Consider the following 56,685-nt stretch of genomic DNA (forward strand, 5'->3'; position numbering starts at 1 on the left):
GCGATGTTGTGGGTCAGTTCCAGTGCCCGAGCGAGACGCATAAAAAAATCCGATGCCAGTGTAGGCATCGGATTTTGATTTTTTGCGGCCAAAGGTCAAGCGAGAAGGCTTAACTGATCGGCATTAAGCGGTGTGGGTTATTTGTCGCGAATCGAGAAGTTCGCCATATGCTCCAAGCCCTTGATCAGCGCCGAGTGGTCCCAGTTGCCGCCCCCGATCGCGGTGCAGGTGCTGAACACCTGTTGGGTGCCGGCGGTGTTCGGCAGGTTGATCCCCAGCTCCTTGGCCCCGGCCAGCGCCAGGTTGAGGTCCTTCTGGTGCAGGTTGATGCGAAAGCCCGGATCGAAGGTGCCCTTGATCATGCGTTCGCCGTGTACTTCAAGGATCTTCGACGAGGCGAAGCCGCCCATCAGCGCTTCACGCACCTTGGCCGGGTCGGCGCCGTTTTTCGCGGCGAACAGCAGCGCTTCGGCCACCGCCTGGATGTTCAGCGCGACGATAATCTGATTCGCCACTTTGGCTGTCTGGCCGTCGCCGTTGCCGCCGACCAGAGTGATGTTCTTGCCCATGCTCTGGAACAGCGGCAAGGCACGCTCGAAGGTCTGCGGCTCACCGCCGACCATGATGCTCAAGGTGCCAGCCTTGGCCCCGACTTCACCGCCGGACACCGGCGCATCGAGGTACTGCGCGCCGGTCTGGTTGATCCTGGCGGCAAAGGCCTTGGTGGCGGTGGGGGAGATCGAGCTCATGTCGATCACCACTTTGTTCGGCGACAGACCGGCGGCCACGCCATCGGCGCGGAACAGCACGTCATCGACCTGCGGGGTGTCGGGCACCATGACGATGATGAATTCGGCTTCCTGGGCGACGTGCTGCGGGGTGGCCAGCGCGATGGCGCCGGCGGCGATCAACTCGGCTGGCGCCTTGCCGTGATGCTCGGACAGGAACAGTTGGTGACCGGCTTTTTGCAGGTTGGCGGCCATGGGTTGGCCCATGATGCCGGTGCCGATGAATCCGATTTTAGCCATGAAGAAATCCTCTTTTTATTCGATAGAGCGCGGTCTGCCAAACACATGGGGTCCAAATGTGGGAGGGGGCTTGCTCCCACAGGTTGGTTTCGTGTTGTGCCTGTCACAGGGCGTTATGGGTCTTGAGCCAACCCAAACCCGCTTCGGTGGTGGTCAACGGCTTGTATTCACAGCCGACCCAACCCTGATAACCGATACGGTCCAAATGCTCGAACAGGAACCGATAGTTGATCTCCCCGGTCCCGGGCTCGTTGCGACCCGGGTTATCCGCCAGTTGGATGTGGTTGATCTCACCCAGGTGCGCAGCCAGGGTGCGGGCCAGATCGCCTTCCATGATTTGCATGTGGTAGATGTCGTATTGCAGGAACAGATTGGCGCTGCCCACCTGTTCGCGAATCGCCAGGGCCTGCGCGGTGTTGTTCAGGTAGAACCCAGGGATATCGCGGGTGTTGATCGCTTCCATCACCAGCTTGATACCCGCCGCTTGCAGCGTGTCGGCGGCGTATTTGAGGTTGGCGACAAAGGTCTTTTCTACAATGGCATCGTCCACGCCCTGCGGCCGGATGCCCGCCAGGCAGTTGACCTGGGTGTTGCCCAGCACCTGGGCGTAAGCGATGGCCAGGTCGACCCCGGCGCGGAACTCCTCGACCCGATCCGGGTGGCACGCCAGGCCCCGTTCGCCCTTGGCCCAATCGCCGGCCGGCAGGTTGAACAGCACCTGGGTCAAGCCATTGGCATCCAACTGCGCCTTGATTTCGGCAGAGCTGAATTCGTAGGGGAACAGGTATTCGACGCCTGCAAAGCCCGCATCGGCGGCCGCTTTGAAGCGAGCGAGAAACGCCTGTTCGGTGAACAGCATGGACAGGTTGGCGGCAAAGCGCGGCATAGGGTTCTCCTTAATCGAGCAGGGAAATGGCAGTCGGCGCATCGTTGCCGACCAGGGCCAGATCTTCGAATTCGTTGACGGCGTTGATCTCGGTGCCCATGGAAATATTGGTCACGCGCTCCAGAATAATCTCAACGATCACCGGAACCTTGAATTCTTCGAGCATTTCCTGGGCGCGGCGCAGTGCCGGCTGGATCTGGCCGGGCTCGAACACGCGCAGGGCCTTGCACCCCAGGCCTTCGGCGACGGCGACGTGGTCGACGCCATAGCCGTTGAGTTCCGGGGCGTTGAGGTTGTCGAAAGACAACTGCACGCAGTAGTCCATTTCGAACCCGCGCTGGGCCTGGCGGATCAGCCCCAGGTAGGAGTTGTTCACCACTACGTGGATATACGGCAGCTTGAACTGCGCGCCCACGGCCAGTTCTTCGATCATGAACTGGAAGTCATAGTCGCCGGACAGCGCCACCACCTTGCGGCTCGGGTCGGCCTTGACCACGCCGAGCGCCGCCGGGATGGTCCAGCCCAACGGGCCGGCTTGGCCGCAGTTGATCCAGTGACGCGGCTTGTAGACATGCAGGAATTGCGCGCCGGCAATCTGCGACAGGCCGATGGTGCTGACGTAGCAGGTGTCTTTGCCGAACACCTGGTTCATCTCTTCGTACACCCGTTGCGGCTTGACCGGCACGTTGTCGAAGTGGGTCTTGCGCTGCAGGGTGGCCTTGCGCTGCTGGCAGTCATGCAGCCAGGCGCTGCGGTCCTTGAGTTTGCCTGCGGCTTTCCACTCGCGGGCGACTTCGATGAACATCGTCAGTGCGGCCCCGGCGTCGGAAACGATGCCGAGGTCCGGGGTGAATACGCGGCCGATTTGCGTCGGTTCAATGTCGACGTGAATGAACGTGCGCCCCTCGGTGTACACCTCCACTGAACCGGTGTGGCGGTTGGCCCAGCGGTTGCCGATGCCGAGCACCACGTCGGCTTTCAGCAGCGTCGCGTTGCCATAACGGTGCGACGTTTGCAGGCCGACCATGCCTACCATCTGCGGGTGATCGTCGGGGATGGTGCCCCAGCCCATCAAGGTCGGGATCACCGGGATGCCGGTCAACTCGGCGAACTCCACCAGCAGGTCGCTGGCATCGGCATTGATCACGCCGCCACCGCTCACCAGCAGCGGGCGTTCGGCCTGGTCGAGCAGGGCCAGGGCTTTTTCCACCTGGATGCGCGTGGCCAGCGGTTTGGCCAGGGGTAGCGGCTGGTAGGCGTCGATGTCGAATTCGATCTCGGCCATCTGCACGTCGAACGGCAGGTCGATCAGCACCGGGCCAGGGCGGCCGGAGCGCATTTCATAAAAGGCCTTCTGGAACGCATACGGCACCTGGCCGGGTTCGAGGACCGTGGTCGCCCACTTGGTCACCGGCTTGACGATGCTGGTGATGTCCACGGCCTGGAAATCTTCCTTGTGCATCCGCGCCCGGGGGGCCTGGCCGGTGATGCACAGGATCGGAATCGAGTCGGCCGAGGCGCTGTACAGGCCGGTGACCATGTCGGTGCCCGCCGGGCCCGATGTGCCGATGCACACGCCGATATTGCCGGCCTTGGTGCGGGTGTAGCCCTCGGCCATGTGCGAGGCGCCTTCAACATGGCGAGCAAGGACGTGATCGATGCCACCGACCTTCTGCAAGGCCGAATACAGCGGGTTGATCGCGGCGCCTGGGATACCGAAGGCGGTGTCTACCCCTTCACGACGCATCACCAGAACGGCGGCTTCGATTGCTCTCATTTTGCTCATTGTTTTGGTGCCTCTTGCGTTTTGTAATTGTATACAAGTGGTGTTTGGTCGAAGTGTATTCACGGCAAGCGCCACAGGTCAATGCATTTTATTCAGTAGCCTTTGCGTTCGTCGGAAGGTCTTTGTAGGGTATTTTTTCGACATTCGGTAGGTTTTCGCGAAAATGTTGTATACAAAAAATAACTCTATTGTGTTCTATTTGTCGCATCCGGTATCTGTTCCAACAGAGCCCACGGCTTTCCCATAACAAGATAAGGACGGCACCCATGAGCGCTTTAACCTTGAAAGTCGCAGTCAACCTGGCCGGCCAGGCCCTCGCCGCAGGCCGTACCATTGCCTCGGCGCCGCTGACCATTGCCGTGCTGGACGGCGGCGGCCACCTGATCACCCTGCAACGGGACGACGGCGCCAGCCTGCTGCGCCCGCAGATCGCCATTGGCAAGGCCTGGGGTGCGATTGCCCTGGGCAAAGGCTCACGCTTGCTCGCGCTGGATGCGCAGCAACGCCCGGCGTTTATCGCCGCAGTGAACAGCTTGGGGCAGGGCAGCGTGGTGCCGGCGCCGGGCGGGGTGTTGATTCGGGATCAGGAAGGGCTGGTGCTGGGGGCGATCGGGATCAGCGGGGACACATCGGATATTGATGAGCAGTGTGCGATCACGGCGATTGAAGCGCTGGGTTTGTGGGCGGATGCGGGGGTGTCAGCCTGATTTTTGGATGACTGTCAGGGCCTTATCGGGAGCAAGCTCCCTCCCACCTTTGACTGTGTTCACACATTTCTATTTGTGAATACCGTCAAATGTGGGAGGGAGCTTGCTCCCGATTGCCACAGACGCCTCGGTGTTTTAGTCCGGCGCACAGCCCTTGAGCACCAACCGAATAATCGTCTGCGCCGCCGCCTCGTAATCCGCTTCATCCAGCTTGTCTTTACCCGTCACCGCCGAAATCTGCCAATCAAAATCCGCATACGTCTGGGTCGCGGCCCAGATGCTGAACATCAAGTGATTGGGATCGATCGGCGCAATCAACCCACGGTCCACCCAATGCTGGATGCACTGGATATTGTGCTTGGCCTGGGCGTTGAGTTGCTCGACCTGTTCGGCGCTCAGGTGCGGGGCGCCGTGCATGATTTCGCTGGCGAACACCTTGGAGGCGAAGGGCAGGTCGCGGGAGATGCGGATTTTCGAGCGGATGTAGTTGCTCAGTACCGCCGCAGGCTCACCCTCCGGGTTGAACGGCGTCGAGGCTGCCAGGATCGGCTCGATGATGCTCTCGAGCACTTCGCGGTAGAGGTTGTCCTTGGACTTGAAGTAGTAGTAGACGTTGGGCTTGGGCAGCCCGGCCTTGGCGGCGATGTCGCTGGTTTTGGTCGCGGCGAAGCCCTTGTCGGCAAACTCCTCGCTCGCCGCCCGCAGGATCTTTTCTTTGTTGCGCTCGCGAATGCTGCTCATAAACCAGAGGGTTCCTTGCCATGACAGGCGGTTGCGCATGGTAGCACCGGCCATCCGCGAGCCTCAACAATGTGCCCGCGACACTCTTGGGGTCGATCGTGCATCCCGGTTTTGGCCTACAAAAAACTCGGAAATAGACTATCTGTAAAATATAGACGAATTGTTTAGGTTGGCGTAGTGTCCGCTGGGTCAGTGACTGAGCCTGCGTCAATCACCCGTGTTCCTTCGGGTTAGCCAGGCCTCAGGCACTACGCAGAATAAAAATAATTCGGTAGGTGCCTTCATGAAACAGGTCAAACAGACGCTCTATGCCGTAACGATCACCCTCGGGCTGTTGTCGGTGGCCCATGCGCAGCCGCTGCGTTTCGCCACCGAGGGTGCTTATCCGCCTTTCAACTATGTGGACTCGAATAACCAACTGCGTGGTTTTGACGTCGATATGGCGAACGCCCTGTGCGCCAGGCTCGGCGTCGAATGCACGATTGTTGCCCAGGACTGGGAAGGCATCATCCCGGGCCTGCTTGCGAAAAAGTACGACGCGATCATCGCCTCGATGGCCATCACCGAAGAGCGCCAGAAGACCGTCAGCTTCACCCAGCCCTACAACCGCACGCGCATGGTTCTGGCAGTGCCCAGGGGCAGCGACATTCAGGACGCCGCGCCGGCCACGTTGGCCGGCAAGACGGTCGGCGCTCAGTCGTCGTCCACCCAGGGTATCTACAACCAGGATGTCTATGGCGCCAATGGTGCGCGGGTCAAGTTGTACGTCGGCCAGGATGAGGCCAACAGCGACCTGCTCAACGGCCGCCTGGATGCGGTGGTCAACGACAGCGCGCCAATGCAGGAGTGGTTGAAGAACACCGACCCGCAGTGTTGCCGGGTGCTGGCTATCCCCGGTACGCAAAGCGACGCCGGTATTGCCGTGCGCAAGGCAGATGAGGCGTTGCGCGCCAGGATGAACCAGGCCATCGCGGACGTGATCGCCGACGGCACGTATCGACAGCTCAAGTTGGCCCATGGCCTTGAGGATGATTAAGCGCGGGGGCGTCTTCCATGTTCGAGTCATTAGGGTTGTTGTCGTTGGGCGCCGGTGGTTGGGGCGGCGCGCTGCTGGCGGGCGCAGGGGTCACGATGGCGCTGGCATTGGCGTGTGTGCCGCTGGGGTTGCCATTGGGGTTGTTGGTGGCGCTGTGCAGCAGATCGGCAAATACCACGGTGAGGGCGATGGCTGCGCTGTTCTCCACCTGTTTTCGTGGCCTGCCGGAGTTGCTGACGTTATTGATCGTGTATTACGGCATCCAGATCGCGCTGCAGAAGTTCCAGGCGTATTGGGGCGGTTCGGCCGAGTTTGGCATCAACGCGTTCGTGGCGGCGGTGATCGCGTTCAGCCTGGTGCTGGCGGCCTTTTCCAGCGAGGTATGGCTGGGGGCGTTGAAGACCGTGGCGCGCGGCCAGTACGAAGGCGCCCAGGCACTGGGCTTGAGCCGCAGGCACACGTTTTTCAAGGTGGTGCTGCCGCAGGTGATGAGGATCGCCTTGCCGGGGCTTTCGAACAACTGGTTGAGCCTGCTCAAGGACACGGCGTTGGTGTCGACCATTTCCCTGGTGGACCTGATGCGCCAGACCAGCCTGGCGGTGAACGCCACCAAGGAACCGATGCTGTTTTATCTGGCGGCGTGTGGCCTGTACCTGCTGCTGTCGTCGATGTCGGGGTTTTGCATCGCGCAGCTTGAAAAGCACTACGGCCAGGGTCGGGAGCGTGCCTCATGATGGGGGGCGAGCGTTTTGTCGAGTGGCTCGGGCTTGAACTGCTTCAGCGCTACGGTGCGCAGTTGTTCGATGGCTTGTTGCTGACCCTGCAATTGGTGGCGATATCCAGCAGCGCCGGGATGGTGCTTGGCGTGCTGTTGGCGTTGGGCAGGACTTCACGCTGGCGTTTATTGCAGTACGGGTGCAGGGCCTATCTCTACTTTTTCAGGGGCTCTCCGTTGTTGGCGCAGTTGTTCCTGATCTATTACGGCTTGGGTTCCTTCCACGGTTTCTGGCGCGACCTTGGCCTGTGGGGCTGGTTCGGCGACCCGTGGTTTTGCGCTGTGCTGGCGTTCACCTTGAATACGGCGGCCTATCAGGCCGAGATCTTTCGCGGCGGGTTGCTCTCCGTGCCCCGTGCCCACTATGAAGCCGCGACGGTGTTGGGGTTGAGCCGCACCACCACGTTTTTCAAGGTGACCTTGCCGCAGGTGCTCATCGTGACAGTGGGGCCACTGGGCAATGAACTGATTTTGATCATCAAGGCCAGCGCGATTGTGTCGCTGGTGACCTTGCTGGATTTGATGGGCGTGGCCAAGTTGGCGTTCTCACGCACTTTTGATTTCCAGGTGTATGTGTGGGTGGCGCTGGTCTACCTGCTGGTGGTCGAGTGTGTCCGGCGAGCGGTGAACCGGATCAATCGTCGACTCACCCGCCACATGCGGCCAACTGACGAATGATAAGGAAGGGTGGATACATGGGGTCATCAGGGGAGTTTGAGCGGTCGATCTGCGCGCCTGCGCCGGTGGTGATCGACGTCGAAGGGCTGAGTAAATGGTACGGCCCATACCAGGTGCTGCACGGTATCGACCTGCGCGTGGTGCAGGGCGAGCGGATTGTGCTGTGCGGCACCTCGGGCTCCGGCAAGTCCACGTTGATCCGTTGCCTCAATCGTCTGGAACCGGCGCAGCAGGGCCGAATCCAGGTGCTGGGCGCCGACTTGAGCGCTTCGCCGACGCTCTACCGCGCGGCCTTGCGTGAGGTCGGCATGGTGTTTCAGGGCTTCAACCTGTTTCCGCACCTGACCGTCTTGCAAAACTGCATGCTGGCGCCGATGTCCGTGCGCGGCATGCCCCGCGACAGCGCGCAGGACCAGGCGATGGCGCTGCTGAAAAAAGTCGGGATCGATCAACACTGGAAAAAATACCCGGCGCAATTGTCGGGCGGCCAACAGCAGCGGGTCGCGATAGCCAGGGCATTGTGCATGACCCCGAAAATCATGCTGTTCGATGAGCCGACGTCGGCACTGGACCCGGAGGCTGTCGGCGAGGTGCTGGACGTGATGGTCATGCTCGCCGAAAGTGGCATGACCTTGCTCTGCGTCACCCACGAAATGGGCTTTGCCCGGCAAGTCGCCGGGCGTGTGCTGTTTCTCGATGGCGGGCGGATCATCGAAGACCAGCCGCCGGAGGCGTTTTTCACTGCGCCACGCACACCTCGCGCGCAAGCGTTTCTGGCGCAGGTGCTGGGGTAGGCGGCTGGTATCGAGCAGGCAAAAAAGCCATTCGAGCGCGTCGAATGGCTTTTTTACCGCGCGCCGCGCTTATTCGGCAATCTGCAACTTGCGCGATTCCGTATAGATGTAGCGCACCTTTTCGTACTCGAACGGCGAGTTCAACTGACCGTAGCGGAAGCTGGTCTGGTAACGCTTGTCGACCACGCGCAGGGCCCAGATCTCCGGATGGTTGGAGCTGACTTCGGAGACGTTCAGGAAGTTGATCTGCGATTCGGCGCTGTAGTCGACCACCAGGCCGCTGGTATCGCGCAGGTTCGATGGGCCCAGGATCGGCAGCACCAGATAGGCGCCGCCAGGCACGCCATAGAAACCCAGGGTCTGGCCGAAGTCTTCGCTCTGGCGCGGCAGGCCCATGGCGGTAGCCGGGTCCCACAGCCCGGCGATGCCGATGGTGGTGTTGAGCAGCAGGCGCCCGGTGGTTTCCAGGGAGCGGTGACCCTTGAGTTGCAACAGGCTGTTCAACAGATTGGGCACATCGCCCAGGTTGTTGAAGAAATTGCTTACGCCGGTACGCAGGAAGCTCGGCGTGACGTAGCGGTAACCGTCGACCACCGGCAGGAACACCCATTGGTCGAAGCGGTAGTTGAAGTGGTAAACGCGACGGTTCCACGATTCCAGCGGGTCGTACACGTTGAGGGCGGTCAGTGACGAGCGTTCGAATTCGCGCTGGTCCAGGCCCGGGTTGAACTTGAGCTTGCTCAGCGGCTCCTTGAAGCCGTCGGCACCCACGACGGTGGGCGCGTGAGCCTTGCTGTTGTCGGCATTGGCCACGCTTGCGCACATCAGGGCGGCAAGCAGCAGAAGATATTTAGCCACGGAAAAACTCCAGCATGGCGTCGGCGTTGACGCGGTAATTGAGGTTGCCGCAATGGCCGCCCAGCGGGTAGACAGTCAAGCGATCGCCGAAGGTTTGACGCAGGAAGCCGAGGTCGCCCGGGCCGAGGATCAAGTCGTCGGCGTTATGCATGACGGCGATTTTCGGGCTGGTGTGCAGGTAGTCCTTGAGGGCGTACAGGCTGACCTGATCGACCAATTGCAACAGGCTGCCGCCATCGGAACGGGCGCGCCACATCGGGATGACCTGTTCGGTGAGGTAGCAATCGAAGTCACATTGCAGCGCGCGCTTGAGGAACGGCGTGAGGCTGGTGCCTTCGGTGATCGGGTACTTCGGCGGGATGATCAGGCCGCGGCGGTTGATCAGATCCGAGGTGAACGCGATGTCGGCCGCCGAAAAACGGAACGTGGTGCCGATCAGCATGGCCATCTGTTCGTTGGTCAGGTGCTGCTTGGAGTTCTGGAAGTCGTAGAGCAGGGCGTCGTTAAGGTCGATGTAGCCCTTTTGCTGGAAGTAGCGGGTCAGCTTGTTCAACACCAGTTCATAAAAGGTCGTGGTGTTGTTGATGCCCTTGACCTCGGTCTGCACCAGCTTGTCGAGGTTGGTGATCGAGGTGTACAGGTTGACCGGCGGGTTGAGCAGCAGCACTTTCTTGAAGTTGAAGCTGCGGCGGGTTTCGTCGAGCTTGCTGACAAAGGCCGCATCCAGCGCACCGAGGCTGTAGCCGCTGAGGTAAAAGTCGGTGACCGGCAGTGAGGCGTTCTGCGCGCGCACTGCTTGCATCACGCGGTACATGTCTTTGGCGTCTTCCTGGGTGATACCCGGCGTGGCGAAGCGCGAGGCGGCGCTCATGAAGTCGAAGCTGGTCGGCGATGACAGTTGCACGACGTGGTAGCCGGCCTGGTAGTACAGTTTTTTCAGGTATTCGTTGATGCTGCTGTCGAACCGCGCACCGGTGCCCGAGATCAGGAAGATCAGCGGCGCGGCGCGGTCTTGCTTGGCGATGCGGTAGGTGAGTTTCTTCACTGCCCAGAAGTTGTCGGGCAGGCTGAATTCGCGCTCGGGACGCATGTTCAGGGTGTAGTCGGACTGGTTGATTTCGTCGTCGCTCGGCAAGCTGGGCCGAAGGTCAGGCGGCGTGGTGGCGATGGTCGCTTCGAACGGGTTGGTCAAAGGGAAGCCATAGCTGGCCTGGTCGATGTCGACGGCCAGTGCTGACGCACTCAAAAAAAGGCTGCCCAGCAAGGCAGCGCAGCGCAAGGAACGGAGCATGACTTAATCCCTAAGAGGAAACGTGCTGAATGAAGTTCGCAGGCTATGACCACCGCGTTGCCACCGAAGTGCCAGCCATCGGCACGAAAAGTCGGATAAAAAACGTCGGAGTCGGGGTAATAGTAGGCAGAAGATACACTTTGCCGCGTATTGATGGACACTTATCTGCGTACACATCTTGCTAACGGCCACCGGGGGATTAAGCTGAGCGCCGTTTTTGCCTATCGGAGTGTTCCATGTCCCGCCGCTTGCCGCTGACCCTACTGCTCATTGCCTTGCCGTTATGGCTGGCCGCCAGTTATGCCGCGCGTTACGGCTTCATGGAGGATGGCCGGTGGGTCGGCATTTGCGCGGATGAAGCCAGCCGTTGGGAATGCCAGGTGCGTTCGAACCTGGGCTTGATGATTCACTTCCAGGTGATGGGCTGGGCTGCGCTGATCGCGTCGGTGCTGGCGTTTTTCGTGCCGGGCCGTGCGGGGTGGGGGTTGGCGGTGCTGGGGCTGGTGTTCGGGTTGCCGGCGTTGGCGTTGTACAACACCACATTTGCGGTGTTTGCGGTGGTGATTGCCGGGTTGCGCTTGGTCCGCAAGCCACGGGCGGCCTGATAGGGCCAATCGGGGGGCAAGTCGAATCGTCGCACCGCCCCTTCCACATGGGAACGCGTTCCAAATGTGGGAGGGGCTTGCCCCGATGGCACTCTTAAGCCTTGCGCATCCGCAAGCACCGCCACAAAGCCACAACCATCAACCCACTGACCAGCGCCCAACCCCATGCCTGCTGGTTCAACAGACCTTCGCGGAACAGCTGCGGCGCAATGCCAGCACCGATGATAAAGGCCAGTAGGGCAATTTCCCGACGTGGCCCGGTCACCGGGCGAATCAGATAGACCAGGGCAGGCAGCACCAGCGCCGCACTTGGGAAGCTGCGGTAGCGCGGGTCAAACACCAGCGCCAGCATCATCACCGCGCCAGCGAACCCGGCGATTGCCACCAGCCAGCCCGCGCGCGGTTCCAGCCAGTTGAACGCCCGCTCGCGCCAACCCTCGCGGCTGCTCAAGGCCAGGGCCGCATGTGCCAGTACCAGCAGGTTCAACGCGACCAGCAGCCCCGCCCACACCCATTCATCATTGAAGCGTGCGGTTACGCGGGTCAGTTCGGCCCAGGTGCCGATGGAACAGGCGGCGACGGCCCCGAGCAGCGGCAGCAGCCAGGCGGCGCGCACGCTGCGCACTCGCCCGCCGAGCGCCAGGGTGCCCAGCAGGATGAGTCCACCGACTCCCAGCCACAGTGGCCAGTACGGTACGTTGGTCACTGGGCCTGCGAGGATGCCTTTGTCCTGGCGATCGGCATCGAACAAGCCCCAGTAGCCGCCGACAGCGCCTTCACTGGCACGCTTCCACGGCTGGTCGAAGGCTTCGATCAGGTTGTAGTGCCAGCCATTGGCTTCGGCCATGGCCACGAAACCGCGCATGAACTTGGCCTCATTGACCCGGCTCGGCACCGCGGTTTCACGCTGGCGGCCTTCGCTGGGCCAGCCGGTCTCGCCGATCATTACGTCCTTGGGCGCGAATTTATTGCCGAAGGTCTGGCGCACGTCACCGACATGCTTGAGCGCCTGGTCGATTCCCGAGGGGGCGTCTTCCCAGTACGGCAGCAAGTGGATGGTCAGGAAATCCACCGCCGGGGCAATTTCCGGGTGTTGCAGCCAGAACTCCCAGACGTCGGCATACGTGACCGGCTGCTTGATCTGGCTTTTGACCTTATGGATCAGCTTCACCAACTGTGCGGCCGTGACTTCCTTGCGCAGCAGGGTTTCGTTACCGACGATCACCGAAGTCACCACGTCGGCGTTGGCGTTGGCCGAGGCGATCAAGGCGTCGACTTCTTTTTCGGTGTCGACCGGGTTGCCGTTGACCCAGGCGCCGATCATCAGTTTCAGCCCGTGCTTGCGCGCCAGGTCCGGCAAGGCTTCCAGGCCGGTCATGGAGTAGGTGCGGATGCATTCGAAGCGGGTGGCCAGCAGGGCCAGGTCGGCGTCCATGCGCTCGGGGCGCAGCTTGAACGGCTGGTCGAACGGTGATTGGTCCTTGTCGAACGGTGTGTAGGAGGCGCATTGCAGTTTGTGGCTGGCGCTGGCCACGTCCGGCAGCACCACTGGCCGGCCGAGGCCATACCAGTACCCGACCAGCGCAAGCAGGCCGAGGATCAAGGCGAATAAATAGGGCAGGGCAGGGAAGCGGGCAGTTGCGGGCATGGTCGGCTTATCTGGGGAGCAAAGGCGCGCATCTTACCCGGATTTGTCGCGTCCCAGTGGGGCTGCATGATTTAGACATGCAAAGTTCGGGCGGGGTATGAGGTGAGCGTCCCATAACAGCGATAGCTGGCGATGTGATGTCGTTTCTTGCTTACCTGAGGTCGCTGACAGAGCAGGACAAAGGCCCCGGCAGGTTGATGATCGAAGTATCAGCACTCCACTGATGTCGTTGCCGCCGGATCGATGCGCGTGAAGGGGGCGTGGCGCACCACATAACAACAGGTTGACGTCGCTCGACATCCGTCGGGCGCAGCACTTTCGGGGAAGTACGATGAAGATGCGACGACTCTTGGGCGCAGTTGCCACTCTGGTAGTTGCGATGAGCTCCACACTGGCCAGCGCCGACAGCAAAACCCTGAGCATCGGCTACGTGGACGGTTGGTCCGACAGCGTTGCCACCACTCATGTGGCGGCAGAAGTGATCAAGGCAAAGCTCGGTTATGACGTCAAGTTGCAAGCGGTCGCCACCGGGATCATGTGGCAGGGTGTTGCCACCGGCAAGCTCGACGCCATGCTCTCTGCCTGGCTACCCGTGACCCACGGTGAATACTGGGCCAAGAACAAGGACAAGGTGGTCGACTACGGCCCCAACTTCAAGGATGCGAAGATCGGCCTGATCGTGCCGGAGTACGTCAAGGCCAAGTCCATCGAAGACCTCAAGACCGACACCACCTTCAAGAACAAGATCGTCGGTATCGACGCCGGTTCAGGCGTGATGCTCAAGACCGACGAAGCGATCAAGGCCTATGGCCTGGACTACAAGCTGCAAGCCAGCTCCGGTGCCGCGATGATCGCCGAACTGACCCGCGCCGAAGACAAGCAGGAATCCATTGCAGTCACCGGGTGGGTGCCGCACTGGATGTTCGCCAAGTGGAAACTGCGGTTCCTGGACGATCCAAAAGGGATCTATGGCGCTGCTGAAACCGTCAACAGCATCGGTAGCAAGGGCCTGGAGAAGAAAGCCCCGGACGTCGTGGCGTTCCTGAAGAAATTCCAATGGGCTTCCAAGGACGAAATCGGTGAAGTCATGCTCGCCATCCAGGAGGGCGCCAAGCCCGATGCAGCCGCCAAGGACTGGGTTGCCAAGCACCCTGAGCGGGTTGCCGAGTGGCTCGCCAAGTAACCCCCCTTTGATGTAACCCTCTGTGGGAGGGGGCTTGCCCCCGATAGCGATGGATCAGTCAGATCATCAGCGACTGACACACCGCAATCGGGGGCAAGCCCCCTCCCACATTATTTTCGCCGCCCGCAAATGTTTCTGCGCCCTCGCAAACCCTCGCTACACTCCCTCTAATACTAAGGTCGTCTGGAACCTGCCCCGTAGCCGCATACAGTGGCTATTGTTTCAATAATAACAAAGCTGTGCTGCGAGGATAAAAACAATGAACGACAGCATTTACCTCTCGATTCAAAACAGCCCGCGCTTCAAGGAGCTGGTTAGAAAAAGGGAAAGGTTCGCCTGGATTCTCTCGGCGATCATGCTAGGGCTTTACTCCGGATTCATCCTGTTGATTGCCTACGGGCCACAATTGCTGGGAGCTAAGATCAGCTCCACTTCGTCCATCACCTGGGGAATCCCTATCGGTGTCGGGCTGATTCTATCGGCCTTTGTCCTCACTGCGATCTACGTGCGACGCGCCAACGGCGAATTCGACGATCTGAACAATGCGATTCTCAAGGAGGCTGCGCAATGATCCGTCGTCTATTGGCTGTACTGGGTGCTTCGGTCTTCGCGCCTGCTATATGGGCGGGGGAGGCGTTGACCGGTGAAGTGCAAAAACAACCGCTGAATATTCCAGCGATCCTGATGTTCGTGGTCTTTGTCGGCGCGACGTTGTGCATTACCTACTGGGCGTCCAAGCGCAACAACTCGGCGGCCGACTATTATGCGGCCGGCGGCAAGATCACCGGTTTCCAGAACGGCCTGGCGATTGCCGGCGACTATATGTCGGCCGCGTCCTTCCTGGGTATTTCCGCACTGGTATACACCTCCGGCTACGACGGCCTGATCTACTCGATCGGCTTCCTGGTGGGCTGGCCGATCATTCTGTTCCTGATCGCCGAGCGCCTGCGTAACCTGGGTAAATACACCTTTGCCGACGTGGCGTCCTACCGCCTCGGACAAACCCAGATCCGCAGCCTGTCGGCTTGCGGTTCGCTGGTGGTGGTGGCGTTCTACCTGATCGCGCAGATGGTAGGCGCGGGCAAGTTGATCCAGCTGCTGTTCGGCCTTGATTACCACGTAGCGGTGATCATGGTGGGTGTCCTGATGTGCCTGTACGTGCTGTTCGGCGGCATGCTGGCGACCACCTGGGTGCAGATCATCAAGGCTGTGTTGCTGCTGTCCGGCGCCACATTCATGGCAGTCATGGTGATGAAGCACGTCAACTTCGACTTCAGCACGCTGTTTTCCGAGGCGATCAAGGTTCACCCTAAAGGTGAAGCGATCATGAGCCCTGGCGGTCTGGTGAAAGATCCGGTCTCCGCGTTCTCCCTGGCCCTGGCACTGATGTTCGGTACCGCCGGCCTGCCGCACATCCTGATGCGCTTCTTCACCGTGAGCGACGCCAAGGAAGCGCGCAAGAGCGTGTTGTACGCCACTGGTTTCATCGGCTACTTCTACATCCTGACCTTCATCATCGGTTTCGGCGCGATCCTGCTGGTCAGCACCAACCCGGCGTTCAAGGATGCTGCAGGCGCCTTGCTCGGTGGTAACAACATGGCGGCGGTTCACCTGGCCAACGCGGTGGGTGGCAGTATCTTCCTGGGCTTCATCTCGGCTGTGGCGTTTGCCACCATCCTCGCGGTGGTTGCGGGCTTGACCCTGGCCGGTGCTTCGGCGGTGTCCCATGACCTGTATGCCAGCGTGATCAAGAAAGGCAAGGCCAACGACAAAGAGGAGATTCGCGTCTCGAAGATCACCACTATCGCCTTGGCGGTGCTGGCAATCGGTCTGGGTATCCTGTTTGAAAGCCAGAACATTGCGTTCATGGTCGGCCTGGCGTTCTCTATCGCTGCCAGCTGTAACTTCCCGGTGTTGCTGCTTTCCATGTACTGGAAAAACCTCACCACCCGTGGCGCAATGATTGGCGGCTGGCTCGGGTTGGTCAGTGCTGTGGGCCTGATGGTCCTGGGGCCGACCATCTGGGTGTCGATCCTGCATCACGAAAAAGCCATCTTCCCGTATGAGTACCCTGCGCTGTTCTCGATGTTCATCGCGTTCGTCAGCATCTGGTTCTTCTCCATCACCGACAAGTCGGCGGCGGCAGTCAAGGAACGGGCGCTGTACTTCCCGCAGTTTGTGCGTTCGCAGACTGGCCTGGGGGCGAGTGGGGCGGTTTCTCACTAAGGTTGTAGCTCAATAGGAAATGCCCCGGTCGATAGGCTGGGGCATTTTTTTTGGCTGGAGTTTTGTGGTGGCTGGGCCATTGCTATCGGGAGCAAGCTCCCTCCCACAGTTGGTTGCATTCCAAGGTGGGTAGTTGGTCAGGTTTGGGGGGGGCTTAATAGGAAATGCCCCGGTCGATAGGCTGGGGCATTTTTTTTGGCTGGAGTTTTGTGGTGGCTGGGCCATTGCTATCGGGGGCAAGCCCCCTCCCACAGTTGATTGCATTCCAAGGTGGGTAATTGGTCAGGTTTGGGGGCTTAATAGGACGTGTCCCGGTCGATAGGCTGGGGGCTTGCTCCCGATAGCTGAATTTCAGACAAAACAGTTTCTTGGTTCTTGCACAAATAAAAACGGCCTCCATGAAGGAGGCCGCTTTTTTATTGCGCGTCAGTCAGATGCTTACTTGCGATCTTCCAACTTGGTAATGTCACGCGACTCGTAGCCGGTGTACAGCTGGCGCGGGCGGCCAATCTTGTACGGGCTGGAGAGCATTTCTTTCCAGTGGGAGATCCAGCCCACGGTCCGCGCCAGGGCGAAGATCACGGTGAACATGCTGGTTGGAATGCCGATCGCCTTGAGGATGATCCCCGAGTAGAAGTCGACGTTCGGGTACAGCGAGCGTTCGATGAAGTACGGGTCGGTCAGAGCGATCTCTTCCAGGCGCATGGCCAGTTCGAGTTGCGGATCGTTCTTGATGCCCAGTTCCCTCAACACTTCGTAGCAGGTCTTCTTCATGACGGTGGCGCGCGGGTCGCGGTTCTTGTAGACCCGGTGACCGAAGCCCATCAACTTGAACGGATCGTTCTTGTCTTTGGCCTTGGCGATGTATTTGTCGATGTTCGAGACATCGCCGATTTCATCGAGCATGGTCAATACGGCTTCGTTCGCACCGCCGTGGGCAGGGCCCCACAGCGCGGCGATACCAGCGGCGATACAGGCGAACGGGTTGGCACCCGAAGAGCCGGCCAGACGCACGGTAGAGGTGGAGGCGTTCTGCTCGTGGTCGGCATGGAGGATGAAGATCCGGTCCATTGCCTTGGCGAGCACCGGGCTGATCGGTTTGATCTCGCACGGGGTGTTGAACATCATGTGCAGGAAGTTTTCCGCGTAAGTCAGGTCGTTGCGCGGGTACATCATGGGTTGCCCCATGGAGTACTTGTAAACCATTGCGGCCAGGGTCGGCATCTTGGCAACCAGGCGGATCGCGGAAATTTCGCGATGCTGCGGGTTATTGATGTCGAGGGAGTCGTGATAGAAGGCCGACAGGGCGCCGACCACGCCGCACATGACGGCCATCGGGTGGGCGTCGCGACGGAAGCCGTTGAAGAACGTCTTCAACTGCTCGTGAACCATGGTGTGGTTCTTTACAGTACTGACAAACTGGGCTTTCTGCTCGGCGGTTGGCAACTCGCCATTTAGTAGCAGATAGCAGGTTTCCAGGTAGTCCGATTTCTCAGCCAGTTGCTCGATCGGGTAGCCCCGATGCAGCAAAATGCCATTATCGCCATCAATATAGGTAATCTTCGACTCGCATGAGGCGGTCGACATGAAACCTGGGTCGAAAGTGAAACGGCCCGTGGCCGTCAGGCCCCGTACGTCGATAACATCAGGACCAACGGTGCCGGTTAAAATGGGCAGCTCGACGGGGGCTGCGCCCTCGATGATCAACTGCGCTTTTTTGTCAGCCATGTGGCCTCCTATTTATGCTTCAAATCATCAGACAGACCCCCCACGCAGGGCCCGCACCACTATAGTGAGATAAATTCAGATGTCAATTTGCCTAAAGTCTTGCCCCAGAAGGCTTTAACCGGACTTTTTCCTCGAAATTTACCGCCATTTACGCCTTTTATCCTGCCAACGCAATGCGCTATTAGGGTGAGGTCAGCGCGTTGTCATTAGTAACCTAACTGTCTATACTCGGCCACCGACCGCCAAGGGCTTTTGGGCTTGCTTTCATTGGGGGTCGCACTCCCTGGGTGGTGTTACCTGACCAGTCCGCTCCCCAACAACTTTGCCCTGATTGTTAGGGGCTCTTCAGTGTGAAAAAAAGCCGTGAATAGCCAACGACCTGTAAACCTAGACCTAAGGACCATCAAACTCCCCATCACCGGCGTTACGTCGTTCCTGCACCGTGTTTCCGGCATCATCCTCTTCCTGGGCCTGGGCTTCATGCTTTATGCATTGAGCAAATCCCTGGGTTCCGAGGAAGGTTATGCCGAGGTGAAGGCATGCTTGACCAGTCCGCTGGCCAAGTTCGTAGCATGGGGCCTCTTGTCCGCTCTGCTGTATCACTTGGTAGCCGGCGTGCGCCACTTGATCATGGATATGGGCATCGGTGAGACGCTGGAAGGCGGCCGCCTGGGCTCGAAAATCGTCATCGCCGTTTCCGTGGCGCTGATCGTTCTGGCAGGAGTTTGGATATGGTAACCAGCGTAACGAATCTGTCGCGTTCGGGCCTCTATGACTGGATGGCACAGCGTGTGTCTGCGGTCGTTCTCGCGGCTTATTTCATTTTCCTGATCGGATACCTCGTCGCCAATCCGGGCATCGGCTATGAGCAATGGCATGGCCTGTTTTCCCACAATGCGATGCGAATCTTCAGTCTGCTGGCCCTTGTAGCCCTGGGCGCTCACGCCTGGGTCGGCATGTGGACCATTTCGACCGACTACCTGACGCCGATGGCGCTGGGCAAGTCTGCGACAGCAGTACGGTTTCTCTTCCAGGCAGTATGCGGCGTCGCGATGTTCGCTTACTTCGTCTGGGGTGTGCAGATTCTTTGGGGTATCTGATCCATGGCTAACATTCCAACTATTTCCTTCGACGCCATCATCATTGGTGGCGGCGGCGCCGGCATGCGCGCAGCGCTGCAACTGGCTCAGGGCGGTCACAAGACTGCCGTGATCACCAAGGTGTTCCCGACGCGTTCCCACACCGTATCGGCCCAGGGTGGCATCACCTGCGCCATCGCCTCCGCCGACCCGAACGATGACTGGCGCTGGCACATGTACGATACCGTCAAGGGTTCCGACTATATCGGTGACCAGGACGCTATCGAATACATGTGTCAGGAAGGCCCGGCCGCCGTGTTCGAGCTGGACCACATGGGTCTGCCGTTCTCGCGTACCGAGCAAGGTCGTATCTACCAGCGTCCATTCGGCGGTCAGTCGAAGGATTACGGTAAAGGCGGCCAGGCTGCCCGTACTTGCGCCGCGTCCGACCGTACCGGTCACGCGCTGCTGCACACCCTGTATCAGGGCAACCTGAAAGCCGGCACCACGTTCCTGAACGAGTACTACGCGGTTGACCTGGTAAAAAACCAGGACGGCGCATTCGTCGGCGTGATCGCTATCTGCATCGAAACCGGTGAAACCACCTACATCCGCGCCAAGGCTACCGTTCTGGCGACTGGCGGTGCAGGTCGTATCTACGCCTCGACCACCAACGCACTGATCAACACCGGCGACGGCGTTGGCATGGCGCTGCGTGCCGGCGTGCCGGTGCAAGACATTGAAATGTGGCAGTTCCACCCAACCGGCATCGCCGGCGCCGGTGTACTCGTCACCGAAGGTTGCCGTGGTGAAGGTGGCTACCTGATCAACAAGCACGGTGAGCGTTTCATGGAGCGTTATGCTCCGAACGCGAAAGACCTTGCCGGTCGTGACGTTGTAGCCCGTTCCATGGTCAAGGAAATCATCGCCGGCAACGGCTGTGGCCCGAACGGCGACCACGTGCTGCTCAAGCTCGATCACCTCGGCGAGGAAGTGCTGCACAGCCGCCTGCCAGGTATCTGCGAACTGTCCAAGACCTTCGCGCACGTTGACCCGGTGGTTGCTCCGGTTCCGGTTGTTCCGACTTGCCACTACATGATGGGCGGCGTGCCGACCAACATCCATGGCCAGGCAATCACCCAGAATGCCGACGGCGTGGACGAGATCATCCATGGTCTGTTCGCGGTGGGCGAAGTGGCTTGCGTATCGGTACACGGCGCCAACCGTCTGGGCGGCAACTCGCTGCTCGACCTGGTGGTCTTCGGCCGTGCTGCCGGCCTGCACCTGGAAAAGGCGCTGACCGACGGCATCGAATACGATGACGCTACCGACGCCAACATCGAAGCTGCCCTGGCGCGTCTGTCCGCTCTGAACGAGCGTACCGAAGGCGAAGACGTGGCTACCCTGCGTCGCGAGCTGCAAAGCTGCATGCAGAACTACTTCGGTGTATTCCGTACCGGCGAATACATGCAGAAGGGTATTGCCCTGCTGGCTGACCTGCGCAAGCGCATCGCCAACGTCAAGATCAACGATAAGAGCCAGGCGTTCAACACCGCTCGTATCGAAGCCCTTGAGCTGCAAAACCTGTTGGAAGTGGCTGAAGCGACTGCGATTGCCGCCGAGGTTCGTAAAGAGTCCCGCGGTGCTCACGCTCGTGAAGACTACGAAGACCGTGACGATGAAAACTGGCTGTGCCACACCCTCTACTTCCCGGGTGAAAAGCGCGTCACCAAGCGTGCCGTTAACTTCTCGCCGAAGACGGTTCCGATGTTTGAACCGAAAATTCGGACTTACTAAGGGTGGCTGCCATGTTGAAAGTCAGTGTGTATCGCTACAACCCTGATCGGGACGCTGCGCCGTTCATGCAGGAATTCCAGGTCAATACCGGTGGTAAAGACTTGATGGTGCTGGATGTGCTGGCCCTGATCAAAGAGCAGGACGAAGGGTTCTCCTATCGTCGCTCTTGCCGTGAAGGTGTTTGCGGCTCCGACGGCATGAACATCAACGGCAAGAACGGCCTGGCGTGCATCACGCCGCTGTCCGCCGTGGTCAAAGGCAACAAGCTGATCATTCGTCCTCTGCCAGGTTTGCCGGTTATCCGTGACCTGGTCGTCGATATGAGCATCTTCTACAAGCAATACGAGAAGGTTAAGCCATTCCTGCAGAACGATACGCCGGCTCCGGCCATCGAGCGTCTGCAGTCCCCGGAAGAGCGCGAGAAGCTCGACGGCCTGTACGAGTGCATCCTGTGCGCTTGCTGCTCGACGTCGTGCCCATCCTTCTGGTGGAACCCGGACAAATTCCTGGGCCCGGCTGCTCTGCTGCAAGCATATCGCTTCCTGGCAGACAGCCGTGACACCCAGACCTCCGAGCGTCTGGCTTCACTGGATGACCCGTTCAGCGTATTCCGCTGCCGCGGGATCATGAACTGCGTCAACGTATGTCCTAAAGGCCTGAACCCGACTAAGGCCATTGGTCACATCCGTAACATGCTGCTGCAAAGCGGCGTGTAATTGACGTTGTAGCAAAGCAGGACCGTTGTGCCCGTAAATGCTACGGCGCAGGCTTCAACCGGCGCCGTAGTCTTAACTTGAGCAGCGACTTACAAAGCCGCGGCTCTTATTTTGAAGAAATGAGACAAGCAGGGGCATTCGGGTTGGTACCCGAACTATCAGCGTGATCCTAAGTGGCTTGTTTTGGTCGCTGCACTTGGCCTTTTGCAAGCAAACTCGGTGTCGCCGCCGGTGGTGTCCCCAAATCGAGGGTGACCAAGCATGCAAGAAAGCGTGATGCAGCGCATGTGGAACAGCGGCTATCTTTCAGGTGGTAACGCTGCCTATGTGGAAGAGCTTTATGAGCTCTACCTGCACGACCCTAACGCTGTGCCAGAAGAATGGCGCACCAAATTTCAGACGTTGTCTTCAGACGGCAACGCTGCCACCGATGTATCGCACGCAACAATTCGCGATCAGTTCGTGCTGCTGGCAAAGAACCAGCGCCGCGCCCAACCGGTTTCCGCCGGAAGCGTGAGCAGTGAGCATGAGAAGAAGCAAGTTGAAGTACTGCGACTGATCCAGGCCTACCGTATGCGCGGCCACCAGGCGGCCCAGCTCGACCCGCTGGGGCTCTGGAAGCGTCCTGCACCTGCAGACCTGTCGATCAATCATTACGGCTTGACCAATGCCGATCTTGATACGACCTTCCGTGCCGGAGACCTGTTCATCGGCAAAGAGGAAGCGAGCCTACGCGAAATTCACGAAGCGTTGCAGCAGACATATTGCCGCACCATTGGCGCTGAGTTCACGCACATCACCGACTCCGAACAGCGTCACTGGTTCCAGCATCGCCTGGAAGGCGTGCGTGGCCGTCCGGTGTTGTCTGCCGATGTGCGCAGCCACCTGCTTGAGCGCGTGACCGCAGCCGAAGGTCTCGAAAAATACCTGGGCACCAAATACCCGGGCACCAAGCGTTTCGGCCTGGAAGGCGGCGAGAGCCTGATTCCGATGCTCGACGAGCTGATCCAGCGTTCCGGCTCCTACGGCACCAAGGAAATCGTGATCGGCATGGCCCACCGTGGCCGTCTCAACGTGCTGGTCAACACCTTCGGCAAGAACCCGCGCGACTTGTTCGACGAGTTCGAAGGCAAGAAAAAGGTCGAGCTGGGTTCCGGTGACGTTAAATACCACCAGGGCTTCTCGTCCAACGTGATGACCACCGGCGGTGAAGTTCACCTAGCCATGGCCTTCAACCCGTCCCACCTGGAAATCGTTTCTCCAGTGGTCGAGGGTTCGGTGCGGGCTCGCCAGGATCGTCGTAACGACGCGACCGGTGAGAAGGTTCTGCCGATTTCCATCCACGGCGACGCGGCATTCGCCGGTCAAGGCGTGGTCCTGGAAACCTTCCAGATGTCGCAGACCCGCGGCTTCAAGACCGGCGGTACCGTTCACATCGTCATCAACAACCAGGTGGGCTTCACCATCAGCAACCCGTTGGACGCGCGTTCCACCGAGTACGCCACCGACGTTGCCAAGATGATCCAGGCGCCGATCCTCCATGTGAATGGTGATGATCCGGAAGCCGTGCTGTTCGTGACCCAACTGGCTGTCGACTACCGCATGCAGTTCAAGCGTGACGTGGTGATCGACCTGGTTTGCTACCGCCGTCGCGGTCACAACGAAGCGGACGAACCAAGCGGCACCCAGCCGTTGATGTACCAGCAGATCACCAAGCAGCGCACCACCCGCGAGCTGTACGCCGAAAGCCTGACCAAGGCCGGTGTGATTGACGAAGCGCGTGTTCAGGCGAAAGTCGACGAATACCGCAACGCGTTGGACAATGGTCTGCATGTTGTAAAAAGCCTGGTCAAAGAGCCGAACAAAGAGCTGTTCGTCGACTGGCGTCCGTACCTGGGCCACGCCTGGACTGCGCGTCACGATACGTCGTTCGATCTGAAGACTCTGCAGGAACTGTCTGCCAAGCTGCTGGAAATTCCTGACGGCTTCGTCGTACAGCGCCAGGTCGCGAAGATCTACGAAGACCGTCAGAAGATGCAAGCCGGCGGCCTGCCGATCAACTGGGGTTACGCCGAAACCATGGCGTATGCGACCCTGGCGTTCGAAGGTCACCCGATCCGCATGACCGGCCAGGACATCGGCCGTGGTACGTTCTCGCACCGTCACGCGGTTCTGCACAACCAGAAAGACGCAGGCACCTACATCCCGCTGCAACACCTGTACGAAGGCCAGCCACGTTTCGACCTGTACGATTCGTTCCTGTCCGAAGAAGCCGTACTGGCGTTCGAATACGGTTACTCGACCACCACGCCTAACGCGCTGGTGATCTGGGAAGCCCAGTTCGGCGACTTCGCCAACGGTGCCCAGGTGGTTATCGACCAGTTCATCACCAGCGGCGAGCACAAGTGGGGCCGTCTGTGCGGTCTGACCATGCTGCTGCCACACGGTTATGAAGGTCAGGGTCCGGAGCACTCCTCGGCCCGTCTGGAGCGTTACCTGCAGCTGTGCGCCGAGCACAACATCCAGGTGTGCGTGCCGACTACCCCGGCCCAGATCTACCACTTGCTGCGTCGCCAGGTCATTCGCCCGCTGCGCAAGCCGCTGGTAGTGCTGACGCCGAAATCGCTGTTGCGTCATAAATTGGCCATCTCGACCCTGGAAGATCTGGCGGAAGGCTCGTTCCAGACCGTTATTCCAGAAATCGATACACTGGACGCGGCCAAGGTCACTCGCCTGATCCTGTGCAGCGGCAAGGTCTACTACGATTTGCTGGAAAAACGCCGTGCCGAAGGCCGCGAAGACATCGCCATCGTGCGTATCGAGCAGCTTTACCCGTTCCCGGAAGATGACCTCATGGAGATCATCGCGCCTTACACCAACCTCACTCATGTAGTGTGGTGTCAGGAGGAACCGATGAACCAGGGCGCCTGGTACAGCAGCCAGCATCATCTGCGTCGCAGCATTGGTAACCACAACAAGGCCCTGGGCCTGGAATACGCCGGTCGCGATGCTTCTGCCGCGCCTGCCTGTGGTTATGCATCGATGCACGCCGAGCAGCAGGAAAAACTCCTGCAAGATGCTTTCACTGTTTAACGCCTTCGCGCTGACTGAAACCGAATTTTAAGGACCCACAGATAATGGCTATCGAAATCAAAGCCCCGACATTCCCGGAATCGGTTGCCGATGGCACCATTGCCACTTGGCACAAGAAACCAGGCGAGGCTGTAAAGCGTGACGAACTGATCGTCGACATCGAGACCGACAAAGTCGTTCTGGAAGTGTTGGCTGAAGCTGACGGCGTGTTGGGCGCGATCATTGCCAACGAAGGCGATACCGTCCTGTCCAACCAGGTACTGGGCTCGATCGAAGCGGGCAGCGCTGCTGCCGCTCCGGCTGCCGCTGCACCGGCTGTTGCTGCTTCTGCTCCAGCTGCCGCTCCGGCGGCGGGTGGCGAAGATCCAATCGCCGCACCGGCTGCTCGTCAGCTGGCCGAAGAGAACGGCATCAACCTGGCTTCCATCAAAGGCACCGGCAAAGACGGCCGTGTGACCAAGGAAGACGTGGTTGCTGCCGTTGAAGCCAAGAAAAACGCTCCAGCTGCCGCACCTGCCAAGGCTGCAGCGCCTGCTGCCGCTGCTCCTGTGTTCGCCGCTGGCGACCGCACCGAGAAGCGCGTGCCGATGACCCGCGTGCGTGCCACCGTGGCCAAGCGTCTGGTTGAAGCACAGTCGAACATGGCGATGCTGACCACCTTCAACGAAGTCGACATGACCGAAGTCATGGCCCTGCGTTCGAAGTACAAGGACCTGTTCGAGAAGAGCCACAACGGCGTGCGCCTGGGCTTCATGTCGTTCTTCGTGAAAGCGGCCACCGAAGCGCTGAAACGCTTCCCGGCAGTCAACGCTTCCATCGACGGCAGCGACATCGTTTACCATGGTTATGCGGACATCGGCGTTGCCGTGTCCAGCGACCGCGGCCTGGTGGTTCCGGTTCTGCGTAACGCCGAGCTGATGAGCCTGGCTGAAATCGAAGGCGGCATCGCCGGCTTCGGCAAGAAAGCCCGTGACGGCAAGCTGACCATCGACGAGATGACCGGCGGCACCTTCACCATCACCAACGGTGGTACCTTCGGTTCGATGATGTCGACTCCGATCGTCAACCCGCCGCAAGCTGCGATCCTGGGCATGCACAACATCATCCAGCGTCCGATGGCCATCAACGGCCAAGTCGTGATCCGTCCGATGATGTACCTGGCGCTGTCTTACGATCACCGCCTGATCGATGGTAAAGAAGCCGTGACTTTCCTGGTGACCATCAAGAACCTGCTGGAAGACCCAGCTCGTCTGCTGCTGGATATCTGATAGAAGCAGCTGCGGGCCTCAAGTGACAGGCTGCCGGATACGGCAGTCGGGCTTGGGGCCTGCGGCTTGACAGCTTGCTGCTAAATAGAGGAACTATTTTCATGTCGCAGAAATTTGACGTTGTAGTGATTGGTGCAGGTCCTGGCGGCTATGTTGCCGCTATCAAGGCCGCACAACTGGGCCTCTCGACTGCTTGCATCGAAAAATACACCGACAAGGAAGGCAAACTGGCACTGGGCGGTACCTGCCTGAACGTTGGTTGCATTCCTTCCAAGGCGCTGCTGGACAGCTCCTGGAAATTCCACGAAGCGCAAAGCGGTTTTGCCATCCACGGCATCCACCACGCTGGCGTGACCATGGACGTACCCGCGATGGTCGGCCGTAAAGCCAACATCGTCAAAGGCCTGACCTCCGGCGTTGCCACCCTGTTCAAGGCCAACGGCGTAACTTCCCTGCAAGGCCACGGCAAGCTGCTGGCCGGCAAGAAAGTTGAAATCACCAAGCCGGACGGTTCGGTCGAAATCATCGAAGCCGAAAACGTGATCCTGGCTCCAGGTTCGCGTCCGATCGACATTCCACCAGCACCTGTTGACCAGAAAGTCATCGTTGATTCGACCGGCGCCCTGGAATTCCAAGCAGTTCCCAAGCGTCTGGGCGTGATCGGCGCCGGCGTGATCGGCCTGGAACTGGGTTCGGTCTGGTCCCGCCTGGGTTCCCAGGTCACTGTACTCGAAGCCCTGGACACGTTCCTGCTGGCTGCCGACACCGCAGTGTCCAAGGAAGCCCTGAAAACTCTGACCAAACAGGGTCTGGACATCAAGCTGGGCGCTCGCGTGACCGGCTCGAAGGTCAACGGCGAAGAAGTAGTCGTGACCTACACCGACAAGGATGGCGAACAGACCATCACCTTCGACAAGCTGATCGTAGCCGTTGGTCGCCGTCCAGTGACCACCGACCTGCTGGCAGCCGACAGCGGCGTGAACATCGACGAGCGTGGTTTCATCCACGTTGACGATCACTGCGCTACCACCGTTCCTGGCGTCTACGCCATTGGCGACGTGGTTCGCGGCATGATGCTGGCGCACAAGGCTTCCGAAGAAGGCATCATGGTTGTCGAGCGCATCAAGGGCCACAAAACCCAGATGAACTACGACCTGGTCCCATCGGTTATCTACACCCACCCGGAAATTGCATGGGTCGGCAAGAACGAACAGCAGTTGAAAGCTGAAGGCGTTGAAGTTAACGTCGGCACCTTCCCGTTCGCTGCTTCTGGTCGTGCCATGGCAGCCAACGACACCGGTGGTTTTGTCAAAGTCATCGCTGATGCCAAGACTGACCGCGTATTGGGCGTCCATGTGATTGGCCCAGGCGCAGCAGAACTGGTCCAGCAGGGCGCAATCGGTATGGAATTCGGCACCAGTGCCGAGGACATCGGCATGATGGTTTTCTCCCATCCGACCCTGTCCGAAGCATTGCACGAAGCCGCGCTGGCAGTGAATGGTCATGCCATTCACATCGCGAACAAGAAGAAGCGCTAAAACGAGATAATAAGAAACCACGGCGGTTGCCCGTCGTGAGCCTTGCGCGCAAGACTCACCGCGGAATATCCGCTGGACGCAGCCTTGCGCAGCTTGACCGGGCTTGAGTCCGGCAAGTTGCGTAAGCAGCAGTCACAGGTGGCGCGGCACTCATAATGAGCGCAGCGCCGAATGCGCAGTACCTAACGAAGACGGTAAAAAGCATGAATCTTCACGAGTATCAGGGTAAGCAGCTGTTCGCTGAATACGGCCTGCCAGTATCCCAGGGCTACGCAGTAGACACCCCGGAAGCAGCAGCAGAAGCTTGCGATAAAATCGGCGGGACCGAATGGGTTGTAAAAGCCCAGGTTCACGCAGGTGGTCGCGGTAAAGCGGGCGGCGTTAAGCTGGTTCGCAGCAAAGAAGACGCCAAGGCCTTCGCACAGCAGTGGCTGGGCAAGCGTCTGGTGACTTACCAGACTGATGCCAATGGCCAGCCAGTCACCAAGATCCTGGTTGAATCGTGCACTGATATCGCTAAAGAGCTGTACCTGGGCGCTGTCGTTGACCGTTCGAGCCGTCGCATCGTGTTCATGGCTTCCACCGAAGGTGGCGTGGACATCGAAAAAATCGCTCACGATACCCCTGAAAAAATTCTGAAAGCCACTATCGATCCACTGGTTGGCGCTCAGCCATTCCAGGGTCGCGAGCTGGCTTTCCAGCTGGGTCTGGAAGGCAAGCAAGTTGCCCAGTTCGCCAAGATCTTCGTAGGTCTGGCCAAACTGTTCCAGGATCACGATCTGGCCCTGCTGGAAGTGAACCCGCTGGTGATCAAGGCTGACGGCGATCTGCATTGCCTCGACGCCAAGATCAACATCGACGCCAACGCCATGTACCGTCAGCCTAAGCTGAAGACTTTCCACGATCCGTCGCAAGACGATCCGCGCGAAGCGCACGCTGCCAAGTTCGAACTGAACTACGTAGCCCTGGAAGGTAACATCGGCTGCATGGTCAACGGTGCCGGCCTGGCCATGGGTACCATGGACATCGTCAACCTGCATGGCGGCAAACCAGCCAACTTCCTCGACGTGGGCGGTGGTGCTACCAAAGAACGCGTAACCGAAGCCTTCAAGATCATCCTGTCCGACTCCAACGTCGCTGCAGTACTGGTCAACATCTTCGGCGGCATCGTTCGTTGCGACATGATTGCCGAAGGCATCATCGGTGCAGTGAAAGAAGTCGGCGTGAAAATCCCGGTTGTTGTTCGCCTTGAAGGTAACAACGCTGAACTGGGCGCTAAAGTACTGGCAGAAAGCGGTTTGAACATCATCGCGGCTACCAGCCTGACCGACGCTGCTCAACAAGTTGTCAAAGCTGCGGAGGGCAAATAATGAGCGTCCTGATCAATAAAGACACCAAAGTTATCTGCCAGGGTATTACCGGTTCGCAAGGTAGCTTCCACACCCAGCAAGCCATCGAATACGGCACCAAGATGGTTGGTGGTGTAACGCCGGGCAAAGGCGGCACCGAGCACCTGGGCCTGCCAGTGTTCAACACCGTTAAAGACGCAGTAGCTGCCACTGGCGCGACCGCCAGCGTGATCTACGTTCCGGCTCCTTTCTGCAAAGACTCGATCCTGGAAGCGGCGTTCGGCGGCATCAAGCTGATCGTGTGCATCACCGAAGGCATTCCTACCCTGGATATGCTGGACGCCAAGGTCAAGTGCGACGAGCTGGGCGTGGTCCTGATCGGTCCTAACTGCCCAGGCGTGATCACTCCAGGCGAATGCAAGATCGGCATCATGCCTGGTCACATTCACTTGCCAGGTAAAGTCGGTATCGTTTCCCGTTCCGGCACCCTGACCTACGAAGCTGTGAAGCAGACCACTGACGCCGGTTTCGGTCAGTCGACTTGCGTCGGCATCGGCGGTGACCCGATCCCAGGCTCGAACTTCATCGACATCCTGAAGCTGTTCCAGGAAGACCCGAAGACCGAAGCGATCGTCATGATCGGTGAGATCGGCGGTTCGGCTGAAGAAGAAGCGGCTGCCTACATCAAGGCCCACGTGACCAAGCCGGTTGTTTCCTACATCGCTGGTGTGACTGCCCCTGCTGGCAAGCGCATGGGCCATGCTGGCGCAATCATCTCTGGCGGCAAAGGCACTGCAGACGAGAAATTCGCTGCACTGCAAGACGCAGGCGTAAAAACCGTGCGTTCGCTGGCAGACATCGGCAAGGCCTTGGCCGAGCTGACCGGTTGGGCAGTCAAGTAAGCCTCGCGCTTAACTGACGCTTCACCAGCAAAGGCCACCTTCGGGTGGCCTTTGTGCATTCTGGGCGGCCCATTTATTGAAATGTACTTGGTCCCATGTGGGAGGGGGCTTGCTCCCGATAGCGGTGGCTCAGTCACTGATGATGTGATTGAACCTCCGCTATCGGGAGCAAGCTCCCTCCCACATTTTTTGTCTGTATTGCCACATTAAGTATGAAAACACGACATTCCAATGTCGCTTATCGGACAGTTCGCCCTGCAACAGTGCGTTTATCGGCCAAATTCTGTAACCTTGCCGCCTCTTTAAGCGCTCGCATCCCAAAAGGAAGCCGCGCGCTAGACCGGTCGGTGCCCACAAGGGCCGGCAGCATTTCCCTCATCCATAGGGAAGCCCTCTCTAAATTCCGATTCAGTAGTGTGGTATTTCCTCAAATGAAAGTGTTGAAAAGCCAGGACATCCTGGCGTTGGGCTTCATGACTTTTGCCCTGTTCGTGGGGGCCGGCAACATCATCTTCCCGCCTATCGTTGGTTTGCAGTCCGGGCCCCATGTCTGGATGGCGGCGTTGGGTTTCCTGATCACCGCGGTCGGGCTCCCGGTGGTCACCGTGATCGCCCTGGCCAAGGTCGGTGGTGGTATGGATGCGTTGAGCAGCCCGATCGGCAAGATCGCCGGTGGCCTGCTGGCGGCGGCAGCGTATCTGGCGGTAGGGCCGCTGTTCGCCACCCCGCGTACCGCGACCGTGTCCTTTGAAGTGGGCCTGGCGCCGTTGACCGGTGAAAGCCCGCTGGCGCTGTTCCTCTACAGCGCGGTGTACTTTCTGGTGGTGTTTTTCGTCTCCCTGTACCCGGGCCGTCTGTTGGACACCGTGGGCCGTTTCCTGGCACCGCTGAAAATCATCGCGCTGTCCATCCTTGGTATCGCCGCGTTTGCCTTGCCGGCCGGTGAAGTGGGCGTCGCCAACCCGGAATACGTGGCCGCGCCGTTCTCCCAAGGCTTTATCAATGGTTACCTGACCATGGATACCCTGGGCGCGCTGGTGTTCGGTATCGTGATCGTCAACGCGATCCGTTCCCGTGGTGTCGAATCGCCTAAATTGATCACCCGCTACGCGATCATTGCCGGGCTGATTGCCGGCGTCGGCCTGGCGTTGGTGTATGTCAGCCTGTTCCGCCTCGGGGCGGGCAGCCATGAGATCGCCGCCGGTGCCGCCAATGGCGCCGCCGTCCTGCACGCCTACGTGCAACACACCTTTGGTTCCCTGGGCAGCGGCTTCCTGGCCGTGCTGATCTCCCTGGCCTGCCTGGTCACCGCCGTCGGCCTGACCTGTGCCTGCGCCGAGTACTTCAGCCGGATCCTGCCGCTGTCCTACAAGACCCTGGTGGTGATCCTGGCGCTGTTCTCGCTGTTCGTGTCCAACCTGGGCCTGACCAAACTGATCGCGTTTTCGATCCCGGTGCTCACTGCGATCTACCCGCCATGCATCGTGCTAGTGGCTTTGAGCTTCTGCAAAGACTTCTGGCAGGAGCAGAGCCGCATCGTTGGCCCGGTGATGTTGGTGTCGTTCATCTTCGGCTGCATCGATGCGCTCAAGGGCGCCGGCCTGGCGGGCTGGATGCCGTCGCAATTGGCCAACCTGCCGTTGAGCGAGCAGGGCCTGGCGTGGCTGGTGCCATCTGTGATGATGCTGGTGGTCGCGGTGGTGGTTGACCGCATGCTGGGCAAGCGCAGCGAAGCGGTCGCGTAACCCCCGGCTTCACGCTGTATTGAAATGCCCCGTATCGATTGATACGGGGCATTTTTTATGGGCGGCGGGCAGTGCCTTTTTCCGTGGGCTAACGTCGAAGGAGTAACGCAAAGCTCAAGCTGGAACCCGGCGCCCACACTTAACCGGGTTCATGAAATCTGTCGTGTATAAGGACCCGCATGCCGTTTATCGAAGCCAACCTGATCCACTTGCTTGCCGCCCTCTGGTTCGTCCTCTGTTGGGGCGGCTACACCCGTTATGCCACCTGGAAAGCACGCGACACTGCCTGTCTGGCCAGCGTGCTGCACCTGTATCGCGAAGATTGGATGCGTCGCATGCTGCTGCGTGACAACCGCATCGCCGACGCCAGTGTGATTGGCAATCTTGAGCGCAACGCCTCGTTCTTCGCTTCCAGCACCTTGATCATCCTTGCGGGCATTCTCACCGTGTTGGGCGCCTCGGAGCGGGCGGTTTCATTGCTGGCCGATATTCCGCTGGTGCAGCAGGCATCCCAGGGTATGTCGGAGATCAAGCTGCTGTGCCTGGCACTGGTGTTCGTCTACGCGTTCTTCACGTTCAGCTGGTGTATGCGCCAGTACAACTTTGCCGCGGTGCTGGTGGGGTCGGCGCCGATGATCGGCGAGCGGCACGTGTCGGAGCAGGAGCGCAAGGCGTTTGCCCTGCGGGCGGCGCGGGTGATTTCGATGGCGGCCAACCAGTTCAACTTTGGCCTGCGCGCTTATTACTTCGGGATGACCATGCTGGCATGGTTTGTCAGCCCCTGGCTGTTCATGTCGATGAGCGCCGGGGTGGTGTTGGTGCTGTATCGCCGAGAGTTTCATTCCGACGTACTGCAAGTGATGGTGTATACGCAGACCGATACGTCGCTGCCGGACGTGGCCAAAGACCCGGTGGCGTAAAGCGCTGCAGGCATAGCGCCGGTTTATCGCACTCCGCGCCAACAGCAGACAAAGTAAAGCCCGCTATCTAAGCGGGCTTTCTTTTTGCAGCCAAGCTATTTCAAGCCCCGGTATCAAGAACCGGTTGCTGGGGTAGCAGGTGCTGCTTCTTGTGCTGCGGCTTTGTTCGATTCGGCCTGAGCTTTGGCAGCATCGCCGTTTTCTTTCGCAGCTTCGTTCACTTTATCCTGTGCTGCAGCCATATCTTTCTGAGCTTGCTCAGAGTGCGCGGCGGCATCTTGGGCCTTGTTTTCGGATTTCTTGTCGCAGGCAGCGAGACCGAGGGCAGCGGCCAGCATCATGGAAATAGCTAAAGTCTTGCGCATTGGGTGTTTCTCCTTAGTGAAGATATCTACTGGCCTTTCGAGCACATGGGGCCAGCATTAGTTCCTTATATCCCACAGATATATAAAGCATTTTCCCAAGGAACTTTTTCCGACGGTCCATACTGCGCCGGCCCCACATTCATCAGAGTCTGAACCGAATGACCGAAAATCCCTTGTTAGAGCGTGCCAAGCGCTTTATTTCAGCGTTGCGCCATTGCCAAGTGCTGGGCATTACCGTTCATCAAGCCAGCGAGGAGGGGATTACCCTGGTTCTGCCCTACAGCCCGATGATCGTGGGTGATCCCCAGACGGGCGTGATCCATGGTGGCGCATTGACCTCGCTGATGGACACCGCCTGCGGCATGGCCACCCTGTGCGTGTTGCCGGAGTTCGAGGTGTGCCCGACCCTCGACCTGCGCATCGACTACATGCATCCCGCCGAACCGCACAAGCCGGTGTATGGTTTTGCCCAGTGCTACCGGGTGACCACCGACGTGATTTTCACCCGTGGTTTCGCTTATCAGGACGACCCGCAACAACCCGTCGCCCACACGGTGGGGACGTTCATGCGTATGGGCAAGCGCCTCAAGGGTGCGCAGGGGCTGGGCAGTACAGTCACGGGAGAACAGGCATGACACATCACTTCAAGACACGTCTGGAGCAGGCCCATGAGCACGGCAACTACAAGGCGCTGCTCGATCTGATCCCCTACGCCAAGCTGATCGGCATCGAATGCACGCGGATAGGCGATGAGCTGCTGTTCCGCCTGCCGGCCAACAAGGACAACATTGGTAACCCGATATTACCGGCGCTGCACGGCGGTGTGATTGCAGGCTTTATGGAACTCTGCGCCGCGTTGCACCTGCTGGTATTCACCGGCGCACCGGGCCTGCCGAAAATCATCGACTTTTCCCTGGATTACCTGCGTGCCGGCCAGTTTCGCGACACTTACGCCAAGTGCCAGGTCTGGCGCCAGGGTCGACGGGTGGCGAACGTGTCGATCACCGCCTGGCAAAGCACCGCGGCCGAACCCATCGCCACCGCCCGCGCGCATTTCAAGATCGGAGAAGTGTCCCGCCCTTGAAATCCTGGTCTTAGCCCCCAACTTTGATGACAACCCGCCGCCAACCCTTCAGGGCGCGGCCACTGCCATCCAATTGGAGTTTGATGACCATGAGTGTGGAAACTCAAAAGGAAACCCTGGGCTTCCAGACCGAGGTGAAGCAACTGCTGCACCTCATGATCCATTCGCTGTATTCCAACAAGGAAATTTTCCTTCGCGAGTTGATCTCGAACGCCTCTGACGCTGTCGACAAATTACGTTTCGAAGCCCTGTCCAAGCCGGAGTTGCTGGAAGGCGGCGCCGAACTGAAAATCCGCGTGAGCTTCGACAAAGACGCCAAGACCGTCACCCTCGAAGACAACGGTATCGGCATGAGCCGTGAGGATGCGATCACCCACCTGGGGACCATCGCCAAATCCGGCACTGCCGATTTCATGAAGCACCTTTCGGGCGACCAGAAGAAAGATTCGCACCTGATCGGTCAGTTCGGCGTGGGCTTCTACTCGGCCTTCATCGTCGCCGACAAGGTTGAAGTGTTCAGCCGCCGCGCCGGCCTTGACGCCAGCGAAGGCGTGCATTGGTCTTCGAAAGGCGAGGGCGAGTTTGAAGTCGCTACCCTCGACAAGGCTGATCGCGGTACGCGCATCGTGCTGCATCTGAAACCCGGTGAAGACGAATTCGCCGATGGCTGGCGCCTGCGCAACATCATCAAGAAGTATTCCGACCACATCGCCCTGCCGATCGAATTGCCGAAAGAGCAGGCCGCCGCCGAAGGCGAAGAAGCACCGGCCGTTGAGTGGGAAACCGTCAACCGCGCCAGCGCCCTGTGGACCCGTCCGCGTACCGAGATCAAGGACGAGGAATACCAGGAGTTCTACAAGCACATCGGGCACGACTACGAAAACCCGCTGAGCTGGAGCCACAACAAGGTCGAAGGCAAGCTGGAATACAGCTCGCTGCTCTACGTACCGGCCCGCGCGCCGTTCGACCTGTACCAGCGCGAAGCGCCAAAGGGCCTGAAGCTCTACGTGCAGCGCGTGTTCGTGATGGACCAGGCGGAATCGTTCCTGCCGCTGTACCTGCGTTTTATCAAAGGCGTGGTCGACTCCAACGACCTGTCGCTGAACGTGTCGCGGGAAATCCTGCAGAAAGACCCGATCATCGACTCCATGAAGTCGGCGCTGACCAAGCGCGTCCTCGACATGCTGGAAAAACTGGCGAAGAACGAGCCTGAGCAATACAAAGGCTTCTGGAAGAACTTCGGCCAGGTCATGAAAGAAGGCCCGGCGGAAGATTTCGCCAACAAGGAAAAAATCGCCGGCCTGCTGCGTTTTGCCTCCACCCAGGGCGAAGACGGCGAGCAGGTGGTGTCCCTGGCCGAGTACCTGGCACGCGCCAAGGAAGGTCAGGACAAGATCTACTACCTGACCGGCGAGACCTACGCTCAGGTCAAGAACAGCCCGCACCTGGAAGTCTTCCGCAAGAAAGGCATCGAAGTGCTGCTGCTGACCGACCGTATCGATGAGTGGCTGATGAGCTACCTCAGCGAATTCGACGGTAAGACCTTCGTCGACGTGGCGCGTGGCGACCTGGACCTGGGCAACCTGGATTCCGAAGAAGACAAAAAAGCCGCTGAAGAAGTGGCCAAGTCCAAGGAAGGCCTGGTTGAGCGGATCAAGGCCTCTCTGGGCGACGCCGTCAGCGAAGTGCGGGTTTCCCACCGTCTGACCGACTCCCCGGCGATCCTGGCCATCGGCGAGCAGGACCTGGGCATGCAGATGCGTCAGATCCTCGAAGCCAGCGGTCAGAAGGTGCCGGACTCCAAGCCGATCTTCGAATTCAACCCGGCTCACCCGCTGATCGAGAAACTCGACGGCGAACAGAGCGAAGAGCGTTTTGGCGACCTGTCGCACATCCTCTTCGACCAGGCAGCCCTGGCTGCCGGCGACAGCCTGAAAGACCCGGCCGCCTATGTGCGCCGACTGAACAAGCTGTTGGTTGAACTGTCGGTTTAACCCCGTTGTAGAAAAACCCGCTTCGGCGGGTTTTTTCGTTCTTGTGCAACCTCAACTGGAGTAAATGATGAGCCAAGTCACTGTGCGTTCCGTGGTCTATCAGATTGATGGCCAGTCTTATGAAAGCCGCCTGGCCTTCGATGCCAGCCAAACCGGTCCGCTGCCGGGCCTGTTGATGGCGCCGAACTGGATGGGCGTGAGTGCAGGGGCCGAAGAGATTGCCAAGCGCGTCGCCAGCAAAGGCTACGTGGTGCTGATCGCCGACCTGTACGGGCAAACCGTGCGCCCGTCGAATAACGATGAAGCCGGTGCGGCGATGATGCCGTTGAAGAATGACCGCCCGTTGCTGAACAAGCGCATGCAGGCCGCGTTAGCGCAACTGCAAGGCCAGAGCGAAGCTGCGGTGGATACGTCCAGGTTGGCTACCTTCGGTTTCTGCTTCGGCGGTTGCTGTGCGCTGGAGCTGGCGCGCACCGGCGCAGCGTTGAAGGCTGCGGTGTCGTTTCACGGCACCCTCGACACGCCAAACCCGGCGGATGCGAAGAACATCAAGGGTTCCGTGCTGGTGTTGCATGGTGCTTCCGACCCGCTGGTGCCGAAAGCACAACTGCCGGCGTTCGAAGATGAGATGAACGCGGCCGGTGTGGATTGGCAACTGCTGAGCTATGGCGGTGCGGTGCATTCCTTCACCGACCCGCACGCCAACGTGCCGGGCATGATGATGTACGACGCGAAGACCGCTGCGCGGGCGTTCCAGTCGATGCATAACTTGTTGGATGAAGTGTTCAAGGGCTAAGTCTCTGGCGTCTGTCCTGGCCTCATCGCGAACAAGCCTGCTCCCACATTCGAGCGCATTCCTACAGGATAAACGCGGTTAAATGTGGGAGCAGGCGGCTATCTCACCGGCAACTCAATTCTTTCGGTTTCACCGGGCACCGTTGGCCAATCCCCAGCCGCCCAACGCTGCCGGGCCTGCTCGATCACGGCCGGGTCGCTCGCGACAAAATTCCAGTTGATCCGGCGTGGCCCATCCAGCGGCGCGCCACCGAACACCACCAGGTGACAATCGCTGTCGGCAGACAGGGTCATCGCCTGTCCGCTCGGCAACACCACCAGGCTGTGTGCCTCAAGCGGCTCACCGTCCAACTGTACGTCACCCTCCAGCACATACACCGCGCGTTCTTCATGCTCGTCGGGGATCAGCAGGGTGGTGGCCGTCTGCATCTGCACATCGGCGTACAGCGTGGGTGACAGCACCGGCACCGGTGATTTGAGGCAGAAGCCATTGCCGGCGATCAGGCGGACCTGCACGCCCAGGTTGTCGCTGGTGGGCAAGCTGGCTGCCGGATGGTGGCTGTAATGCCCCGGGCCGCTCTCGTGGTCCCTGGGGGAGGCGAGCCACACTTGCAGCCCATGCAGGCTGAACCCCTTGCTCTTGATTGCTTCGGGCGTGCGCTCGACGTGGGCAATCGCGCTGCCGGCGGTCATCCAGCTCACATCGCCGGCCTGAACCATTTGGTCCGAACCGAGGCTGTCCTTGTGCTGCAAGGTGCCTTCGAACAGGTAGGTGAGGGTCGACAGGCCGATGTGCGGATGCTGGCGGATATTCATGCCGCTGCCCGGTGCATAGCGGGTCGCCAGCATATGGTCGAAAAACACGAACGGCCCGACGCTACGGCATTCTCGCGATGGCAGCGGGCGCAGGATGGGCTGGCCTTCGACATCTTCGAGGCGAGGGCGGATCACGGTGAGGGTGGTCATGGTGCGTCCCTGTCGGAGCGGGTTGGATAGCCCTGAGCATAACCCGCTCGACCGGAGGTTGCCGCTATTGGCTGAAGGCACCTTCCGACAATTTCGTCTCGATACTCACCTCGGCGGTGGTCATCAGCTTGTGTATCGGGCAGCGGTCGGCGATGCGGTGCAGTTCGTCGCGTTGCTGATCGGTGAGCACGCCCTTGAGTGTCAGCTTGACGTTGAGGTGGTACTTGCCCTTTTGCTCCTCGCTGTCGTCGCGGGTGACTTCCACGGTTACGCCGGTCAGCGGGATGCCCTTTCTCTGCGCATACAGCTTCAGGGTCAGGGCCTTGCACGACGCCAGGGCTGCGTCGAAATAGTCGTGGGGCGAGGGCGCGGTGTCGTCACCGCCCAGGCTTTTGGGCAGATCGGTGAACAACTCGTGGTTATCGATGTTGAGGCTGTGGCGGAAGTTGTCGGCATTCAGGGTGTTGACGGTAACAGGCATGGCGAACCTCTCAAGCGTGGCAGGAAGAAAGTCATGCAGTTATAGAACATGCTGGCACTCAAGTGTTCCAGGATTTTTCCAGATGGCGGGGGGCAGGATTCCCCGCATCAGTTCGAGGCAGCGGAGCAACACCCGCGTACAGGCGAGGCGACCCCGAATTCAAGCGCAAAAAAAACGCCCCGAACCAGTCGGGGCGTTTTCATCTGATCAAGCTGCGGGGCTTACTTGCCCTGCCAGCGTTTCAGCACCAGGGTGGCGTTAGTGCCACCGAAGCCGAAGCTGTTGCTCATCACGGTGTCGACTTTTACGTTTTCGACGGTCTTGGTCAGGATCGGCATATCGGCCACGACCGGGTCCATCTCTTCGATGTTGGCCGAGCCGGCCATGAAGTTGCCTTCCATCATCAGCAGGCAGTAGATCGTTTCGTGAACGCCGGCGGCGCCCAGGGAGTGACCCGACAGGCTCTTGGTGGAGCTGATGGCCGGTGCCTTGTCGCCGAATACCGCGCGCACGCCTTCCATTTCCTTGGCGTCGCCGACCGGAGTCGAGGTGCCGTGGGTGTTCAGGTAGTCGATCGGGGTATCCACGGTGGACATGGCCATCTGCATGCAGCGGATGGCGCCTTCACCGCTTGGCGCAACCATGTCGTAGCCGTCGGAAGTGGCGCCGTAGCCGACGATTTCCGCGTAGATCTTCGCGCCACGGGCCAGAGCGTGTTCCAGCTCCTCGACCACCACCATGCCGCCGCCGCCGGCGATGACGAAACCGTCACGCTTGGCGTCGTAGGCGCGGGAGGCCTTTTCCGGGGTGTCGTTGTACTGGGTGGACAGCGCGCCCATGGCGTCGAACAGGAACGATTGGCTCCAATGTTCTTCTTCGCCGCCGCCGGCGAACACGATGTCCTGCTTGCCCAGTTGGATCTGCTCAACCGCGTTACCGATGCAGTGAGCACTGGTGGCGCAAGCGGAGGAGATCGAGTAGTTCACGCCCTTGATCTGGAACGGCGTGGCCAAGCAGGCGGAAACGGTGCTGCCCATGGTCCGCGTGACACGGTACGGGCCAACGCGCTTCACGCCTTTCTCGCGCAGGATGTCCAGCGCTTCCATCTGGTTCAGGGTGGACGCGCCGCCGGAACCGGCGATCAGGCCGGTACGCACGTTCGAGACCTGATCGTGGCTCAGGCCGGAATCGGCGATGGCGTCCTTCATGGCCAGGTAGGCGTAGGCGGCAGCGTGGCCGACGAAGCGATAGATCTTGCGATCGATCAACTCTTCGAGGGGCAGGTCGATGGAGCCGGAAACCTGGCTACGCAGACCCATTTCGGCATATTCCGGGTTGAAGCGGATGCCAGGGCGACTTGCACGCAGGTTAGCGGTGACGGTCTCTTTGTCATTGCCCAGGCAAGAAACGATGCCCAGACCAGTGATAACGACGCGGCGCATGCGGATAACCCTTAAAAGTTGTCAGTGGAAGTGAATACGCCGACCCGAAGGCCTTCGGCAGTATAGATCTCGCGACCGTCGACAGTCACCGAACCGTCGGCGATCGCCAGGTTCAGCTTGCCCTTGAGGACGCGCTTGATTTGAATGTTGTAGGTGACTTTCTTGGCACTCGGCAGAACCTGGCCAAAGAACTTCACTTCGCCCGAACCCAGGGCGCGACCGCGGCCCGGCAAGCCTTGCCAGCCGAGGTAGAAACCGACCAGTTGCCACATGGCGTCGAGGCCCAGGCAGCCCGGCATGACAGGGTCGCCTTCGAAATGGCAGGCGAAGAACCACAGGTCCGGGGTGATATCCAGCTCGGCGACCAATTCACCTTTGCCGTACTTGCCACCCTCTTCACTGATATGGGTGATGCGATCCACCATCAGCATGTTCGGGGCGGGCAGTTGCGCGTTACCTGGGCCGAACAGCTCACCGCGACTGCAGCGCAGCAGGTCTTCCCGAGTAAAGGCGTTTTGTTTGGTCATGCGAGCTCCTCAATAATCCCATGCGGCAGGGTAGGGCAAATCTTCCCGAACCGACTGAAGCGTTCATGCCTCACATCGGCAGCCTACACATAGACTATTGCGTTGTAGTGAAAGTCACAGCGTCAAGGCACTGAATGTACACTTGTTCACTGAAATTTTAAACCGGGCCTGTTTATCGGTCCGTTCGGGTGCCTAAGACTGCCGCACTTTCGTCTTTCACGCCAGTCGCAGTTGGCTGATGGCGCGGCGCTATTGCACCCAACGCTGCAGGATTTGCTGCAAATCCGTGCGTTTGAACGGCTTGGCCAGGTAATCGTTCATTCCGGCGGCCAGGCAGAGTTCACGATCGCCCTGCAAGGCGTTGGCGGTGAGGGCGATGATCGGCAGCTCGGCGCAGCCCGGCAGTTGGCGAATCTGGCGGGTGGCTTCGTAGCCGTCGATCAGCGGTAGCCGGCAATCCATCAGGATCGCGGTGAAAATCAGGCTCTCGGCGCTGCGGATCGCTTCGGCGCCGTCGGTGGCCAGGCTGACCTCAAAGCCCAGGCTGCGCAGCATGGCTTCGACCACGGTGCGGTTGACCGGGTTGTCTTCCACCAGCAGCACATGGCGGCCGTCGCCCGCGCTGGCTTTGCCTTCGGCGTTGGCGGCGATGGCCGGCACGCTGTGCTGGTCGATGGCCAGCGGGATTTCCAGGGTGAACACCGAACCGCGACCTTCTTCGCTCTGCGCGCGCAGGGTGCCGCCCATGCGTTCGGCCAGGGTGCGGGCGATGGGCAGGCCCAGGCCGGTGCCGCCGTAACGTCTTGAAATGGAACTGTCGGCCTGCTGGAACGCATCGAACATCAGTTCCAGGCGCTCGGCGGAAATGCCAATGCCGCTGTCGCGCACGGTGCAGGTGAACCACACCAGTTCATGGTCGAGGGGTTGCCAATGGGGCTCGACGCTGACGCTGCCGTGCTCGGTGAACTTGAGCGCGTTGCCGATCAGGTTCACCAGAATCTGGCGGATACGCGTCGGGTCGCCCTGCACGCGCAACGTGTCCAAGCCCGGCGGGATCGGCAGTTCGAGGCTCAGCCCGCGCTGCTGGGCGCTGTGCTGGAAGGCCTGGGCGCAGCTGTTGATCAGGTCCGCGAGGTTGAACGGAATGTGTTCCAGCTCCAGGGCCGCGCGTTCGATGCGCGAGAAGTCGAGGATGTCATTGATGACCTTGAGCAAATGTTCCGTGGACTCGGAGGCCAGCGCGGCATATTCGGTCTGCTCTTCGGTCATCTCGGTGGTTTCCAGCAACTGCAGCATGCCCAGCACGCCGTTCATCGGCGTGCGCAGCTCGTGGCTCATCATCGCCAGGAAGTCCGACTTGGCGTTGTTCGCCCGTTCGGCTTCCTCGCGGGTCTGGATCAGTTGCGCCATGGCCTGCTGCTGTTCGCGGCTGGCCTGGTTGAGGCCTTCGGCAAGGTTGTTGATGTGCCGCGAGAGGTCGCCCAGTTCGGAGTCATCGACAATCGGCAGCGGGGTCTTGTAGTCGCCTTGCTGGATCGCCTTGACTGCATTGCCCATCGCGCTGATCGGCTGCGACAGGCTGGCGGCCAGGCGCCGCGCGAGCAAAAAGGTGAACAGCAGGGCAAACAGCGCGAGCACGCCGGCCTTGAACAGAATCTCCTGTTGGCGCTGGCTGAAGGCATCGTTGGACATGCCGACGATCACCCGGCCCAGGTAGTCGGCACGCGGCGCCTTGGGTTCGTTGAGGTTGTCCTGGAAAAAGTCATTGCCCAATTGGATATGTTGCAGGCGGATCGGGGCCTGGAACACTTTGACCGACAGCGAGCGGTCGTGGTTTTCCGAAGGTTGCTCGACGTACACCAGGATGTTCTCGGCGCTGTCCTGGATCTCCAGGAAGCGCACATGGGGCGTGGCCAGCGTCGCGCGCAGCAGGCTGTCGAGCACGTCGTTGTTGCCGGAGATCACCCCGTATTCGGTGGCCGGGGCCAATTGGTTGGCGATCAACTGGCCGGTGTGGTCGAGTTCCTGGCGCAGGTCCTGGATCCGCACGAAGGTGAAGAAGCTGATCAACAGCAACGTCAGCAACAGCGCCGGCCCCAGGGTGATGAGCTGGGTGCGGGTGTTGATGTCCCAACGACGACGTAAGGTCATGGGCGTTGTTCTCCTTCGGCCAGGCGGGCGGCGACGTTGGCTTCGTCGACCTGTTCGATGCCCAGTGAGCGTGCGACTTGCGGGTTGCCCACGACTTTGAAACGCTCCGGGTACATGGCGCGCGGCCAGCCGGCCGGCGGGTGATCGAGCAGGCGGTCGAGTACGGCCAGCCAGTCGGTCTGGTCGCTGTAAGTACTGGCCAGGCTGCCGGCCTTGACGAAGCCGGCATTGGGCCCCACCAGCGGCAGTTGCCGGGCATAACTGCTCAGCAGCAGGTTCTTCGCGGTTTTCGGGTTGTATAACTGCGGGTCGTCAAGGCCGAGCAGCACATCACTGTTTCTGAACAAATGCTGCAGCGGGCGACTGTCGTTAATGTCGTCCCAGCGCTGGGGCACGATCTCCAGGCCCATCGGCGCGGCGTACTGGCGCAACTCGCGGAGCAGGAATTCACTGTCGGCGCCGTAGAGCACGCCGATGCGGCGGGCCTGGGGCAGGATTGTGGCGATCAGCCGCAGTTGGCGCTCCAGCGGCGGGTCACTCCACAGCAGGCTGATTTTGCCCGGCACGCCCTGGCCCAGGCGCTGGTGGGCTTGCAGGCGGCTGATGCGCAACACCAGGGTCGACGGCCCCTGGGCATCCTGCAGGCGCCAGTCGAGGCTGGGCAGGTCCAACAGGATCAGGCGCGTATTGGCCGGTAGGCGGCTGGGCACGGGCAGGTTGGCGAGGGGGGTGAAGGTCACACGGTCGTCGGGGCGCTGCTGGGTGAGCGCCTGGACGAAGGCCTGCACCCCGGCGCCGTCTTCGGCGGCGGTCAGCAGGATATTGGCGCTCCAGGCCGGTACGCTGAGCAGCAGGCACAGCAGCAGCAGGCCGCGTTGCCAGCGTCTGGGGAGAGAGAGGAGGGTCATCCGTGACTGAGCGCCCATGTCAGAACTCTAACTCCGCGCTGAAGTAGAGCACTTGGCGATGGTCGTAGTTGTTGTCGGCCCAGGTGGTGGGCTGGTTGTCCAGGCGTTGTTGCAACATGCCGGCCAGTTCCACGTTGGCGTTGCCCAGGGCCATGCGCTTGGCGACTCGCAGGTCGACCCGTTCGAAGCGATAGCGGTTAAGGGCGTCGTCGCCATAGTAGAACAGGGCGCTGGACCAGCCTTGCCCCCATTCGCGCAACCAGCCGGCCGAACCGCTGTTGCGTGCGGTTTGCGCCTTGTCCAGCGGGTTGCTGGTGCTGGCGTCGACGTAAGCGTAGGTCAGCCGCAGGCGGTCGGCGTTGCTCATGCGCCAGTCGAATTGGGATTCTGCGCCGGTAAAGCGCGAGCTGTTGGCGTTGCTGGCAATGTACTGATTGTTGCGCAGCGGCGAACTGATCATGTCGGTGATTTCGTCGTAGAACAGTTTCACGTCCATGTTCAGCCCGATGTCGGCAAAAAAGCCGTTATAGCCCAATTCGCGGGATTTCATCAGTTCTTTGTCGAGGTTGCCCGGACCGCGCGTGACCACGAAGTACTGCCCGGAATTCTGCCCGTAGGCCGGCGAGTCGAGGTTGGTGACGCGATAGCTCCAGTTGACGTTGTTCTCGAACATGTCCGGCGAACGGATCGCCTCGGAGTACACCGCGCGCAGGCCGTGGCGCGGGTTGATCAGGTAGTTGACTGCCACCCGCGGCGTCAGCGAGTTGCCGCTCAGGTGGGTGTCTTCGTACATGGCGCCGCCCTGCAGCAACCAGTGCTCGCTGGCGCGCCATTCAAGCTGGCCGAACAGGCGCCAGGTGGTGTCATCCAGAGTGCCGTTGAAATAGGTGTCGGAGTCGGCGCGGTCATAGCGATAGTTCATACCGCTGACCAGGCGCAGGCTGTCGGACAGGCTCAGGGTGTCCTGGATCTCCAGGTCGTAGCGGCTTTCGCGGGTGCTTTGGTCGATGTCGCCGCATACGCTCTGGCTGGCGCCGTTGCGCCATTGGTCCAATACTTGGTTGCCCAGTGCTTGTTCGTCGGCGCTGCCGGGAGGCGCAACACTTTGGCTGTAGGTGTCCATGTGCCGGGCCAATCGCTCGGCATAATTGGGGTTGAGCTGCCACAGCCGGGTCAATTCCGGGCTGAACGACACCTTGGCGTCACAGGCTTTCCAGATCTGCCGGCGGTCCCATTGTTGGGCCGAGCCCTGGATATACAGGCTGTGTTCGGGATTGAAATCGAAATTCCAGCGCAGGGAGCCGGAATAGTCCTTGGCGGTAACGTCGGAATTGTTGCCGCCCTCGGTAATCCCGGCGAATACCGGCGTGTAGGTATAAGGACGCTGGTTGGTCCCTTCCTTGGCATTCAGTTGCCAGTCGATGCTCTGTTGCGTGTTCAGCGTCTGGCTCACCGCCAGGCTGAAGCGGTTGAGACGCCGGCCGTCACGACGGTCGGCGCCCACCGCGTTGCTGTCAAAGCCATCGTCCTGCTGCCCGGACATCGACAGGCGCAGGTCGCCGGTTTCCCAGCCCACGCCCTGGCTGGCATAGAAGTCGTTGATCCCGCGTTCGCCGCGTACCACTTTTACCCTTGAACCGTGGCTGTCGGCCGGTGAGCGCGTGAGGATATTCACCACAGCCATCAACGCATTGGCGCCGTAGCTGACGGTGTTGGGCCCGCGGAACACTTCGATGCGCTCGATGTCTTCCATGGCCACCGGAATATCGCTCCAGTCCACCGTGGCCAGGCCTGCGCGGTACACCGAGCGGCCGTCGATCAAGACCTGCATGCGTCGCGCATCGCTGGCATTGGTGCCGTGGTAGTTCACCGCCGCCTGGTTGCCGCTGGTGTAGCCGACCATCATGCCCGGCACCAGCCGCAGCAACTCAGCGATGTCTCGCGCGCCGCTGGCCTTGATCAGTTCGCTGTCGATCACGGTCATGCTGCCGGGCACGGCGGCGGCCGATTGTTTGAGGCGAGTGGCAGTCAGCACCTGCGGCAGCGGTTGGTTGTCGAGGAACAGGTCGTCGGCGAACACCGCGCCGCTGCACAACAGCATCAACCACAACGATGAACGGGGAGGAGGGCCCAAATACACGGCACGGCCTTGATAATTACGGATAGCCGACCATGTTAACCGAGGCCGGGCCATTTGCCAGTCGTCGCCTTTGCAATTACCCCGCGTCGCTATGGCATTTTCCGACAGGCGTGTGAATTGATACGGGGGCTGGCCGCAAGCGGGGGGCTCCGTATAATGCGGTCATCGCCACTGGTATGGATTAACGGATTGCATATGACTGAACAGCGCCCTATTGCGGTCCTGGGAGGCGGAAGTTTTGGTACCGCCGTGGCTAACCTGCTGGCTGAGAACGGTCATGCGGTGCGCCAGTGGATGCGCGATCCCGAACAGGCCGAGGCCATTCGCGTCCATCGAGAAAACCCTCGTTACCTTAAAGGCATCAAGATTCATCCGGCGGTCGAGCCGGTCACCGACTTGCAGGCGACCCTGGAGGCCTGCGAGCTGTGTTTCGTCGCGCTGCCTTCGAGTGCGTTGCGCTCGGTGCTCGCGCCTCACGCCGAACGCCTGGCGGGCAAGCTGCTGGTCAGCTTGACCAAGGGCATCGAGGCGCACACCTTCAAGCTGATGAGCGAAATCCTCGAAGAGATCGCCCCGCAGGCGCGCATCGGCGTGCTGTCCGGGCCGAACCTGGCGCGGGAAGTGGCCGAACATGCGCTGACTGCCACCGTGATCGCCAGTGAAGATGAAGCACTGTGTGAGCGGGTCCAGGCCGTGCTGCATGGGCGCACCTTCCGCGTGTACGCCAGTGGCGATCGCTTCGGCGTCGAGCTGGGCGGTGCGCTGAAAAACGTCTACGCGATCATTGCCGGGATGGCGGTGGCGCTGGGCATGGGCGAGAACACCAAGAGCATGCTGATCACCCGTGCGCTGGCGGAAATGACCCGCTTCGCGGTGAGCCAGGGCGCCAACCCGATGACGTTTCTGGGCCTGGCGGGCGTGGGCGACCTGATCGTCACCTGCTCGTCGCCGAAAAGCCGTAACTATCAGGTCGGTTTCGCCCTCGGCCAGGGCCTGAGCCTGGAAGACGCCGTGGCGCGCCTGGGCGAAGTGGCCGAAGGGGTCAATACCCTCAAGGTGCTCAAGGCCAAGGCCCAGGAGGCCGGCGTGTACATGCCGCTGGTCGCCGGGTTGCACGCGATCCTGTTTGAAGGGCGCACCCTGAATCAGGTCATCGAGTTGCTGATGCGCGCCGAGCCGAAAACCGATGTCGACTTTATTTCCACCAGTGGTTTCAACTGAGGAACGCGTCATGAACGATCCGAAAGCAGCTCCCAAGTACGAGTCCATCGCCCTGCGCATCTTGTGGATGCTGGTGTTTGCCCTGGTGTGGCAAGTGGCGCAATTCCTGCTCGGTGCGTTGGTGGTGGTGCAACTGATTTACCGGCTGGTCTACGGCGCGCCGAACCTGGGCCTGATGAATTTTGGCGACAGCCTGAGCCAGTTCCTCGCGCAGATCGGCCGCTTCGGCAGTTTCCACACCGAGCAAAAGCCCTGGCCATTCGCCGACTGGCCGACGCCGCGTGCGCCGGAAGGCGAAGCCGCCCACAGCGTGCCGCCAGTACCGCACCCGGTGCGCGATGAAGAGCCAAAACTGTGAAACTGTGGATTTTGCGGCACGGTGAAGCCCAAGCGCATGCCCGCACCGATGCCGAGCGCGAGCTGACCGAGCATGGCCGCGCCGAAGTCTTGCGCAGCGCGGCGCACCTGATCGGCCAGCCCATCAGCGCGATCATTGCCAGCCCGTATGTACGGGCGCAGCAGACCGCGCAGCTGGTGCGTGAAGCGCTGGGCTTCGTGCCGGACATCCGCACCGTGCCCTGGCTGACACCGGACGGCAATCCGCAGCAGGTGCTGGAAAAGCTCGACACGGATGAGAATGTGCTGCTGGTCAGCCATCAGCCGCTGGTCGGCAGCCTGATCAGCTTTTTGCAGCATGGCCATCAGCGTCAACCGCTGCCGATGTACACCGCCAGCCTGGCGGAGTTGGAGGGGGAATGCCCGCTGGCGGGGCTGATGAGCCTGGTCAGTGTGAAACATCCGTAGGCGCTTTCACTGCTTTGTGTGTGCTATATAGTCAACCGAGCAAGTGCTTGGTTGGCTATCATCGGACCACAAAGGAGCGCGTCCCATGCCCGTCGCTTTTCGTTTGCCGTTGCAGGTCTTCTTCGAACGTGAAGCGCGGCATCCGCGCAAACCCTTCCTGGTGCAGCCCGTCGGCGGCGACGAGGTACAGACCCTCACTTGGGCCGAGGTCGGCCACCAGGCCCGCTGCGCCGCGCATTGGCTGCGTGCGAGGGAACTGCCCCAGGGTTCGCACGTAGCCCTGATCTCGAAAAATTGCGCGCACTGGATCATCGCCGACCTGGCCATCTGGATGGCCGGGCATGTCTCGGTGCCGCTCTATCCCAACCTCACCGCCGATTCCGTCGCCCATGTGCTGAAGCACTCCGAGGCGGCGCTGGTGTTCATCGGCAAGCTCGATGACTGGCCCGCCATGGCGCCCGGGGTTCCGGCCGACGTGCCCACCATCGGCCTGCCGCTGTGTCCGGCGGGTGACTTGGATTTCAGCTGGACCGAGCTGCAAGCCTGTTCACCGATCCAGGATCAGCCGCTACCTGCCGCGTCGGATCTGGCCACCATCATCTACACCTCCGGCACCACCGGCCTGCCCAAGGGCGTGATGCACAGCTTCGGCGCCCTGGGCTTTGCCGCCACCGGAGGCACCGAATTGTTCGGCCTGGGGGAGGGTGACCGGCTGCTGTCGTACCTGCCCTTGTGCCATGTGGCGGAGCGGATGTTTGTGGAATTGGCGGCGATCTATACCGGGCAAACCGTGTATTTCGCCGAAAGCCTTGAGACTTTTCTGAGGGACCTGCGTCGGGCACGGCCGACGGCGCTGTTCGGGGTGCCGCGTATCTGGACCAAATTCCAGATGGGCGTCTACGGCAAGATCCCGGCGACGCGCCTGGAGCGCCTGTTGCGGCTGCCCTTCATCGGCAAACGCGTGGGCCGCAAGGTGCTGGCCGGCCTGGGCCTGGACGCGTTACGCATTGCGCTGTCCGGCGCGGCGCCGGTGCCCGAAGCCTTGTTGCGCTGGTATCAGCGCCTGGGCCTGGATGTGCTGGAGGTGTACGGCATGACCGAGAGTTGCGGCTATTCCCATGTGTGTCGCCCCGGCCAGCAGACAATCGGCTGGATCGGCCTGCCATGCCCGGGCGTTGAAGTGCGTATCGACCCGCTCGGCGAAGTGCAGGTGCGCAGTGGCGCGACCATGCTCGGTTACTTCAAGGACCCGGAAAAAACCGCCGAAACCCTCACCCCGGACGGCTTCCTGCGCACCGGCGACAAGGGCGAGCAGGACGCCGAGGGCCGTCTGCGCCTGACCGGGCGTCTCAAGGAAATCTTCAAGACCAGCAAGGGCAAGTACGTGGCCCCGGCGCCAATCGAAAACCGCCTGGCCGAACATGCACGGATCGAACAGGTGTGTGTGGTCGGCGACGGCCTGCCTGCGCCGATGGGCCTGTGCGTGCTGTCGGCGGCGGGCCCGGCGGATGCGCGCCAGGCCTTGCACGGCAGCCTTGAACGCTGGCTGGAGCAGGTCAACGCGGCGTTGGACAAGCATGAGCGCCTGCGTCAATTGGTGGTGGTGAAAGACAGTTGGGCGGTGGAAAACGGCTTCCTGACACCGACCTTGAAGATCAGGCGCAATGTCATCGAATCGACCTACGGCCCACAGTTTCAGGTGTGGAGCGAGCGCACCGAAGTCATTCTGTGGCAGGATTAGGGCCATCATAAAACCAATAGGGACAACGGTATGAGCCTGTGGCGCACCCAACCCAATATCGAGCAACTCAACGCTCTGCAGAAAAACACCATCGGTGAAGTGCTGGATATTCGCTTCGAAAGTTTCGACGAAGAATCCCTGACCGCCAGCATGGTGGTCGATCAGCGTACCCATCAGCCCTACGGCCTGCTGCACGGCGGCGCGTCGGTCGTGCTGGCCGAAAGCGTCGGCTCCATGGCGGCCTACCTGTGCATCGATGCGAGCAAGTTCTATTGCGTCGGCCTCGAGGTCAATGCCAACCACCTGCGCGGGGTGCGCAGCGGGCGGGTGACGGCGGTGGCGAGGGCGATTCATATCGGCCGCACCACCCAGGTGTGGGACATCCGCCTGACCAACGATGATGGCAAGTCCAGCTGCGTCTCGCGCCTGACCATGGCCGTAGTGCCCCTGGGCGAGAACCCGCCGGCGCGATAGGCGTGGCGTGAGTGTCATCATTCCTGGCGGTTACGGTCATTGCCGTAACGGTCGGGCGTGGTGACAATCAATGTCTGTTTTTATAGATGGAACCGGTATGTCGCAGCACGTGTTTTTTGCCCACGCCAATGGCTTCCCTTCGGCTACCTACGGCAAGTTGTTTGCCGGCCTGGCCCCGGAATATACTGTCGCGCACCTGCCGCAGCACGGCCACGATCCAAGGTTTCCGGTGGACGACAACTGGCAGAACCTGGTGGACGAACTGATCCACCATCTGCAACAGCAGCCCGAGCCGGTGTGGGGCGTGGGCCATTCCCTGGGCGGCGTGTTGCATTTGCACGCGGCCATGCGCTGCCCGCAGTTGTATCGCGGCGTGGTGATGCTCGACTCGCCGGTGCTGACCCGTGCCGACCGCTGGGTGATCCGCGCCGCCAAGCGCTTTGGTTTTATCGACCGCCTCACCCCGGCCGGGCGCACCCTGGGCCGCCGTGAAGAATTCGCCGACCTGGACGCCGCGCGCAGTTACTTCGCCGGCAAGACCCTGTTTCGCGGCTTCGACCCGGAATGCTTCGACGCTTACCTGCAACATGGCCTGTATCAGGTCGGCGATCGCCTGCGCCTGCGTTTCGATCCGGCCACTGAAATCAGTATCTACCGGGGCGTGCCCCATACCAGCCCGGGCCAGGTGCGCCAGTTGAAAGTGCCGCTGGCGGTGGTGCGCGGGCGCCAGGGCCGGGTGGTGATGCGCCACCACGCCAGCGGCGTCGGGCGCCTGCCCATGGGAGAAATGCTCACCATGCCCGGCGGCCACATGTTCCCCCTCGAACGCCCCCAGGACACCGCGACCTTGCTCAAGCAGCTGTTCGCCCGTTGGGAAACCCGCGAGCGCAGTTGCGCATGAGTACGCCGGTCGAAGAAGTGCGCCTGAGCCTGCCGCATATCGAATTGGCCGCGCATCTGTTCGGTCCCGAAGACGGTCTGCCGGTGATCGCCTTGCATGGCTGGCTGGACAACGCCAACAGCTTCGCGCGGTTGGCGCCGAAACTGCAGGGCATGCGTATCGTCGCCCTCGACATGGCCGGCCACGGGCATTCGGCGCATCGTCCGACGGGGGCCGGTTATGCCCTGTGGGATTACGTCCACGATGTGCTGCAGGTCGCCGAACAACTGGGCTGGAAACGTTTTGCATTACTTGGCCATTCCCTCGGCGCCATCGTCTCCCTGGTATTGGCCGGTGCCTTGCCGGAGCGGGTGACGCACCTGGGTTTGATCGACGGTGTGATCCCGCCGACCGCCACTGGCGAGAACGCCGCCGAGCGGCTGGGCATGGCGTTGCAGGCGCAATTGAACCTGCAGGGCAAGCGCAAGCCGGTCTACGGCAACCTTGATCGCGCCGTCGAAGCGCGGATGAAAGGGCTGGTGGCCGTCAGCCGCGAAGCCGCTGAACTGCTGGCCCAGCGCGGGTTGATGCCGGTGCCGGGCGGTTACACCTGGCGAACGGACAGCCGCTTGACCCTGGCATCGCCGATGCGTCTGACCGACGAGCAAGCCATGGCTTTCGTGCGCCGCGTAGGTTGCCCTACTCAACTGGTGGTCGCCGCTGACGGCATGCTGGCGAGACATCCCGAATTGCTTTCCCAGCTACCGTTTACCGTGACGACCCTGCCCGGTGGCCATCATTTGCACTTGAATGACGAGGCGGGCGCGGTCCTTGTTGCAGACTGTTTCAATCGGTTCTTCTCTGCACCTTGACTTGGCGCGGTCAACTGCCGAGGCTGGGCGGATTGAAAGGGAGTCAACCATGAACGATCTCAACACCGATCTTGAAACTGCTGCGACCTCCGATGGCCAGGGCTCAACTATCCGATGAGCGTGCGTAAAGGCTGTATCCGTGCCCTCGGGCTGTGTGTGTTCAGCCCGTTGGTGTTCGCCGCCGATGTGCCGGGTAGCCAGGACTTGCCCGCCGTGGCCCGTCAGGTCGACGCGCAAATCATCGATTATCGTCCCGCCGAAGAAAAAGAGCGCATCTACCCCATGGGCGCGATCCGCAAGATCAGCGGCCAGTTGCGTTACGAAGCCCAGGCCACCGCGCGCGGCCAGGCCACCGCCATCACCTATGAACTGCCCGCCGAGCACACCTCCAGCGCTGCGTTCACCGCCACGCGCGAAGCGCTGCAGCAGCAGGGCGCGCAGCTGTTGTTCTGGTGCCAGGCCCGTGACTGCGGTGAAAGCAGCCTGTGGGCCAATGAAGTGTTCGGTAATGCCAAGTTGGTCGGCGCCGATGGCCAGCAGGAATACCTGCTGTTGCGTCTGGCCGCCCCGCAGGACAATTCCCTGGTGGCGTTGTACGGCATCACCCGCGGCAATCGCCGGGCTTACCTGCATGTCGAACAGATCGATGCCAGCACCCCGCTTGGGGAGCTGCTGCCGACCTCCGCCACGCTGTTGCGCGAACTCAAAAGCACTGGCGAGCTGGATTTCCCGGCTTTGGGAACGGACCCCGATGCCACCTGGTTGACCCTGATTTCCCGTGGTTTGAACCTCGACACCACCCTGCGTGTCAGTTTGACCGGCCCCCATGCCGAAGCGTGGCGCCAGGCCCTGATTGACAAGGGCGTGCGGGCCGCACGCCTGGAAACCGGTACCGAGCCAGCCAAAGGCCTGCATCTGCATCTGATACGCTGACCGAAACAGGGCGAACGGACCCGCGCCGTTCGCCTAAACTGACTGCCTTCAGCCTTTTCCTAGAGAAACTCCATGCTCAATAACGATCGCCTGCTGGTGCAAATCCTGCTGCTGGTGCTGTTCGGTGCCAGCTTCTGGGTGATGGCGCCGTTCTGGTCGGCGCTGTTCTGGGGGGCGGTGCTGGCGTTTGCCAGTTGGCCGCTGATGGTGTTGCTGACCCGCTGGCTGGGCGGCCGCGAATCCCTGGCCGCTGGCATCCTGACCTTGGGCTGGATGCTGCTGGTGGCGGTGCCGCTGGTATGGCTGGGGTTCAACCTCGCGGACCATGTGCGCGACGCGGTGGCGTTGATCAAGGATATTCAGGTCGACGGTTTGCCGGCGGCGCCGGCCTGGTTGGGGTCGATTCCCTTTGTCGGAGAACGGCTGGTGGCGATGTGGGACAGCATCGACCAGCAAGGCGCGGCGCTGATGGTCAGCCTCAAGCCGTACCTGGGGCAGGTGGGCAACTGGCTGCTGGCGCGCAGCGCGCAGATCGGCGGCGGCATCCTGGAGCTGACCCTCAGCCTGGTGTTCGTGTTCTTTTTCTACCGTGACGGGCCGCGCCTGGCGATGTTCGTCCACCGCCTGCTGGAGCGCTTGATCGGCGAACGTGCCGGTTACTACATCGAACTGGTGGCCGGCACCGTGCAACGCGTGGTCAATGGCGTGATCGGTACGGCGGCCGCCCAGGCGGTGCTCGCGCTGATCGGCTTCCTGATCGCCGGGGTGCCGGGCGCGCTGGTGCTGGGTATCGTCACGTTCCTGCTCAGCCTGATCCCCATGGGGCCGCCGCTGGTGTGGATTCCGGCCACGGCCTGGCTGGCGTGGAAGGGCGATTACACCTACGCAGTGTTCCTCGGCGTGTGGGGCACGTTCATCATCAGCGGCGTGGACAACGTGCTCAAGCCGTACCTGATCAGCCGTGGTGGCAACCTGCCGCTGGTGATCGTGTTGCTCGGGGTATTCGGCGGCCTGATCGCGTTTGGCTTCATCGGCCTGTTTATCGGCCCGACCTTGCTCGCCGTGGCGTACAGCCTGCTGATGGATTGGAGCGCGACCCAGGCCCAGAGCCGCCGCGAAGACGAACCGCTGTAGCTGAGTGGCCAAGATTTATGGGGGAGTTGGCGGGCGTTGGCCGTCAGGCGCGGGGCAACCACATCACGGCGGTCAACCCACCGCCCGGGGTTTCCTCCAGGCTCAACCGTCCGCCCAGGCGTTCCACCGCGTCCTTGGCGATGGTCATGCCCAGGCCCACGCCGCCGGAGTTGCGGTTGCGCGAGCCTTCGAGCCGATAGAACGGTTCGAACACCGCCTCGCGCTTGTCGGCGGCAATCCCGGGGCCGTGGTCGATCACGCGGATGGTCAGGGCCTCGCGGCTGTCCTCCAGTTCCACGCGCGCGCTGCCGGCGTAGCGCAAGGCGTTGTCGATCAGGTTGTTGAGGCATGAGCGCAACGCCATCGGCTGCACCTGCAAAGGCGCACAGGTGCCGGCACATTGCACATTGGAACCTTGGTCCTGGGCGTTCTCACTGATCGACTCCACCAGCGCCTGCACATCCAGCCAGTGCCGGCTTTCGCTGGTGCGTTGTTCGTGCAGGTAGCTCAAGGTGGCGTCGAGCATGCCGATCATGTCGTTCAGGTCCTGGCGCATCTGGCCTTGCAGCTTGGCGTCTTCGATCTGCTCCAGGCGCAGCTTGAGGCGCGACAGCGGAGTGCGCAGGTCATGGGAGACCGCGCCGAGCATGCGCGCGCGCTGGCCGACTTGTTCGCGAATACGTTTTTGCATCAGGTTGAAGGTTGACGCGGCCTGCTGGGCTTCGCGGGGGCCGGACTCGTCGAGAGGCGGGCTGTCGAGGTCCAGGCTCAAGCGCTCGGCGGCCTCACTCAGGCGCTGGATCGGCCGGCTCAACAATTTGGCGCCATACCAGGCGGCGATGATCAACGAGAAAAACTGAAACGTCAGCGGCACCACCGGGCCGCCAAACCATGGGCGAGGGCGTTTAGGCAGGGGCCTCATCGTGCCGTCCGGTTGCTCGACAAAGGTGGCCTTTGGCGGCGGCGGAGGCGGGTCATAGTGGTGGAACCAGAAAAATGCCAACGCATGGGCCAGTACAATCGCCAGCAGCAACACACCGAACAACCGGCCGAACAGTGTGTTGAGGGCGTTACGCATCAGCCGATATCCCGTGCGTCGAACAGATAGCCTTCACCGCGCACGGTCTTGATCAACTGCGGTGCTTTGGGGTCATCGCCCAGCTTCTGGCGCAGGCGCGAAACCAGCAGGTCAATGCTGCGATCGAAGGCCTCGATGGAACGACCGCGGGCCGCATCCAGCAACTGTTCGCGGCTCAACACCCGGCGCGGCCGCTCGATAAACACCCACAGCAGGCGGAACTCGGCGTTGGACAGCGGTACCACCAGGCCATCGTCGGCCACCAATTGGCGCAACACGCTGTTGAGACGCCAGTTATCGAAGCGGATATTGGCGCGCTGCTCGGTGCGGTCGTCGCGCACCCGGCGCAGGATGGTCTGGATGCGCGCTACCAATTCACGCGGCTCGAACGGCTTGGACATGTAGTCGTCGGCGCCCAGTTCCAGGCCGATGATACGGTCGGTGGGTTCACAACGGGCGGTGAGCATCAGGAGCGGAATGTCCGACTCGGCGCGCAGCCAGCGGCACAGCGACAGACCGTCTTCGCCCGGCAGCATCAGGTCGAGCACCACCACATCAAAGGTTTCGGCTTGCATCGCCACGCGCATCGCGGCGCCGTCGGTGACGCCGGTGGCGAGAATATTGAAGCGCGCCAGGTAGTCGATCAGCAGTTCGCGGATCGGCACATCGTCGTCGACAATCAGCGCGCGGGTGTTCCAGCGCTTTTCATCGGCGCTCACCGCGTTTTTTTGCTCGTCGTTCAGCGGGACGGAAGTATGCATAGTGCGATCATCTGCCTGGTGGTAGCGGTCAGCATAGGCGCCCAGCCCCATGGCTGGTAGTGCTGGTCGGTGGGTCGTGCGGGCGAGGCTAGCGGTAGGGCGTGTTGAGGGCATGTCGTGAATGTATCTGCTTTGATACAAATGGCCGAAAGGTCCGCCTGAGTGCGCTTGGTCAGTATTTACCGATCATCGGATCCCGCAACGGCGTCGCTTGCGCTACAATCCGCGCCGATTTCGACTTGCCTGAGAGCCCATTCCAATGTCCGTCTGCCAGACTCCTATCATCGTCGCCCTGGATTACCCCACCCGTGACGCCGCACTGAAGCTGGCTGACCAGTTGGACCCGAAGCTGTGTCGGGTCAAGGTCGGCAAGGAACTGTTCACCAGTTGCGCCGCGGACATCGTCGGCACCCTGCGTGACAAAGGTTTCGAGGTGTTCCTCGACCTGAAATTCCACGACATCCCCAACACCACCGCGATGGCGGTCAAGGCTGCCGCCGAAATGGGCGTGTGGATGGTCAATGTACACTGCTCCGGCGGCCTGCGCATGATGGCCGCCTGCCGTGAAGTGTTGGAACAGCGCAGCGGCCCTAAACCCTTGCTGATCGGTGTGACCGTGCTGACCAGCATGGAGCGCGAAGACCTGGCCGCGATCGGCCTAGATATCGAACCTCAGGAGCAAGTGCTGCGCCTGGCGGCCCTGGCGCAAAAAGCCGGCCTCGATGGCCTGGTCTGTTCGGCGCTGGAAGCCCGGGCGCTCAAGACCGCCCACCCGTCGCTGCAATTGGTCACCCCGGGGATTCGCCCGGCGGGCAGCGCCCAGGATGACCAGCGCCGTATCCTCACGCCGCGTCAGGCCCTGGACGCCGGCTCGGACTACCTGGTGATCGGCCGCCCGATCAGCCAGGCGGCGGACCCGGCCAAGGCATTGGCGGCAGTCGTCGCCGAAATCGCCTGATCGATCACCGATCAACCATGTGGGAGGGAGCAAGCCCCCTCCCACATTGACATCTGCTGTGTATCAGCTGACTTTGAGCACCAGCTTGCCGAAGTTCTCCCCGTTGAACAGCTTCATCAGCGTCTCCGGGAACGTCTCCAGTCCTTCCACAATGTCTTCCTTGCTCTTGAGCTTGCCCTGCGCCATCCAGCCGGCCATTTCCTGCCCGGCGGCGGCAAAGTTCGCCGCGTGATCCATCACCACGAAGCCTTCCATGCGTGCGCGATTGACCAGTAATGACAGGTAGTTGGCCGGGCCTTTTACCGCGTCCTCGTTGTTGTACTGGCTGATTGCACCGCAGATCACCACGCGGGCTTTGAATGCCAGGCGGCTGAGCACGGCGTCGAGAATGTCGCCGCCGACGTTATCGAAATACACATCCACGCCCTTGGGGCACTCGCGCTTGAGTGCGGCGGGCAGGTCTTCGTGTTTGTAATCGATGGCGGCGTCGAAGCCCAGTTCATCCACCAGGAATTTGCACTTGTCGGCGCCACCGGCAATGCCCACCACACGGCAGCCTTTGATCTTGGCGATCTGCCCGGCAATGCTGCCCACCGCAC

The 56,685-nt window shown here is 60.8% G+C and carries 53 protein-coding genes (1 of these 53 only partly in view); 34 read left to right on the forward strand and 19 right to left on the reverse strand.

The window, feature by feature from the left end:
* Positions 1-137: 137 nt before the first annotated feature.
* From INT12_RS20550 to gcl, 3 genes are all read right to left on the reverse strand, one after another.
* Positions 138-1,028: a 2-hydroxy-3-oxopropionate reductase gene (locus INT12_RS20550; RefSeq protein WP_046486391.1), complete on the reverse strand. Its 891-nt coding sequence runs from the start codon at positions 1,026-1,028 to the stop codon at positions 138-140.
* 103 nt (positions 1,029-1,131) lie between these two features.
* Positions 1,132-1,914: a hydroxypyruvate isomerase gene (gene hyi, locus INT12_RS20555; protein WP_017849457.1), complete on the reverse strand. Its 783-nt coding sequence runs from the start codon at positions 1,912-1,914 to the stop codon at positions 1,132-1,134.
* Positions 1,915-1,924: 10 nt separating this feature from the next.
* Positions 1,925-3,700, reverse strand: a complete 1,776-nt coding sequence (gene gcl / locus INT12_RS20560) for a glyoxylate carboligase (RefSeq protein ID WP_017849458.1) — start codon at positions 3,698-3,700, stop codon at positions 1,925-1,927.
* Between the two features lie 266 nt (positions 3,701-3,966).
* Here gcl and INT12_RS20565 point away from each other — a divergent pair, with 266 nt between their 5' ends.
* Entirely contained in the window at positions 3,967-4,407 is a 441-nt protein-coding gene (locus INT12_RS20565) for a GlcG/HbpS family heme-binding protein (protein WP_046486389.1), read from the forward strand.
* A gap of 135 nt (positions 4,408-4,542) precedes the next feature.
* Here the strand turns inward: INT12_RS20565 and INT12_RS20570 are convergent, their stop codons facing one another.
* On the reverse strand, positions 4,543-5,148 hold the full coding sequence (locus INT12_RS20570; protein WP_102618953.1) for a TetR/AcrR family transcriptional regulator: 606 nt from the start codon (positions 5,146-5,148) through the stop codon (positions 4,543-4,545).
* Between the two features lie 283 nt (positions 5,149-5,431).
* Between INT12_RS20570 and INT12_RS20575 the strand changes: the two genes are divergently transcribed.
* From INT12_RS20575 to INT12_RS20590, 4 genes are read left to right on the forward strand one after another with little or no spacing between them, the layout of a single operon-like run.
* The gene (locus INT12_RS20575) at positions 5,432-6,184 is read left to right on the forward strand and encodes a transporter substrate-binding domain-containing protein (protein WP_193058988.1); all 753 of its coding nucleotides are present in this window, start codon (positions 5,432-5,434) and stop codon (positions 6,182-6,184) included.
* Positions 6,185-6,201: 17 nt separating this feature from the next.
* Complete coding sequence (locus INT12_RS20580; protein ID WP_057003708.1) at positions 6,202-6,918, forward strand: ABC transporter permease; 717 nt, start codon at positions 6,202-6,204, stop codon at positions 6,916-6,918.
* Positions 6,915-7,637: an ABC transporter permease gene (locus INT12_RS20585; RefSeq protein ID WP_193040322.1), complete on the forward strand. Its 723-nt coding sequence runs from the start codon at positions 6,915-6,917 to the stop codon at positions 7,635-7,637. The genes INT12_RS20580 and INT12_RS20585 overlap by 4 nt, the downstream gene beginning before the upstream one ends.
* A gap of 17 nt (positions 7,638-7,654) precedes the next feature.
* Positions 7,655-8,431 (forward strand): amino acid ABC transporter ATP-binding protein, encoded by a 777-nt coding sequence (locus tag INT12_RS20590; protein WP_102618955.1) that lies wholly within the window; start codon positions 7,655-7,657, stop codon positions 8,429-8,431.
* 69 nt (positions 8,432-8,500) lie between these two features.
* Here INT12_RS20590 and INT12_RS20595 read toward each other — a convergent pair whose 3' ends face one another.
* Positions 8,501-9,289, reverse strand: coding sequence for a VacJ family lipoprotein (locus tag INT12_RS20595; RefSeq protein WP_017846755.1), 789 nt, complete (start codon positions 9,287-9,289; stop codon positions 8,501-8,503).
* Positions 9,282-10,580 carry a serine protein kinase PrkA gene (locus INT12_RS20600; RefSeq protein ID WP_017846756.1) on the reverse strand — a complete coding sequence of 433 codons (1,299 nt, stop codon included), beginning with the start codon at positions 10,578-10,580 and terminating at the stop codon, positions 9,282-9,284. Before INT12_RS20600 ends, INT12_RS20595 begins: the two co-directional genes overlap by 8 nt.
* A gap of 236 nt (positions 10,581-10,816) precedes the next feature.
* On the opposite strand from INT12_RS20600, the gene INT12_RS20605 reads away from it, so the two are divergent.
* The gene (locus INT12_RS20605) at positions 10,817-11,185 is read left to right on the forward strand and encodes a hypothetical protein (protein WP_017846757.1); all 369 of its coding nucleotides are present in this window, start codon (positions 10,817-10,819) and stop codon (positions 11,183-11,185) included.
* 94 nt (positions 11,186-11,279) lie between these two features.
* Here the strand turns inward: INT12_RS20605 and INT12_RS20610 are convergent, their stop codons facing one another.
* On the reverse strand, positions 11,280-12,833 hold the full coding sequence (locus tag INT12_RS20610) for a glycosyl hydrolase family 17 protein (protein ID WP_102618158.1): 1,554 nt from the start codon (positions 12,831-12,833) through the stop codon (positions 11,280-11,282).
* Positions 12,834-13,164: 331 nt separating this feature from the next.
* Between INT12_RS20610 and INT12_RS20615 the strand changes: the two genes are divergently transcribed.
* The 3 genes from INT12_RS20615 (at position 13,165) to INT12_RS20625 (ending at position 16,242) form a co-directional block, all read left to right on the forward strand.
* The gene (locus INT12_RS20615; protein WP_026139996.1) at positions 13,165-14,016 is read left to right on the forward strand and encodes a glycine betaine ABC transporter substrate-binding protein; all 852 of its coding nucleotides are present in this window, start codon (positions 13,165-13,167) and stop codon (positions 14,014-14,016) included.
* 259 nt (positions 14,017-14,275) lie between these two features.
* Positions 14,276-14,587 (forward strand): DUF485 domain-containing protein, encoded by a 312-nt coding sequence (locus tag INT12_RS20620; protein WP_017846760.1) that lies wholly within the window; start codon positions 14,276-14,278, stop codon positions 14,585-14,587.
* The gene (locus INT12_RS20625; RefSeq protein WP_017846761.1) at positions 14,584-16,242 is read left to right on the forward strand and encodes a cation acetate symporter; all 1,659 of its coding nucleotides are present in this window, start codon (positions 14,584-14,586) and stop codon (positions 16,240-16,242) included. Before INT12_RS20620 ends, INT12_RS20625 begins: the two co-directional genes overlap by 4 nt.
* A 438-nt stretch (positions 16,243-16,680) precedes the next feature.
* On the opposite strand, the gene gltA is transcribed toward INT12_RS20625, so the two are convergent.
* Positions 16,681-17,970, reverse strand: a complete 1,290-nt coding sequence (gene gltA, locus INT12_RS20630) for a citrate synthase (RefSeq protein ID WP_193058989.1) — start codon at positions 17,968-17,970, stop codon at positions 16,681-16,683.
* A 363-nt stretch (positions 17,971-18,333) separates the two neighbouring features.
* On the opposite strand from gltA, the gene sdhC reads away from it, so the two are divergent.
* From sdhC to INT12_RS20685, 11 genes are all read left to right on the forward strand, one after another.
* On the forward strand, positions 18,334-18,708 hold the full coding sequence (gene sdhC / locus INT12_RS20635) for a succinate dehydrogenase, cytochrome b556 subunit (protein ID WP_017846763.1): 375 nt from the start codon (positions 18,334-18,336) through the stop codon (positions 18,706-18,708).
* Complete coding sequence (sdhD, locus tag INT12_RS20640; protein WP_017846764.1) at positions 18,702-19,070, forward strand: succinate dehydrogenase, hydrophobic membrane anchor protein; 369 nt, start codon at positions 18,702-18,704, stop codon at positions 19,068-19,070. Before sdhC ends, sdhD begins: the two co-directional genes overlap by 7 nt.
* A 3-nt stretch (positions 19,071-19,073) precedes the next feature.
* On the forward strand, positions 19,074-20,846 hold the full coding sequence (sdhA, locus tag INT12_RS20645) for a succinate dehydrogenase flavoprotein subunit (RefSeq protein WP_017846765.1): 1,773 nt from the start codon (positions 19,074-19,076) through the stop codon (positions 20,844-20,846).
* Between the two features lie 11 nt (positions 20,847-20,857).
* The gene (locus tag INT12_RS20650) at positions 20,858-21,562 is read left to right on the forward strand and encodes a succinate dehydrogenase iron-sulfur subunit (RefSeq protein WP_017846766.1); all 705 of its coding nucleotides are present in this window, start codon (positions 20,858-20,860) and stop codon (positions 21,560-21,562) included.
* A gap of 261 nt (positions 21,563-21,823) precedes the next feature.
* Positions 21,824-24,655, forward strand: a complete 2,832-nt coding sequence (locus INT12_RS20655) for a 2-oxoglutarate dehydrogenase E1 component (RefSeq protein WP_017846767.1) — start codon at positions 21,824-21,826, stop codon at positions 24,653-24,655.
* 44 nt (positions 24,656-24,699) lie between these two features.
* Complete coding sequence (odhB, locus tag INT12_RS20660) at positions 24,700-25,923, forward strand: 2-oxoglutarate dehydrogenase complex dihydrolipoyllysine-residue succinyltransferase (RefSeq protein ID WP_193040323.1); 1,224 nt, start codon at positions 24,700-24,702, stop codon at positions 25,921-25,923.
* Positions 25,924-26,024: 101 nt separating this feature from the next.
* Positions 26,025-27,461, forward strand: a complete 1,437-nt coding sequence (lpdA, locus tag INT12_RS20665) for a dihydrolipoyl dehydrogenase (protein ID WP_017846769.1) — start codon at positions 26,025-26,027, stop codon at positions 27,459-27,461.
* A 203-nt stretch (positions 27,462-27,664) separates the two neighbouring features.
* Complete coding sequence (gene sucC / locus INT12_RS20670; protein ID WP_017846770.1) at positions 27,665-28,831, forward strand: ADP-forming succinate--CoA ligase subunit beta; 1,167 nt, start codon at positions 27,665-27,667, stop codon at positions 28,829-28,831.
* Entirely contained in the window at positions 28,831-29,712 is an 882-nt protein-coding gene (gene sucD, locus INT12_RS20675; protein WP_003172813.1) for a succinate--CoA ligase subunit alpha, read from the forward strand. Before sucC ends, sucD begins: the two co-directional genes overlap by 1 nt.
* A 431-nt stretch (positions 29,713-30,143) precedes the next feature.
* Positions 30,144-31,457 (forward strand): branched-chain amino acid transport system II carrier protein, encoded by a 1,314-nt coding sequence (gene brnQ, locus INT12_RS20680; protein ID WP_193040324.1) that lies wholly within the window; start codon positions 30,144-30,146, stop codon positions 31,455-31,457.
* A gap of 179 nt (positions 31,458-31,636) precedes the next feature.
* Positions 31,637-32,377: a DUF599 domain-containing protein gene (locus tag INT12_RS20685; protein WP_017846772.1), complete on the forward strand. Its 741-nt coding sequence runs from the start codon at positions 31,637-31,639 to the stop codon at positions 32,375-32,377.
* Between the two features lie 113 nt (positions 32,378-32,490).
* Here INT12_RS20685 and INT12_RS20690 read toward each other — a convergent pair whose 3' ends face one another.
* Positions 32,491-32,742 carry a hypothetical protein gene (locus INT12_RS20690; protein WP_017846773.1) on the reverse strand — a complete coding sequence of 84 codons (252 nt, stop codon included), beginning with the start codon at positions 32,740-32,742 and terminating at the stop codon, positions 32,491-32,493.
* A 158-nt stretch (positions 32,743-32,900) separates the two neighbouring features.
* Here INT12_RS20690 and INT12_RS20695 point away from each other — a divergent pair, with 158 nt between their 5' ends.
* From INT12_RS20695 to INT12_RS20710, 4 genes are all read left to right on the forward strand, one after another.
* Entirely contained in the window at positions 32,901-33,377 is a 477-nt protein-coding gene (locus INT12_RS20695) for a PaaI family thioesterase (protein ID WP_017846774.1), read from the forward strand.
* The gene (locus INT12_RS20700; RefSeq protein ID WP_017846775.1) at positions 33,374-33,826 is read left to right on the forward strand and encodes a PaaI family thioesterase; all 453 of its coding nucleotides are present in this window, start codon (positions 33,374-33,376) and stop codon (positions 33,824-33,826) included. The genes INT12_RS20695 and INT12_RS20700 overlap by 4 nt, the downstream gene beginning before the upstream one ends.
* Positions 33,827-33,915: 89 nt before the next feature.
* A complete protein-coding gene (gene htpG / locus INT12_RS20705) occupies positions 33,916-35,820 on the forward strand; it encodes a molecular chaperone HtpG (RefSeq protein WP_017846776.1) in 1,905 nt (634 codons plus the stop codon).
* Positions 35,821-35,887: 67 nt separating this feature from the next.
* Entirely contained in the window at positions 35,888-36,616 is a 729-nt protein-coding gene (locus tag INT12_RS20710; RefSeq protein ID WP_046384193.1) for a dienelactone hydrolase family protein, read from the forward strand.
* A 98-nt stretch (positions 36,617-36,714) separates the two neighbouring features.
* Here INT12_RS20710 and INT12_RS20715 read toward each other — a convergent pair whose 3' ends face one another.
* The 7 genes from INT12_RS20715 to INT12_RS20745 all read right to left on the reverse strand — a co-directional run bounded on the left by INT12_RS20715 (position 36,715) and on the right by INT12_RS20745 (position 45,191).
* The gene (locus INT12_RS20715) at positions 36,715-37,581 is read right to left on the reverse strand and encodes a pirin family protein (RefSeq protein ID WP_017846778.1); all 867 of its coding nucleotides are present in this window, start codon (positions 37,579-37,581) and stop codon (positions 36,715-36,717) included.
* Between the two features lie 64 nt (positions 37,582-37,645).
* On the reverse strand, positions 37,646-38,062 hold the full coding sequence (locus INT12_RS20720) for an OsmC family protein (protein ID WP_017846779.1): 417 nt from the start codon (positions 38,060-38,062) through the stop codon (positions 37,646-37,648).
* 221 nt (positions 38,063-38,283) lie between these two features.
* Positions 38,284-39,504, reverse strand: coding sequence for a beta-ketoacyl-ACP synthase I (gene fabB, locus INT12_RS20725; RefSeq protein WP_017846780.1), 1,221 nt, complete (start codon positions 39,502-39,504; stop codon positions 38,284-38,286).
* An 11-nt stretch (positions 39,505-39,515) separates the two neighbouring features.
* Positions 39,516-40,031: a 3-hydroxyacyl-[acyl-carrier-protein] dehydratase FabA gene (fabA, locus tag INT12_RS20730; RefSeq protein WP_003190035.1), complete on the reverse strand. Its 516-nt coding sequence runs from the start codon at positions 40,029-40,031 to the stop codon at positions 39,516-39,518.
* A gap of 249 nt (positions 40,032-40,280) precedes the next feature.
* Positions 40,281-42,182 carry an ATP-binding protein gene (locus INT12_RS20735; RefSeq protein ID WP_057003703.1) on the reverse strand — a complete coding sequence of 634 codons (1,902 nt, stop codon included), beginning with the start codon at positions 42,180-42,182 and terminating at the stop codon, positions 40,281-40,283.
* Entirely contained in the window at positions 42,179-43,108 is a 930-nt protein-coding gene (locus INT12_RS20740) for an ABC transporter substrate-binding protein (protein WP_046486370.1), read from the reverse strand. The genes INT12_RS20735 and INT12_RS20740 overlap by 4 nt, the downstream gene beginning before the upstream one ends.
* 1 nt (position 43,109) lies before the next feature.
* On the reverse strand, positions 43,110-45,191 hold the full coding sequence (locus INT12_RS20745) for a TonB-dependent receptor plug domain-containing protein (protein WP_102618154.1): 2,082 nt from the start codon (positions 45,189-45,191) through the stop codon (positions 43,110-43,112).
* A gap of 234 nt (positions 45,192-45,425) precedes the next feature.
* Between INT12_RS20745 and INT12_RS20750 the strand changes: the two genes are divergently transcribed.
* The 9 genes from INT12_RS20750 (at position 45,426) to INT12_RS20790 (ending at position 53,289) form a co-directional block, all read left to right on the forward strand.
* On the forward strand, positions 45,426-46,451 hold the full coding sequence (locus INT12_RS20750; protein ID WP_017846784.1) for an NAD(P)H-dependent glycerol-3-phosphate dehydrogenase: 1,026 nt from the start codon (positions 45,426-45,428) through the stop codon (positions 46,449-46,451).
* Between the two features lie 10 nt (positions 46,452-46,461).
* Complete coding sequence (locus INT12_RS20755; RefSeq protein ID WP_193040235.1) at positions 46,462-46,809, forward strand: DUF4389 domain-containing protein; 348 nt, start codon at positions 46,462-46,464, stop codon at positions 46,807-46,809.
* Complete coding sequence (gene sixA, locus INT12_RS20760; protein WP_057003702.1) at positions 46,806-47,255, forward strand: phosphohistidine phosphatase SixA; 450 nt, start codon at positions 46,806-46,808, stop codon at positions 47,253-47,255. The genes INT12_RS20755 and sixA overlap by 4 nt, the downstream gene beginning before the upstream one ends.
* Before the next feature lie 85 nt (positions 47,256-47,340).
* Positions 47,341-48,996 carry an AMP-binding protein gene (locus tag INT12_RS20765; protein ID WP_046384186.1) on the forward strand — a complete coding sequence of 552 codons (1,656 nt, stop codon included), beginning with the start codon at positions 47,341-47,343 and terminating at the stop codon, positions 48,994-48,996.
* A 30-nt stretch (positions 48,997-49,026) separates the two neighbouring features.
* Complete coding sequence (locus INT12_RS20770; RefSeq protein WP_017846788.1) at positions 49,027-49,470, forward strand: hotdog fold thioesterase; 444 nt, start codon at positions 49,027-49,029, stop codon at positions 49,468-49,470.
* Between the two features lie 97 nt (positions 49,471-49,567).
* A complete protein-coding gene (locus tag INT12_RS20775) occupies positions 49,568-50,371 on the forward strand; it encodes an alpha/beta fold hydrolase (protein ID WP_193058990.1) in 804 nt (267 codons plus the stop codon).
* Complete coding sequence (locus tag INT12_RS20780) at positions 50,368-51,222, forward strand: alpha/beta hydrolase (protein ID WP_017846790.1); 855 nt, start codon at positions 50,368-50,370, stop codon at positions 51,220-51,222. Before INT12_RS20775 ends, INT12_RS20780 begins: the two co-directional genes overlap by 4 nt.
* 114 nt (positions 51,223-51,336) lie before the next feature.
* On the forward strand, positions 51,337-52,155 hold the full coding sequence (locus tag INT12_RS20785) for a DUF4892 domain-containing protein (RefSeq protein ID WP_169884170.1): 819 nt from the start codon (positions 51,337-51,339) through the stop codon (positions 52,153-52,155).
* A 72-nt stretch (positions 52,156-52,227) separates the two neighbouring features.
* A complete protein-coding gene (locus INT12_RS20790) occupies positions 52,228-53,289 on the forward strand; it encodes an AI-2E family transporter (RefSeq protein WP_017846792.1) in 1,062 nt (353 codons plus the stop codon).
* A 43-nt stretch (positions 53,290-53,332) separates the two neighbouring features.
* Here the strand turns inward: INT12_RS20790 and INT12_RS20795 are convergent, their stop codons facing one another.
* Together INT12_RS20795 and INT12_RS20800 are read right to left on the reverse strand one after the other, a co-directional pair.
* Positions 53,333-54,367, reverse strand: coding sequence for a sensor histidine kinase (locus INT12_RS20795; RefSeq protein WP_046486360.1), 1,035 nt, complete (start codon positions 54,365-54,367; stop codon positions 53,333-53,335).
* Positions 54,367-55,128 (reverse strand): response regulator, encoded by a 762-nt coding sequence (locus INT12_RS20800; RefSeq protein ID WP_193058991.1) that lies wholly within the window; start codon positions 55,126-55,128, stop codon positions 54,367-54,369. The genes INT12_RS20795 and INT12_RS20800 overlap by 1 nt, the downstream gene beginning before the upstream one ends.
* Positions 55,129-55,387: 259 nt before the next feature.
* On the opposite strand from INT12_RS20800, the gene pyrF reads away from it, so the two are divergent.
* Positions 55,388-56,086 carry an orotidine-5'-phosphate decarboxylase gene (gene pyrF / locus INT12_RS20805; protein WP_017846795.1) on the forward strand — a complete coding sequence of 233 codons (699 nt, stop codon included), beginning with the start codon at positions 55,388-55,390 and terminating at the stop codon, positions 56,084-56,086.
* Positions 56,087-56,149: 63 nt separating this feature from the next.
* Here the strand turns inward: pyrF and INT12_RS20810 are convergent, their stop codons facing one another.
* On the reverse strand, positions 56,150-56,685 hold the 3' portion of the coding sequence (locus tag INT12_RS20810) for an NADP-dependent oxidoreductase (RefSeq protein WP_017846796.1). 472 nt of this gene lie beyond the right edge of the window; the window shows 536 of its 1,008 coding nt (coding positions 473-1,008); its start codon lies beyond the right edge, outside the window — the gene reads right to left on this strand; its stop codon occupies positions 56,150-56,152.

The sequence above is a fragment of the Pseudomonas sp. K8 genome (assembly GCF_014889455.1).
Lineage (GTDB): Bacteria > Pseudomonadota > Gammaproteobacteria > Pseudomonadales > Pseudomonadaceae > Aquipseudomonas > Aquipseudomonas veronii.

Bases quoted from the DNA above. Each gene is read 5' to 3' on its own strand.
- INT12_RS20550 (WP_046486391.1), bottom strand. From the start codon at position 1,028: ATGGCTAAAATCGGATTCATCGGCACCGGCATCATGGGCCAACCCATG.
- hyi (WP_017849457.1), bottom strand. From the start codon at position 1,914: ATGCCGCGCTTTGCCGCCAACCTGTCCATGCTGTTCACCGAACAGGCG.
- gcl (WP_017849458.1), bottom strand. From the start codon at position 3,700: ATGAGCAAAATGAGAGCAATCGAAGCCGCCGTTCTGGTGATGCGTCGT.
- INT12_RS20565 (WP_046486389.1), top strand. From the start codon at position 3,967: ATGAGCGCTTTAACCTTGAAAGTCGCAGTCAACCTGGCCGGCCAGGCC.
- INT12_RS20570 (WP_102618953.1), bottom strand. From the start codon at position 5,148: ATGAGCAGCATTCGCGAGCGCAACAAAGAAAAGATCCTGCGGGCGGCG.
- INT12_RS20575 (WP_193058988.1), top strand. From the start codon at position 5,432: ATGAAACAGGTCAAACAGACGCTCTATGCCGTAACGATCACCCTCGGG.
- INT12_RS20580 (WP_057003708.1), top strand. From the start codon at position 6,202: ATGTTCGAGTCATTAGGGTTGTTGTCGTTGGGCGCCGGTGGTTGGGGC.
- INT12_RS20585 (WP_193040322.1), top strand. From the start codon at position 6,915: ATGATGGGGGGCGAGCGTTTTGTCGAGTGGCTCGGGCTTGAACTGCTT.
- INT12_RS20590 (WP_102618955.1), top strand. From the start codon at position 7,655: ATGGGGTCATCAGGGGAGTTTGAGCGGTCGATCTGCGCGCCTGCGCCG.
- INT12_RS20600 (WP_017846756.1), bottom strand. From the start codon at position 10,580: ATGCTCCGTTCCTTGCGCTGCGCTGCCTTGCTGGGCAGCCTTTTTTTG.
- INT12_RS20605 (WP_017846757.1), top strand. From the start codon at position 10,817: ATGTCCCGCCGCTTGCCGCTGACCCTACTGCTCATTGCCTTGCCGTTA.
- INT12_RS20610 (WP_102618158.1), bottom strand. From the start codon at position 12,833: ATGCCCGCAACTGCCCGCTTCCCTGCCCTGCCCTATTTATTCGCCTTG.
- INT12_RS20615 (WP_026139996.1), top strand. From the start codon at position 13,165: ATGAAGATGCGACGACTCTTGGGCGCAGTTGCCACTCTGGTAGTTGCG.
- INT12_RS20620 (WP_017846760.1), top strand. From the start codon at position 14,276: ATGAACGACAGCATTTACCTCTCGATTCAAAACAGCCCGCGCTTCAAG.
- INT12_RS20625 (WP_017846761.1), top strand. From the start codon at position 14,584: ATGATCCGTCGTCTATTGGCTGTACTGGGTGCTTCGGTCTTCGCGCCT.
- gltA (WP_193058989.1), bottom strand. From the start codon at position 17,970: ATGGCTGACAAAAAAGCGCAGTTGATCATCGAGGGCGCAGCCCCCGTC.
- sdhD (WP_017846764.1), top strand. From the start codon at position 18,702: ATGGTAACCAGCGTAACGAATCTGTCGCGTTCGGGCCTCTATGACTGG.
- sdhA (WP_017846765.1), top strand. From the start codon at position 19,074: ATGGCTAACATTCCAACTATTTCCTTCGACGCCATCATCATTGGTGGC.
- INT12_RS20650 (WP_017846766.1), top strand. From the start codon at position 20,858: ATGTTGAAAGTCAGTGTGTATCGCTACAACCCTGATCGGGACGCTGCG.
- INT12_RS20655 (WP_017846767.1), top strand. From the start codon at position 21,824: ATGCAAGAAAGCGTGATGCAGCGCATGTGGAACAGCGGCTATCTTTCA.
- odhB (WP_193040323.1), top strand. From the start codon at position 24,700: ATGGCTATCGAAATCAAAGCCCCGACATTCCCGGAATCGGTTGCCGAT.
- lpdA (WP_017846769.1), top strand. From the start codon at position 26,025: ATGTCGCAGAAATTTGACGTTGTAGTGATTGGTGCAGGTCCTGGCGGC.
- sucC (WP_017846770.1), top strand. From the start codon at position 27,665: ATGAATCTTCACGAGTATCAGGGTAAGCAGCTGTTCGCTGAATACGGC.
- sucD (WP_003172813.1), top strand. From the start codon at position 28,831: ATGAGCGTCCTGATCAATAAAGACACCAAAGTTATCTGCCAGGGTATT.
- brnQ (WP_193040324.1), top strand. From the start codon at position 30,144: ATGAAAGTGTTGAAAAGCCAGGACATCCTGGCGTTGGGCTTCATGACT.
- INT12_RS20685 (WP_017846772.1), top strand. From the start codon at position 31,637: ATGCCGTTTATCGAAGCCAACCTGATCCACTTGCTTGCCGCCCTCTGG.
- INT12_RS20690 (WP_017846773.1), bottom strand. From the start codon at position 32,742: ATGCGCAAGACTTTAGCTATTTCCATGATGCTGGCCGCTGCCCTCGGT.
- INT12_RS20695 (WP_017846774.1), top strand. From the start codon at position 32,901: ATGACCGAAAATCCCTTGTTAGAGCGTGCCAAGCGCTTTATTTCAGCG.
- INT12_RS20700 (WP_017846775.1), top strand. From the start codon at position 33,374: ATGACACATCACTTCAAGACACGTCTGGAGCAGGCCCATGAGCACGGC.
- htpG (WP_017846776.1), top strand. From the start codon at position 33,916: ATGAGTGTGGAAACTCAAAAGGAAACCCTGGGCTTCCAGACCGAGGTG.
- INT12_RS20710 (WP_046384193.1), top strand. From the start codon at position 35,888: ATGAGCCAAGTCACTGTGCGTTCCGTGGTCTATCAGATTGATGGCCAG.
- INT12_RS20715 (WP_017846778.1), bottom strand. From the start codon at position 37,581: ATGACCACCCTCACCGTGATCCGCCCTCGCCTCGAAGATGTCGAAGGC.
- INT12_RS20720 (WP_017846779.1), bottom strand. From the start codon at position 38,062: ATGCCTGTTACCGTCAACACCCTGAATGCCGACAACTTCCGCCACAGC.
- fabB (WP_017846780.1), bottom strand. From the start codon at position 39,504: ATGCGCCGCGTCGTTATCACTGGTCTGGGCATCGTTTCTTGCCTGGGC.
- fabA (WP_003190035.1), bottom strand. From the start codon at position 40,031: ATGACCAAACAAAACGCCTTTACTCGGGAAGACCTGCTGCGCTGCAGT.
- INT12_RS20735 (WP_057003703.1), bottom strand. From the start codon at position 42,182: ATGACCTTACGTCGTCGTTGGGACATCAACACCCGCACCCAGCTCATC.
- INT12_RS20740 (WP_046486370.1), bottom strand. From the start codon at position 43,108: ATGGGCGCTCAGTCACGGATGACCCTCCTCTCTCTCCCCAGACGCTGG.
- INT12_RS20745 (WP_102618154.1), bottom strand. From the start codon at position 45,191: ATGCTGTTGTGCAGCGGCGCGGTGTTCGCCGACGACCTGTTCCTCGAC.
- INT12_RS20750 (WP_017846784.1), top strand. From the start codon at position 45,426: ATGACTGAACAGCGCCCTATTGCGGTCCTGGGAGGCGGAAGTTTTGGT.
- INT12_RS20755 (WP_193040235.1), top strand. From the start codon at position 46,462: ATGAACGATCCGAAAGCAGCTCCCAAGTACGAGTCCATCGCCCTGCGC.
- INT12_RS20765 (WP_046384186.1), top strand. From the start codon at position 47,341: ATGCCCGTCGCTTTTCGTTTGCCGTTGCAGGTCTTCTTCGAACGTGAA.
- INT12_RS20770 (WP_017846788.1), top strand. From the start codon at position 49,027: ATGAGCCTGTGGCGCACCCAACCCAATATCGAGCAACTCAACGCTCTG.
- INT12_RS20775 (WP_193058990.1), top strand. From the start codon at position 49,568: ATGTCGCAGCACGTGTTTTTTGCCCACGCCAATGGCTTCCCTTCGGCT.
- INT12_RS20780 (WP_017846790.1), top strand. From the start codon at position 50,368: ATGAGTACGCCGGTCGAAGAAGTGCGCCTGAGCCTGCCGCATATCGAA.
- INT12_RS20785 (WP_169884170.1), top strand. From the start codon at position 51,337: ATGAGCGTGCGTAAAGGCTGTATCCGTGCCCTCGGGCTGTGTGTGTTC.
- INT12_RS20790 (WP_017846792.1), top strand. From the start codon at position 52,228: ATGCTCAATAACGATCGCCTGCTGGTGCAAATCCTGCTGCTGGTGCTG.
- INT12_RS20795 (WP_046486360.1), bottom strand. From the start codon at position 54,367: ATGCGTAACGCCCTCAACACACTGTTCGGCCGGTTGTTCGGTGTGTTG.
- INT12_RS20800 (WP_193058991.1), bottom strand. From the start codon at position 55,128: ATGCATACTTCCGTCCCGCTGAACGACGAGCAAAAAAACGCGGTGAGC.
- pyrF (WP_017846795.1), top strand. From the start codon at position 55,388: ATGTCCGTCTGCCAGACTCCTATCATCGTCGCCCTGGATTACCCCACC.